This window comes from Streptomyces sp. NPDC001852 (assembly GCF_042891825.1).
Lineage (GTDB): Bacteria > Actinomycetota > Actinomycetes > Streptomycetales > Streptomycetaceae > Streptomyces.
This window is the reverse complement of sequence record NZ_JBIATN010000009.1, coordinates 169,637-225,509: the sequence shown is the minus strand read 5'-3', so window position 1 is coordinate 225,509 and position 55,873 is coordinate 169,637. Positions and strand designations below refer to the sequence as shown.

General features: G+C 71.4%; 55 protein-coding genes, 1 tRNA gene and 1 pseudogene (2 of these 57 cut by a window edge). 43 read left to right on the top strand and 14 right to left on the bottom strand.

Annotation, left to right across the window (positions count from 1 at the left end; translation table 11 throughout):
- The 9 genes from ACFYZB_RS18050 to truA form a co-directional block, all read left to right on the top strand.
- A protein-coding gene (locus ACFYZB_RS18050) for an adenylate kinase (RefSeq protein ID WP_351214459.1) crosses the window boundary here: on the top strand, positions 1-268 show its final stretch. It extends 395 nt beyond the left edge of the window; the window shows 268 of its 663 coding nt (coding positions 396-663); its start codon lies off the left edge, out of view; it ends in the stop codon at positions 266-268.
- A 103-nt stretch (positions 269-371) separates the two neighbouring features.
- On the top strand, positions 372-1,208 hold the full coding sequence (gene map / locus ACFYZB_RS18045; protein ID WP_351214461.1) for a type I methionyl aminopeptidase: 837 nt from the start codon (positions 372-374) through the stop codon (positions 1,206-1,208).
- 146 nt (positions 1,209-1,354) lie between these two features.
- Positions 1,355-1,576, top strand: coding sequence for a translation initiation factor IF-1 (gene infA / locus ACFYZB_RS18040; RefSeq protein WP_003948620.1), 222 nt, complete (start codon positions 1,355-1,357; stop codon positions 1,574-1,576).
- A gap of 59 nt (positions 1,577-1,635) precedes the next feature.
- On the top strand, positions 1,636-1,749 hold the full coding sequence (gene rpmJ, locus ACFYZB_RS18035) for a 50S ribosomal protein L36 (RefSeq protein ID WP_003998809.1): 114 nt from the start codon (positions 1,636-1,638) through the stop codon (positions 1,747-1,749).
- Positions 1,750-1,940: 191 nt separating this feature from the next.
- Complete coding sequence (gene rpsM, locus ACFYZB_RS18030) at positions 1,941-2,321, top strand: 30S ribosomal protein S13 (protein ID WP_009300593.1); 381 nt, start codon at positions 1,941-1,943, stop codon at positions 2,319-2,321.
- A 65-nt stretch (positions 2,322-2,386) separates the two neighbouring features.
- The gene (gene rpsK, locus ACFYZB_RS18025; RefSeq protein ID WP_003956432.1) at positions 2,387-2,791 is read left to right on the top strand and encodes a 30S ribosomal protein S11; all 405 of its coding nucleotides are present in this window, start codon (positions 2,387-2,389) and stop codon (positions 2,789-2,791) included.
- A 151-nt stretch (positions 2,792-2,942) separates the two neighbouring features.
- Positions 2,943-3,965 carry a DNA-directed RNA polymerase subunit alpha gene (locus ACFYZB_RS18020; protein ID WP_003966937.1) on the top strand — a complete coding sequence of 341 codons (1,023 nt, stop codon included), beginning with the start codon at positions 2,943-2,945 and terminating at the stop codon, positions 3,963-3,965.
- Positions 3,966-4,050: 85 nt separating this feature from the next.
- Positions 4,051-4,545: a 50S ribosomal protein L17 gene (gene rplQ, locus ACFYZB_RS18015; protein WP_351210423.1), complete on the top strand. Its 495-nt coding sequence runs from the start codon at positions 4,051-4,053 to the stop codon at positions 4,543-4,545.
- Positions 4,546-4,617: 72 nt separating this feature from the next.
- Entirely contained in the window at positions 4,618-5,469 is an 852-nt protein-coding gene (gene truA, locus ACFYZB_RS18010; protein WP_351210425.1) for a tRNA pseudouridine(38-40) synthase TruA, read from the top strand.
- A 1-nt stretch (position 5,470) separates the two neighbouring features.
- Here the strand turns inward: truA and ACFYZB_RS18005 are convergent, their stop codons facing one another.
- Positions 5,471-6,349, bottom strand: a complete 879-nt coding sequence (locus ACFYZB_RS18005) for a hypothetical protein (RefSeq protein WP_351210427.1) — start codon at positions 6,347-6,349, stop codon at positions 5,471-5,473.
- A 256-nt stretch (positions 6,350-6,605) separates the two neighbouring features.
- Between ACFYZB_RS18005 and rplM the strand changes: the two genes are divergently transcribed.
- From rplM to ACFYZB_RS17985, 4 genes are all read left to right on the top strand, one after another.
- Positions 6,606-7,049: a 50S ribosomal protein L13 gene (rplM, locus tag ACFYZB_RS18000; protein ID WP_014674395.1), complete on the top strand. Its 444-nt coding sequence runs from the start codon at positions 6,606-6,608 to the stop codon at positions 7,047-7,049.
- 42 nt (positions 7,050-7,091) lie between these two features.
- On the top strand, positions 7,092-7,604 hold the full coding sequence (rpsI, locus tag ACFYZB_RS17995; protein WP_103812805.1) for a 30S ribosomal protein S9: 513 nt from the start codon (positions 7,092-7,094) through the stop codon (positions 7,602-7,604).
- Between the two features lie 138 nt (positions 7,605-7,742).
- Positions 7,743-9,101, top strand: a complete 1,359-nt coding sequence (gene glmM, locus ACFYZB_RS17990) for a phosphoglucosamine mutase (RefSeq protein WP_388759360.1) — start codon at positions 7,743-7,745, stop codon at positions 9,099-9,101.
- Between the two features lie 197 nt (positions 9,102-9,298).
- Positions 9,299-9,832, top strand: a complete 534-nt coding sequence (locus ACFYZB_RS17985; protein ID WP_388759358.1) for a hypothetical protein — start codon at positions 9,299-9,301, stop codon at positions 9,830-9,832.
- Here ACFYZB_RS17985 and ACFYZB_RS17980 read toward each other — a convergent pair.
- A complete protein-coding gene (locus ACFYZB_RS17980; protein ID WP_388759519.1) occupies positions 9,829-10,044 on the bottom strand; it encodes a hypothetical protein in 216 nt (71 codons plus the stop codon). The genes ACFYZB_RS17985 and ACFYZB_RS17980 overlap by 4 nt on opposite strands.
- Positions 10,041-11,009, bottom strand: a complete 969-nt coding sequence (coaA, locus tag ACFYZB_RS17975; protein WP_388759508.1) for a type I pantothenate kinase — start codon at positions 11,007-11,009, stop codon at positions 10,041-10,043. The genes ACFYZB_RS17980 and coaA overlap by 4 nt, the downstream gene beginning before the upstream one ends.
- Before the next feature lie 176 nt (positions 11,010-11,185).
- Here coaA and glmS point away from each other — a divergent pair, with 176 nt between their 5' ends.
- Positions 11,186-13,033 carry a glutamine--fructose-6-phosphate transaminase (isomerizing) gene (gene glmS, locus ACFYZB_RS17970; protein WP_388759356.1) on the top strand — a complete coding sequence of 616 codons (1,848 nt, stop codon included), beginning with the start codon at positions 11,186-11,188 and terminating at the stop codon, positions 13,031-13,033.
- 25 nt (positions 13,034-13,058) lie between these two features.
- Here the strand turns inward: glmS and ACFYZB_RS17965 are convergent, their stop codons facing one another.
- Complete coding sequence (locus tag ACFYZB_RS17965; protein ID WP_388759354.1) at positions 13,059-13,838, bottom strand: SDR family NAD(P)-dependent oxidoreductase; 780 nt, start codon at positions 13,836-13,838, stop codon at positions 13,059-13,061.
- 92 nt (positions 13,839-13,930) lie between these two features.
- On the opposite strand from ACFYZB_RS17965, the gene ACFYZB_RS17960 reads away from it, so the two are divergent.
- From ACFYZB_RS17960 to tsaE, 6 genes are all read left to right on the top strand, one after another.
- Complete coding sequence (locus ACFYZB_RS17960; protein ID WP_351210440.1) at positions 13,931-14,302, top strand: holo-ACP synthase; 372 nt, start codon at positions 13,931-13,933, stop codon at positions 14,300-14,302.
- A gap of 94 nt (positions 14,303-14,396) precedes the next feature.
- Positions 14,397-15,830, top strand: coding sequence for an NAD(P)H-hydrate dehydratase (locus tag ACFYZB_RS17955; RefSeq protein ID WP_388759352.1), 1,434 nt, complete (start codon positions 14,397-14,399; stop codon positions 15,828-15,830).
- A 228-nt stretch (positions 15,831-16,058) separates the two neighbouring features.
- Positions 16,059-16,961: a L,D-transpeptidase gene (locus ACFYZB_RS17950; RefSeq protein WP_388759350.1), complete on the top strand. Its 903-nt coding sequence runs from the start codon at positions 16,059-16,061 to the stop codon at positions 16,959-16,961.
- 63 nt (positions 16,962-17,024) lie between these two features.
- A complete protein-coding gene (gene alr, locus ACFYZB_RS17945; RefSeq protein ID WP_351210446.1) occupies positions 17,025-18,188 on the top strand; it encodes an alanine racemase in 1,164 nt (387 codons plus the stop codon).
- Between the two features lie 195 nt (positions 18,189-18,383).
- On the top strand, positions 18,384-19,643 hold the full coding sequence (locus ACFYZB_RS17940) for an alpha/beta hydrolase (protein WP_351210448.1): 1,260 nt from the start codon (positions 18,384-18,386) through the stop codon (positions 19,641-19,643).
- Positions 19,609-20,121 (top strand): tRNA (adenosine(37)-N6)-threonylcarbamoyltransferase complex ATPase subunit type 1 TsaE, encoded by a 513-nt coding sequence (gene tsaE, locus ACFYZB_RS17935; protein WP_388759348.1) that lies wholly within the window; start codon positions 19,609-19,611, stop codon positions 20,119-20,121. Before ACFYZB_RS17940 ends, tsaE begins: the two co-directional genes overlap by 35 nt.
- A gap of 331 nt (positions 20,122-20,452) precedes the next feature.
- Here tsaE and ACFYZB_RS17930 read toward each other — a convergent pair whose 3' ends face one another.
- Positions 20,453-21,004: a hypothetical protein gene (locus tag ACFYZB_RS17930; RefSeq protein ID WP_388759346.1), complete on the bottom strand. Its 552-nt coding sequence runs from the start codon at positions 21,002-21,004 to the stop codon at positions 20,453-20,455.
- Between the two features lie 139 nt (positions 21,005-21,143).
- Between ACFYZB_RS17930 and tsaB the strand changes: the two genes are divergently transcribed.
- The 5 genes from tsaB to ACFYZB_RS17905 all read left to right on the top strand — a co-directional run bounded on the left by tsaB (position 21,144) and on the right by ACFYZB_RS17905 (position 23,785).
- Positions 21,144-21,800: a tRNA (adenosine(37)-N6)-threonylcarbamoyltransferase complex dimerization subunit type 1 TsaB gene (gene tsaB, locus ACFYZB_RS17925; RefSeq protein WP_351210453.1), complete on the top strand. Its 657-nt coding sequence runs from the start codon at positions 21,144-21,146 to the stop codon at positions 21,798-21,800.
- A 17-nt stretch (positions 21,801-21,817) separates the two neighbouring features.
- A complete protein-coding gene (gene rimI, locus ACFYZB_RS17920) occupies positions 21,818-22,291 on the top strand; it encodes a ribosomal protein S18-alanine N-acetyltransferase (protein ID WP_388759505.1) in 474 nt (157 codons plus the stop codon).
- Positions 22,284-23,372: a tRNA (adenosine(37)-N6)-threonylcarbamoyltransferase complex transferase subunit TsaD gene (gene tsaD / locus ACFYZB_RS17915; protein WP_351210454.1), complete on the top strand. Its 1,089-nt coding sequence runs from the start codon at positions 22,284-22,286 to the stop codon at positions 23,370-23,372. Before rimI ends, tsaD begins: the two co-directional genes overlap by 8 nt.
- Positions 23,369-23,626, top strand: coding sequence for a hypothetical protein (locus tag ACFYZB_RS17910; RefSeq protein ID WP_388759343.1), 258 nt, complete (start codon positions 23,369-23,371; stop codon positions 23,624-23,626). The genes tsaD and ACFYZB_RS17910 overlap by 4 nt, the downstream gene beginning before the upstream one ends.
- A gap of 86 nt (positions 23,627-23,712) precedes the next feature.
- Positions 23,713-23,785 (top strand) — tRNA-Arg (locus tag ACFYZB_RS17905).
- Between the two features lie 40 nt (positions 23,786-23,825).
- Here ACFYZB_RS17905 and ACFYZB_RS17900 read toward each other — a convergent pair.
- Both ACFYZB_RS17900 and ACFYZB_RS17895 read right to left on the bottom strand, forming a co-directional pair.
- Positions 23,826-24,695, bottom strand: a complete 870-nt coding sequence (locus ACFYZB_RS17900) for a hypothetical protein (RefSeq protein WP_388759341.1) — start codon at positions 24,693-24,695, stop codon at positions 23,826-23,828.
- Between the two features lie 152 nt (positions 24,696-24,847).
- The gene (locus ACFYZB_RS17895; protein ID WP_388759503.1) at positions 24,848-27,157 is read right to left on the bottom strand and encodes a glycoside hydrolase family 3 N-terminal domain-containing protein; all 2,310 of its coding nucleotides are present in this window, start codon (positions 27,155-27,157) and stop codon (positions 24,848-24,850) included.
- Between the two features lie 141 nt (positions 27,158-27,298).
- On the opposite strand from ACFYZB_RS17895, the gene ACFYZB_RS17890 reads away from it, so the two are divergent.
- The 6 genes and pseudogenes from ACFYZB_RS17890 (at position 27,299) to ACFYZB_RS17865 (ending at position 34,094) form a co-directional block, all read left to right on the top strand.
- The gene (locus ACFYZB_RS17890) at positions 27,299-28,342 is read left to right on the top strand and encodes a LacI family DNA-binding transcriptional regulator (RefSeq protein WP_388759339.1); all 1,044 of its coding nucleotides are present in this window, start codon (positions 27,299-27,301) and stop codon (positions 28,340-28,342) included.
- A 153-nt stretch (positions 28,343-28,495) separates the two neighbouring features.
- Positions 28,496-28,994 (top strand): annotated as a pseudogene (locus ACFYZB_RS17885) (endo-1,4-beta-xylanase); the annotation flags it as partial.
- Between the two features lie 147 nt (positions 28,995-29,141).
- Complete coding sequence (locus tag ACFYZB_RS17880) at positions 29,142-30,197, top strand: LCP family protein (RefSeq protein ID WP_388759337.1); 1,056 nt, start codon at positions 29,142-29,144, stop codon at positions 30,195-30,197.
- 120 nt (positions 30,198-30,317) lie between these two features.
- Positions 30,318-30,674 (top strand): YciI family protein, encoded by a 357-nt coding sequence (locus ACFYZB_RS17875; protein WP_351210458.1) that lies wholly within the window; start codon positions 30,318-30,320, stop codon positions 30,672-30,674.
- A gap of 45 nt (positions 30,675-30,719) precedes the next feature.
- Positions 30,720-32,003 (top strand): RNA polymerase sigma factor, encoded by a 1,284-nt coding sequence (locus tag ACFYZB_RS17870; RefSeq protein WP_388759335.1) that lies wholly within the window; start codon positions 30,720-30,722, stop codon positions 32,001-32,003.
- Between the two features lie 90 nt (positions 32,004-32,093).
- A complete protein-coding gene (locus ACFYZB_RS17865; RefSeq protein WP_388759333.1) occupies positions 32,094-34,094 on the top strand; it encodes a cell wall-binding repeat-containing protein in 2,001 nt (666 codons plus the stop codon).
- Here the strand turns inward: ACFYZB_RS17865 and ACFYZB_RS17860 are convergent.
- Positions 34,078-35,349 carry a methyltransferase domain-containing protein gene (locus ACFYZB_RS17860; protein WP_388759331.1) on the bottom strand — a complete coding sequence of 424 codons (1,272 nt, stop codon included), beginning with the start codon at positions 35,347-35,349 and terminating at the stop codon, positions 34,078-34,080. The two genes, ACFYZB_RS17865 and ACFYZB_RS17860, sit on opposite strands and share 17 nt — an antisense overlap.
- Positions 35,350-35,440: 91 nt before the next feature.
- On the opposite strand from ACFYZB_RS17860, the gene ACFYZB_RS17855 reads away from it, so the two are divergent.
- From ACFYZB_RS17855 to groL, 4 genes are all read left to right on the top strand, one after another.
- Positions 35,441-36,358 (top strand): polysaccharide deacetylase family protein, encoded by a 918-nt coding sequence (locus ACFYZB_RS17855; protein WP_388759329.1) that lies wholly within the window; start codon positions 35,441-35,443, stop codon positions 36,356-36,358.
- 68 nt (positions 36,359-36,426) lie between these two features.
- Complete coding sequence (locus tag ACFYZB_RS17850) at positions 36,427-37,215, top strand: polysaccharide deacetylase family protein (protein ID WP_388759500.1); 789 nt, start codon at positions 36,427-36,429, stop codon at positions 37,213-37,215.
- A gap of 342 nt (positions 37,216-37,557) precedes the next feature.
- The gene (groES, locus tag ACFYZB_RS17845; protein WP_039652762.1) at positions 37,558-37,866 is read left to right on the top strand and encodes a co-chaperone GroES; all 309 of its coding nucleotides are present in this window, start codon (positions 37,558-37,560) and stop codon (positions 37,864-37,866) included.
- 116 nt (positions 37,867-37,982) lie between these two features.
- Positions 37,983-39,608, top strand: coding sequence for a chaperonin GroEL (gene groL / locus ACFYZB_RS17840; RefSeq protein ID WP_351210465.1), 1,626 nt, complete (start codon positions 37,983-37,985; stop codon positions 39,606-39,608).
- 75 nt (positions 39,609-39,683) lie between these two features.
- On the opposite strand, the gene ACFYZB_RS17835 is transcribed toward groL, so the two are convergent.
- From ACFYZB_RS17835 to ACFYZB_RS17825, 3 genes are all read right to left on the bottom strand, one after another.
- The gene (locus tag ACFYZB_RS17835) at positions 39,684-40,391 is read right to left on the bottom strand and encodes an ester cyclase (RefSeq protein ID WP_388759326.1); all 708 of its coding nucleotides are present in this window, start codon (positions 40,389-40,391) and stop codon (positions 39,684-39,686) included.
- Positions 40,392-40,468: 77 nt separating this feature from the next.
- Positions 40,469-41,242, bottom strand: a complete 774-nt coding sequence (locus ACFYZB_RS17830) for an SDR family NAD(P)-dependent oxidoreductase (protein ID WP_388759324.1) — start codon at positions 41,240-41,242, stop codon at positions 40,469-40,471.
- Positions 41,243-41,457: 215 nt separating this feature from the next.
- Positions 41,458-42,126 carry an MOSC domain-containing protein gene (locus ACFYZB_RS17825; RefSeq protein WP_388759322.1) on the bottom strand — a complete coding sequence of 223 codons (669 nt, stop codon included), beginning with the start codon at positions 42,124-42,126 and terminating at the stop codon, positions 41,458-41,460.
- Positions 42,127-42,206: 80 nt separating this feature from the next.
- Between ACFYZB_RS17825 and ACFYZB_RS17820 the strand changes: the two genes are divergently transcribed.
- Positions 42,207-43,106 (top strand): LysR family transcriptional regulator, encoded by a 900-nt coding sequence (locus ACFYZB_RS17820; RefSeq protein WP_388759320.1) that lies wholly within the window; start codon positions 42,207-42,209, stop codon positions 43,104-43,106.
- 109 nt (positions 43,107-43,215) lie between these two features.
- Here ACFYZB_RS17820 and ACFYZB_RS17815 read toward each other — a convergent pair whose 3' ends face one another.
- Positions 43,216-43,545: a WhiB family transcriptional regulator gene (locus tag ACFYZB_RS17815; protein WP_351210476.1), complete on the bottom strand. Its 330-nt coding sequence runs from the start codon at positions 43,543-43,545 to the stop codon at positions 43,216-43,218.
- A 380-nt stretch (positions 43,546-43,925) separates the two neighbouring features.
- Between ACFYZB_RS17815 and ACFYZB_RS17810 the strand changes: the two genes are divergently transcribed.
- The 4 genes from ACFYZB_RS17810 (at position 43,926) to ACFYZB_RS17795 (ending at position 48,794) form a co-directional block, all read left to right on the top strand.
- Positions 43,926-44,537, top strand: a complete 612-nt coding sequence (locus ACFYZB_RS17810) for a response regulator transcription factor (protein ID WP_003948568.1) — start codon at positions 43,926-43,928, stop codon at positions 44,535-44,537.
- Positions 44,538-45,266: 729 nt separating this feature from the next.
- Positions 45,267-45,854, top strand: coding sequence for a sigma-70 family RNA polymerase sigma factor (locus tag ACFYZB_RS17805; protein ID WP_030641278.1), 588 nt, complete (start codon positions 45,267-45,269; stop codon positions 45,852-45,854).
- 164 nt (positions 45,855-46,018) lie between these two features.
- The gene (gene guaB, locus ACFYZB_RS17800; protein WP_388759317.1) at positions 46,019-47,524 is read left to right on the top strand and encodes an IMP dehydrogenase; all 1,506 of its coding nucleotides are present in this window, start codon (positions 46,019-46,021) and stop codon (positions 47,522-47,524) included.
- A 145-nt stretch (positions 47,525-47,669) separates the two neighbouring features.
- Positions 47,670-48,794 (top strand): GuaB3 family IMP dehydrogenase-related protein, encoded by a 1,125-nt coding sequence (locus ACFYZB_RS17795; protein ID WP_388759315.1) that lies wholly within the window; start codon positions 47,670-47,672, stop codon positions 48,792-48,794.
- Between the two features lie 61 nt (positions 48,795-48,855).
- Here the strand turns inward: ACFYZB_RS17795 and ACFYZB_RS17790 are convergent, their stop codons facing one another.
- Together ACFYZB_RS17790 and ACFYZB_RS17785 are read right to left on the bottom strand one after the other, a co-directional pair.
- The gene (locus ACFYZB_RS17790) at positions 48,856-49,398 is read right to left on the bottom strand and encodes a hypothetical protein (RefSeq protein ID WP_388759313.1); all 543 of its coding nucleotides are present in this window, start codon (positions 49,396-49,398) and stop codon (positions 48,856-48,858) included.
- 135 nt (positions 49,399-49,533) lie between these two features.
- Entirely contained in the window at positions 49,534-50,742 is a 1,209-nt protein-coding gene (locus tag ACFYZB_RS17785) for a nucleotide sugar dehydrogenase (RefSeq protein ID WP_388759308.1), read from the bottom strand.
- 277 nt (positions 50,743-51,019) lie between these two features.
- Between ACFYZB_RS17785 and ACFYZB_RS17780 the strand changes: the two genes are divergently transcribed.
- From ACFYZB_RS17780 to ACFYZB_RS17770, 3 genes are all read left to right on the top strand, one after another.
- Positions 51,020-52,729, top strand: coding sequence for a glycerol-3-phosphate dehydrogenase/oxidase (locus ACFYZB_RS17780; RefSeq protein ID WP_388759306.1), 1,710 nt, complete (start codon positions 51,020-51,022; stop codon positions 52,727-52,729).
- Between the two features lie 231 nt (positions 52,730-52,960).
- Positions 52,961-55,060: a serine/threonine-protein kinase gene (locus ACFYZB_RS17775; protein WP_388759304.1), complete on the top strand. Its 2,100-nt coding sequence runs from the start codon at positions 52,961-52,963 to the stop codon at positions 55,058-55,060.
- Positions 55,061-55,223: 163 nt separating this feature from the next.
- Positions 55,224-55,873, top strand: partial view of a protein kinase gene (locus ACFYZB_RS17770; RefSeq protein WP_388759302.1) — the start only. The gene runs 2,437 nt beyond the window's last position; 650 of the gene's 3,087 nt are visible here — the first part of the coding sequence; the start codon lies at positions 55,224-55,226; its stop codon lies beyond the right edge, outside the window.

Here is a 55,873-nt window from a genome sequence, read left to right as displayed (position 1 = left end):
CGACTCCTCGCACGTCTTCCACGTGACGTACAGCCGGCCGAAGAAGGACGGCGTCTGCGACGTCTGCGGCGGCGAGCTGTACCAGCGCGACGACGACTCCGAGGACACCGTCCGCAAGCGGCTCGAGGTCTACCACACGCAGACCGAGCCGATCATCGACTACTACAAGGCGCAGGGCCTGGTCGTGACGATCTCCTCCCTGGGCCCCGTGGACGAGATCACGCACCGGGCGCTGGAAGCGCTCAAGCGTGAGAAGGCCGAGAGCTGACGAGCCCGGCTCCCCAGGCCGCGGCGCCCTTCCCGGGGTGCCGCGGCCGTAGTGTTGTACAGATACCCCAGTCGATGTGAGTGACGGAGAGCGCAGGCCCCCCATGGTGCAGATCAAGACGCCCGAGCAGATCGCGAAGATGCGTGCGGCGGGCCTGGTCGTCGCCGCCATCCACGCGGCCACCCGCGAGGCCGCGGTGCCCGGCGCCTCCACCAAGGACCTGGACGAGGTCGCCCGCAAGGTCCTCGCCGAGCACGGCGCCAAGTCGAACTTCCTGGGCTACGGCGGCTTCCCCGCGACCATCTGCACCTCGGTGAACGACGTGGTCGTGCACGGCATCCCCTCCGACGACGTCGTCCTCAAGGACGGCGACATCATCTCCATCGACTGCGGCGCGATCGTGGACGGCTGGCACGGCGACGCGGCCTACACGGCCTTCGTGGGCTCCGGTCACGCACCGGAGCTGATCGAGCTCTCCCGGGTGACCGAGGAGTCGATGTGGGCCGGCATCGCGGCCATGAAGCAGGGCGCCCGTCTGGTCGACGTCTCCCGGGCGATCGAGACGTACATCCGCCGCCAGCCCAAGCCCGGCGGCGGTCGCTACGGCATCATCGAGGACTACGGCGGCCACGGCATCGGCACCGAGATGCACATGGACCCGCATCTGCTGAACTACGTCGACCGGCGCCGCGGCAAGGGCCCCAAGCTGGTGCCCGGCTTCTGCCTCGCGATCGAGCCGATGGTCTCCCTCGGCACCCCCCGCACGGAGGTCCTGTCCGATGACTGGACGGTCATCACGACGGACGGCACATGGTCCTCCCACTGGGAGCACTCGGTCGCCCTGACCGCGGAGGGCCCCCTGGTCCTGACGGCGCCGGACGGCGGCAAGGCGAAGCTCGCCGAGTACGGCATCACGGCCGCGCCCGATCCGCTCGGTTAGTGATCTCCCGGGTGGGGCAGACTCTCTCGATTCGCCTTTCCCGGTGGGCCGACGTAGACTGACTCGTCGGCTCTCGTGCACCCTCATGCCTGCGTGCTTGCGAGTGGACGAAAGCCGGTCAAGGTAGTCGATTCGAAGGGCGAAGCGTGGCCAAGAAGCAAGGTGCCATCGAGATCGAGGGCACTGTCGTCGAGTCTCTTCCGAACGCTATGTTCAAGGTCGAGCTCCAGAACGGTCACCAGGTCCTGGCACACATCAGCGGCAAGATGCGTATGCACTACATCCGCATCCTCCCTGACGACCGGGTCGTGGTGGAGCTGTCTCCGTACGACCTGACGCGTGGCCGGATCGTCTACCGCTACAAGTAGATCTTGCCCGCATCCCGCTTCCGCGGGGTGGTGGCACTGACCCGGAGAACCTCAATCCAATGAAGGTCAAGCCGAGCGTCAAGAAGATCTGCGACAAGTGCAGGGTGATCCGCCGTCACGGTCGGGTCATGGTCATCTGCGAGAACCCGCGCCACAAGCAGCGCCAGGGCTGACGCACGACCGTAACCCTCTGCACCTCTATCGCAGAGATTCGCGCGACGCGAGCTGAATATGTTCATACGCAGAACCCGAGCCCACCAGCTCGACACCCCCGGTTCGGAGGCCGGGGACCCGGTTCGTACCTCGTACGGCGGCCGGGAGCCGGTTCTGCGGAAGACCTCCGAAGATCACCAGGAGCCATTGAATGGCACGCGTTTCCGGTGTTGACATCCCGCGCGAAAAGCGCGTGGAGGTCGCCCTGACCTACGTGTTCGGCATCGGCCGGACCCTCTCGAAGGAGACGCTGGCTGCGACCGGCGTCGACCCGAACACCCGCGTTCGCGACCTCTCCGAGGAGCAGCTCGTCGCGATTCGTGAGTACGTCGACAACAACATCAAGACCGAGGGTGACCTCCGTCGCGAGATCCAGGCCGACATCCGCCGCAAGGTCGAGATCGGCTGCTACCAGGGTCTGCGTCACCGTCGCGGTCTGCCCGTCCGCGGTCAGCGCACCAGCACCAACGCCCGCACCCGCAAGGGCCCGCGTCGCGCCATCGCCGGCAAGAAGAAGCCGGGCAAGAAGTAGTCCGCAGCGGACACCTGTCCACGGTCTTCGCTGTAGGACCGACCACCTCCCGTAGGAGTTAGTAGATGCCCCCCAAGGGACGTCAGGGCGCTGCCAAGAAGGTGCGCCGCAAGGAAAAGAAGAACGTCGCTCACGGCCACGCGCACATCAAGAGCACGTTCAACAACACGATCGTCTCCATCACGGACCCGTCCGGCAACGTGATCTCCTGGGCCTCCGCCGGCCACGTCGGCTTCAAGGGCTCCCGGAAGTCCACGCCGTTCGCCGCGCAGATGGCCGCCGAGTCGGCCGCCCGCCGCGCCCAGGAGCACGGCATGCGCAAGGTCGACGTGTTCGTCAAGGGCCCGGGCTCCGGTCGTGAGACCGCGATCCGCTCCCTGCAGGCCACGGGCCTCGAGGTCGGCTCCATCCAGGACGTCACCCCGACCCCGCACAACGGCTGCCGTCCGCCGAAGCGCCGCCGCGTCTGACGCACGGCCTTCGTCTGGCTCAGGGTTTCCGGGCGGTGCGGCTCCTTCGGGTCGTACCGCCCGTACCCTTGCAGTACCCGCACTTCTCGCGGTGCGGTTTCCGTCGGGCGTCAAATAGCGGGCGTCCACGAATGAAGGATCTGATCCACACATGCTGATCGCTCAGCGTCCCTCGTTGACCGAAGAGGTCGTCGACGAGTTCCGCTCCCGGTTCGTGATCGAGCCGCTGGAGCCGGGCTTCGGCTACACCCTCGGCAACTCCCTCCGCCGCACCCTCCTGTCGTCGATCCCCGGCGCTGCTGTCACCAGCATCCGCATCGACGGCGTCCTGCACGAGTTCACCACCGTGCCGGGCGTCAAGGAGGACGTCACCGACCTGATCCTCAACATCAAGCAGCTGGTCGTCTCCTCGGAGCACGACGAGCCGGTCGTGATGTACCTGCGCAAGCAGGGCCCGGGTCTGGTCACCGCCGCCGACATCGCGCCCCCGGCCGGTGTCGAGGTGCACAACCCCGACCTCGTCCTCGCCACGCTCAACGGCAAGGGCAAGCTGGAGATGGAGCTGACGGTCGAGCGCGGCCGCGGTTATGTCTCCGCCGTGCAGAACAAGCAGGTGGGCCAGGAGATCGGCCGTATCCCGGTCGACTCCATCTACTCGCCGGTGCTGAAGGTCACGTACAAGGTCGAGGCCACGCGTGTCGAGCAGCGCACCGACTTCGACAAGCTGATCGTCGACGTCGAGACCAAGCAGGCGATGCGTCCCCGTGACGCCATGGCCTCCGCCGGTAAGACCCTGGTCGAGCTGTTCGGTCTCGCCCGCGAGCTGAACATCGACGCCGAGGGCATCGACATGGGCCCGTCCCCCACGGACGCCGCCCTGGCCGCCGACCTCGCGCTGCCGATCGAGGAGCTGGAGCTCACGGTCCGCTCCTACAACTGCCTCAAGCGTGAGGGCATCCACTCCGTGGGTGAGCTCGTCGCCCGCTCCGAGGCCGACCTGCTGGACATCCGCAACTTCGGTGCGAAGTCCATCGACGAGGTCAAGGCGAAGCTGGCCGGCATGGGCCTGGCCCTGAAGGACAGCCCGCCCGGATTCGACCCCACGGCCGCTGCCGACGCCTTCGGCGCCGACGACGACGCGGACGCGGGTTTCGTGGAGACCGAGCAGTACTGATCGGTCGCAGCCGGTGAGCATCCGCTCATCGGGTTCCTGACCCCGGTACCTGACACGGCCGGGGCAGACACACAGGAGAAGAACAATGCCGAAGCCCACCAAGGGTGCCCGTCTGGGCGGCAGCGCCGCGCACGAGAAGCTGCTCCTCGCGAACCTGGCGAAGAGCCTCTTCGAGCACGGCCGTATCACCACCACCGAGGCGAAGGCCCGCCGCCTGCGCCCGTACGCCGAGCGTCTGATCACCAAGGCGAAGAAGGGCGACCTTCACAACCGCCGTCAGGTGCTCCAGGTCATCACGGACAAGAGCATCGTCCACACGCTCTTCACCGAGATCGGCCCGCGTTACGAGAACCGTCCGGGTGGCTACACCCGCATCACCAAGATCGGTAACCGCCGTGGCGACAACGCGCCCATGGCCGTCATCGAGCTGGTCGAGGCGCTGACGGTGCAGCAGAAGGCCGTGGGTGAGGCCGAGGCCGCCACCAAGCGTGCGGTCAAGGAGGCCGACGAGGCCAAGGCTGCGGAGACCACCGAGGCTCCGGCCGAGGAGGCCGCTGCCGAGGAGTCGTCGGAGGCCTGAGGCTCTGCCTTGAGCTGAGCGGGTCCGCCCTTCGGGGCGGGCCCGCTTTCGCGTACCTGAGAGGATCCAAGGGTGAGTGAAGTACAGCCCGGTCATGTCCGTGTCCGCCTCGACCTCTCCTACGACGGCACCGCCTTCCATGGCTGGGCCAAGCAGGCCGGCGGCAGGCGGACCGTGCAGGGGGAGATCGAGGACGCGCTGCGGACCGTCACCCGGTCCCGGGAGACGTACGAGCTGACCGTCGCCGGACGCACCGACGCCGGGGTGCATGCGCGGGGGCAGGTGGCGCACGTGGACCTGCCCGAGGGGGTCTGGCGGGAGCACCACGAGAAGCTGCTCAAGCGGCTCGCGGGGCGCCTGCCCAAGGACGTACGGGTGTGGGCCCTCCGGGACGCTCCCAGCGGCTTCGACGCCCGGTTCTCGGCGATCTGGCGGCGCTACGCCTACCGGGTGACGGACAACCCCGGGGGAGTGGACCCCCTCCTGCGGGGCCATGTGCTCTGGCACGACTGGCCCCTCGACGTGGACGCCATGAACGAGGCCGCGCGGGCGCTGCTCGGCGAGCACGACTTCGCCGCGTACTGCAAGAAGCGGGAAGGGGCCACCACGATCCGCACCCTGCAGGAGCTGAGCCTCGCGCGCGGGTCCGACGGGATCATCACGGCCACCGTGCGCGCCGACGCGTTCTGCCACAACATGGTGCGCTCGCTGATCGGCGCGCTGCTGTTCGTCGGCGACGGGCACCGCGGGCCCGAGTGGCCCGGGAAGGTGCTGGCCGCGGGGGTGCGGGACTCCGCCGTCCATGTCGTACGGCCGCACGGGCTGACCCTGGAGGAGGTCGGCTACCCCGCCGACGAGCTGCTGGCCGCACGCAGCAAGGAGGCGCGCAACAAGCGCTCGCTCCCGTCGGCGGGGTGCTGCTGACCTACCGGTTCGCCGCCGCGGACGCCTGGGTCTGGCCGCGGCGGTAGATCTGGTTGAAGGTGAACTGCTGGAGGTCGTTACCGGCGGAGAAGACCTTCGTGTCCTTGTTGGTGACGTTCTTGCCGTTGAGGAAGCCGCCGGTGGTGAAGTAGGCGTAGCGGCCGACGGAATTCGTGGTCGTCAGGCAGACCGCGGAGTCGCAGAAGTTCTTGACGCCCTTGCCGGGCAGGGAGCGCACCATGGCGTGCTTGGCGGCCTGCTTCCTGACCTTCGTGGCCGTCGCCTGGTCGTCGAAGACGGCGACGCCGACGGTGATCGCGACGCCGCCGTCGGTGTAGGTCACGCGGATCAGGCGGGTGCAGTGGTTCGCGCCGAGGATCTTCGGCAGGTTGGCGTCGGCGGCGGAGGCGCAGTTCGTGGTGTCGGCCGTGGCGCCCTTCTTGTACACCGTGTCGCCCATGGTCAGCTGGGTGCCCGGGAAGAGGGTGTCGGCGCTGAGCGGGGCGGTGTCCTTCTTGGCGCTGGATATGAAGTCCTTCGGGTCCAGCGGCGGCGGGGCGCTGGTCGGCGCGAAGGACGGCGTGGCCGAGCCGCTGGGCACCGAGGCGCTCGCGGGCAGGTTCGTGGGCGTGCCGTGGGCGTCGTTGCCGCTGTTCGCGGAGACGACGGCCATGGCGACCGCCGTGCCGACAGCGACCGTGGCGACCGCGCCGCCGGCGACGAAGAGCAGCTTGCGGCGCTTGTTGCGGGTCTCCGAGGCCTCGGCGAGCGCCGCCCAGTCCGGGGTCCCGTCGTCACCCCCGCTGTTCCAGGAGGACTGCTGGGAATGCGGTTTCCAGGGATCCCACTGAGACTGGGGTCCCCCCTGCCCGTAACTCATGGGGCGCATCTTAGACGGGGGAAGAGGGTGAGCACGCCGGTCGCTCGTTTTGACCCTCACCGACGACCCCGGTATCCTGCTTGTTCGTTGTGTATTGGCTTGCTCATTCTCACGGGACGGGCCCTTACACCGGTCCACCGGGCCGATGACCAGCGACCCCACTACGCGGTATGCGTCGCCGCCGTGCGGTCCAGGCTGTCGTGATCGTTTCGGTGACCTGTTCAGGACCATTCACTCGAAGCGAAGGCTACGAACCGTGCGTACGTACAGCCCCAAGCCCGGCGATGTGACGCGCCAGTGGCACGTCATCGACGCTCAGGACGTTGTCCTGGGCCGTCTCGCCACCACCGCAGCGACCCTTCTGAGGGGCAAGCACAAGCCGATCTACGCGCCGCATGTCGACGCTGGTGACTTCGTCATCATCATCAACGCCGACAAGGTGCACCTGTCCGGCAACAAGCGGACCCAGAAGATGGCGTACCGCCACTCCGGCTACCCGGGTGGTCTGCGCTCCGTCCGCTACGACGAGCTCCTCGACAAGAACCCCGAGAAGGCCATCGAGAAGGCCGTCAAGGGCATGCTCCCCAAGAACTCCCTGGGCCGTCAGATGCTCTCGAAGCTGAAGGTCTACAAGGGTGACCAGCACCCGCACGCTGCCCAGCAGCCGGTGCCGTTCGAGATCACCCAGGTCGCGCAGTAAGTCCGGCCACCCCCTAAGACTGAAGAGAATCTGAGGAGAATCGTGGCCGAGACCACTGCCGAGCAGCCGCTCGAAGAGCTTGACATCGACAGCTACACCACCGAGTCCGAGGTTCCGGTGGAGGGTGAGTACACCTCCGAGTCCCTCGCCTCGCGCTTCGGTGAGCCCCAGCCCGCCGCCGGCCTGGGCCGCCGCAAGAACGCCATTGCCCGCGTCCGGATCGTTCCGGGCACCGGCAAGTGGAAGATCAACGGTCGCACCCTCGAGGACTACTTCCCGAACAAGGTGCACCAGCAGGAAGTCAACGAGCCCTTCAAGGTGCTCGAGCTCGAGGGCCGTTACGACGTCATCGCCCGCATCGCGGGTGGCGGTGTCTCCGGTCAGGCCGGTGCGCTCCGCCTCGGTGTCGCCCGTGCGCTGAACGAGGCCGACGTCGACAACAACCGCGGCCCGCTGAAGAAGGCCGGCTTCCTCAAGCGCGACGACCGTGCGGTCGAGCGCAAGAAGGCCGGTCTGAAGAAGGCCCGCAAGGCTCCGCAGTACAGCAAGCGCTAAGCGTCGCCTGCTCGTACTCCGAACGCCCCGGCGGCACGCCACGTGTGCCGTCGGGGCGTTCGTTTATCCCGGCCGAGGGCGTATAACGACACAAGACGCTCAGGTGCTCAAAGGCTTGTGCGATCGGATGGAGGAACAGTGGGACGACTCTTCGGGACGGACGGCGTGCGCGGGGTCGCCAACGCGGACCTGACGGCCGAGATGGCGCTCGGCCTGTCCGTTGCGGCGGCCCACGTGCTGGCCGAGGCGGGCACCTTCGAGGGCCACAGGCCGACGGCGGTGGTCGGCCGGGACCCGCGGGCGTCCGGGGAGTTCCTTCAGGCGGCCGTGGTCGCGGGCCTGGCCAGCGCCGGCGTGGACGTGCTGTGCGTCGGGGTGCTGCCGACGCCCGCGGTGGCACATCTCACCGGCGCGCTCGGTGCCGACCTGGGCGTGATGCTCTCCGCCAGTCACAACGCCATGCCGGACAACGGCATCAAGTTCTTCGCCCGCGGCGGCCACAAGCTCGCCGACGAACTGGAGGACCGGATCGAGGCGGTCTACGAGTCGCACCGGCACGGCGAGCCGTGGGAGCGGCCGACGGGCGCGGGCGTGGGCCGCGTGCGGTCGTACGACGAGGGCTTCGAGCAGTACGTCGCCCATCTCCTGTCGGTGCTTCCCAACCGGCTGGACGGCCTGAAGATCGTCCTGGACGAAGCGCACGGCGCGGCCTCGGGGGTCTCGCCGGAGGCGTTCTCCCGGGCGGGCGCCGAGGTCGTCACGATCGGCGCGGAGCCGGACGGGCTCAACATCAACGACGGCTGCGGCTCGACCCACCTCGAGAAGCTGAAGGCCGCGGTGGTCGAGCACCGCGCGGACCTCGGCATCGCGCACGACGGCGACGCCGACCGGTGCCTGGCCGTGGACCACACGGGCGAGGAGGTCGACGGCGACCAGATCCTCTCCGTGCTGGCGCTGGCCATGCGGGAGCGCTCCGAGCTGCGGGCCGACACGGTCGTCGCCACCGTGATGTCCAACCTGGGCTTCAAGCTGGCGATGGAGAAGGCCGGGATCCACCTGGTGCAGACCGCCGTCGGCGACCGGTATGTGCTGGAGGAGATGAAGGAGCACGGGTACGCCCTCGGCGGCGAGCAGTCCGGGCACGTGATCATCCTCGACCACGCCACGACCGGTGACGGCACGCTGACCGGCCTGCTGCTGGCGGCCCGGGTCGCCGAGACCGGGCGCGGCCTGCGCGAACTGGCGTCGGTGATGGAGCGGCTGCCGCAGGTCCTCATCAACGTGCCGGACGTGGACAAGTCCCGCGTGAAGACCTCGGCCGATCTCGCGGCCGCCGTCGCCGAGGCGGAGCGGGAGCTGGGGGAGACCGGGCGGGTGCTGCTCCGGCCGTCCGGCACCGAGCCGTTGGTGCGGGTGATGGTCGAGGCGGCCGACATCGACCAGGCGCGGTCGGTGGCCGGGCGGCTGGCCGATGCGGTGAAGTCAGCGCTGGGTTAGGCCGGCGGGATCCGGCCGGGGCGGGAGCGTCTCCTGCCCCGGAAGTCCCACAAGGGTGCGCCCTTTCGTGCGACGCGGATCACCCTATGAACGTAATAAAGGATGCGTAATCGACCGCTGTCGGTATCCCTTCCGTCGAGGCCGTCCCGTGTGACGTGCCCCCATCGACGGAAGTGAGACAACGCAGCATGAAGATCGTGAGCAGTACCTTGAAGCGAGCGGTCGGTCCGGCCCTGGTGGCGGGTGTTCTCGTCACCTCGGCCGCCACCCCGGCCGCCGCGCAGACGCCCGGCTCCACGGCGTTCCGCCTCTTCGGCATGGCTTTGCTCCAGGCGCGCGCCGGTGTGGCGAACCACGTCACGGCCAGAGTCGACTCCACGACCAAGCATCTGATCTTCACCGACACCACGGGCATCGCGATCGGCCCGGGTTGCACCCGAGTGCCCAACGACCCCACCAGCGCCGACTGCGGCGTTGTCACCAGCATCGCGGTCCAACTGGGTGACGGGAACGACACCTTCGACGGTTCCATGGCTCCGGTCAACTCCACCGTCGACGCCGGTACGGGCGTCGACATGGTGACGACTGGTTCTGGCAACGACACGGTTGGTGTGCAGGACAACGCCCCGGGCGACTTCGTGGACTGCGGCAGCCGACTGCCGACCGGCGACTCTGACACGGTGTTCCGCGACAACGGCGACACCGTCGTCAACTGCGAGAGAGTGTTCTAGAGGCTGCCGGCCCCCGCCGTACGCTCACGCTGCCTCGCCCACAGCCACTTCTGGGCCGGCAGCGTGAGCGTGCCGGCCGGCACGATGCCCAGCAGGTCCAGCAGGAGCTGGGACCTGCCGACGTGGATCAGCCGCACCCCCTCGTCCGTCTTCTCGGCAGGGGCGATCAGGGCGCACATGCGGCATGCCGCCCATCCGACAGCCTGCGTCACAGCTTGCGCAGCCTCAGCCGCTGCACCTTGTGGTCCGGGCCCTTGCGGACCACAAGGGTGGCCCGGCCGCGGGTCGGGGCGATGTTCTCGACCAGGTTGGGCTTGTTGATCGTCCGCCACTGCGTGCGGGCGTAGTCGAGGGCCTCCTCCTCGGACACCTGGGTGTACTTGCGGAAGTACGAGTTCGGGTCCTGGAAGGCGGTCTGGCGCAGCTTCTTGAAGCGGTTGAGGTACCAGTGCTCGACGTCCTCGGCGTTCGCGTCGACGTACACGCTGAAGTCGAAGTAGTCGGCGAGACCGACCCGGGTGCGGCCGTCCTTGCCGGGCAGGGCGGGCTGGAGGACGTTGAGGCCCTCGACGATCAGGATGTCGGGCCGGCGGACGACGAGCTTCTCGTCCGGGACGATGTCGTAGATCAGGTGGGAGTAGACGGGCGCGGTGACCTCGTCCTTCCCCGCCTTGATGTCGGCGACGAAACGGGTCAGGGCCCGGCGGTCGTAGGACTCGGGGAAACCTTTCCGCGACATCAGGCCGCGGGCCTGCAGCTCCTTGGTCGGCAGCAGGAAGCCGTCGGTGGTCACCCGCTCCACGCGCGGGTGCTCGGGCCAGCGGGAGAGGAGGGCCTGAAGGAGACGGGCGACGGTGGACTTGCCGCAGGCCACGGACCCGGCGATCCCTATCACGAACGGGGTGCCGGACTGGGAGCCCTGCTCGCCGAGGAAGGTGTTCAGCGCGCCTCTGAGGCCGTCCGTGGCGCCGACGTAGAGATTGAGGAGCCGGGAGAGCGGGAGGTAGACGTCGCGCACCTCGTCCAGGTCGATCACATCGCCCAGACCGCGCAGCTTCTCCACCTCCTCTGCGGTGAGCGGCAGCGGCGTCTTGTCGCGCAGCGCGCTCCACTCGGCGCGGGTGAGGTCGACGTAGGGAGTCGCCTCCGGCCTGTGCCGGTGGGCGCTCCGGGGCATCGAGGAGACCGGTGAGATCACAGTCCATTGTTAACGGAGTTTGAACGGCACGGCGGGTGGGCTCCGTCACGCGGGCCGGTTCCCGCCGGAACGACCGTTCGTATGACGGTGGGAATTTCCGAATCCGGGCACGCGCAAGCGGTTTCCGTCCTGAGGTGGCCCGTAGGCTGCGGCCCATGTGCGGAATCGTTGGATACGTAGGGGCACAGTCGGGGCTCGAGGTCGTGATGGCCGGGCTGAAGCGGCTGGAGTACCGGGGTTACGACTCGGCGGGTGTCGCCGTGCTGGCCGACGGCGGGCTGGCCGCGGCGAAGAAGGCCGGGAAACTGGTCAATCTGGAGAAGGAGCTGGCCGAACGGCCGCTGCCGACGGGGGCGACGGCCATCGGCCACACCCGCTGGGCCACGCACGGCGGCCCCACGGACGCCAACGCCCACCCGCATCTCGACAACGCGGGCCGGGTCGCCGTCGTCCACAACGGCATCATCGAGAACTTCGCGGTCCTGCGGGCCGAACTCGCCGAGCGCGGCCACGAGCTGACGTCCGAGACGGACACCGAGGTCGTCGCCCACCTGCTGGCCGAGGAGTTCTCCGCCTGCGCGGACCTCGCGGAGGCCATGCGGCTGGTGTGCCGGCGGCTGGAGGGCGCGTTCACGTTGGTCGCGGTGCACGCCGACGAGCCCGACATGGTCGTGGGCGCGCGGCGGAACTCGCCGCTCGTGGTGGGCGTCGGAGAGGGCGAGGCGTTCCTGGCCTCGGACGTCGCCGCGTTCATCGCCCACACGCGCTCCGCGATCGAGCTGGGGCAGGACCAGGTGGTGGAGCTGCGCCGCGACGGCGTGACGGTGACGGGCTTCGACGGCCGCCCGGCCGACGTCCGCAGCTACCACGTGGACTGGGACGCCTCCGCCGCGGAAAAGGGCGGTTATGACTACTTCATGCTCAAGGAGATCGCCGAGCAGCCCAAGGCGGTCGCCGACACGCTGCTGGGCCGTATCGACCCCTCCGGTTCGCTGACGCTCGACGAGGTCCGCATCTCCCCGTCCGAGCTGCGGGAGATCGACAAGGTCGTCATCGTCGCGTGCGGTACGGCCTTCCACGCCGGCCTGATCGCCAAGTACGCCATCGAGCACTGGACGCGCATCCCGTGCGAGGTGGAGCTGGCGAGCGAGTTCCGCTACCGGGACCCGATCCTGGACGGTCGCTCCCTGGTCATCGCCATCTCCCAGTCCGGCGAGACCATGGACACCCTGATGGCCCTCAGGCACGCCCGCGAGCAGGGCTCCAAGGTGCTGGCGATCTGCAACACCAACGGCTCGACGATCCCGCGCGAGTCGGACGCGGTGCTGTACACGCACGCGGGCCCGGAGGTCGCCGTGGCCTCCACCAAGGCGTTCCTGACCCAGCTGGTGGCCTGCTACCTGGTCGCGCTGTACCTGGGCCAGGTGCGCGGCACCAAGTGGGGCGACGAGATCCAGGCGGTCATCAAGGACCTGTCCCGGATCTCGGTGGAGGTCGAGCGGGTCCTGGAGACGATGGAGCCGGTGCGCGAGCTGGCCCGGAGCCTGGCGTCGAAGAACACGGTGCTGTTCCTCGGCCGGCACGTGGGCTACCCGGTCGCCCTCGAAGGCGCCCTGAAGCTCAAGGAACTCGCCTACATGCACGCCGAGGGCTTCGCGGCCGGCGAGCTGAAGCACGGCCCGATCGCGCTGATCGAGGAGGACGTGCCGGTCGTGGTCGTCGTCCCCTCCCCGCGCGGCCGCTCGGTCCTGCACGACAAGATCGTCTCCAACATCCAGGAGATCCGGGCCCGCGGGGCGCGCACGATCGTGATCGCGGAGGAGGGCGACGAGGCGGTGGTCCCCTTCGCCGACCACCTGATCCGGATCCCGGCCACCCCGACCCTGCTGCAGCCGCTGGTGGCGACGGTGCCGCTGCAGGTCTTCGCGTGCGAGTTGGCCACCGCCAGGGGGAACGAGGTGGATCAGCCGCGGAACCTGGCCAAGTCGGTGACGGTGGAGTAGCCGCTCGGCCCGCCGGTGCCGGTTGTCAGTGGACCGAGAAGCCGCCGTCCACGAAGATCGACTGGCCGGTGACGTAGGCGGAGGCGCGGCCGGCGAGGAAGACGGCCGCGCCCTCGAAGTCCTCGGCGAGGCCGTTGCGGCCGGTCATCGTGCGGGCGGCCAGGGCGGTCACCTTCTCCGGGTCGGACGACAGCCGCCGGTTGAGCGGCGTCATCACGAAGCCCGGCACCAGGGTGTTGACGGTGACGCCGTACGGCGACCAGGCCTCGGCCTGCGAGCGGGCCAGCGACTCCAGTGCGCCCTTGGAGACGCCGTAGGCCCCGCTCTGCACGAACGCGCGGTGGGCCTGCTGGGAGGTGATGTGGATGATCCGGCCGAAGCCGCGCTCGGCCATGCCGGGCCCGAACCGCTGTCCCAGCAGGAAGGGGGCGTGAAGGTTCACGGCCAGGGTGGCGTCCCAGACGTCCTCGCCCAGCTCGCCCATCGGCGGCCGCAGGTTGATCCCGGCGGAGTTGACGAGGATGTCCGGCTCACCGAAGACACCGGCCGCCTCCTCGGCCGCCGTGCGCACGCCGTCGCGCGTGCCCAGATCGGCCGCGACCCAGCCGGCCCGGCCGCCCTCGGCCGCCAACTCGCCGACGGTGTCCTCCAGTTGGTCCTTCCCGCGGGCCACGACCACCACGCTCGCGCCGGCCCGCGCCAGCGCTCCGGCGATGGCCCGGCCGATGCCGGAACTGCCTCCGGTCACCACGGCGACACGGCCGTCCAGCGAGAAGAGTTCGGAGAGATAGGCCTGGGACGTCATGGGCGGAGCCTAGACGGCACGCGCCCGGCCCGGCAGCCGGGTTTCGGCAGGTGGGCGGGTGCCGCCGGGCCTGCGACCGTAGGCTGCCCGGCATGAGCATCATCGGAGTCGGGATCGACGTCGCCGAGATCGACCGGTTTCGCGCCTCGCTGGAACGGACGCCCGGGATGGCCGACCGGCTGTTCGTCGAGCGGGAGCTGTGGCTGCCCAGCGGGGAACGGCGCGGGATCGCCTCGCTCGCGGCCCGGTTCGCCGCCAAGGAGGCGCTGGCGAAGGCGCTGGGGGCACCCCCCGGGCTGCACTGGACCGATGCCGAGGTGTACGTCGTGGACAACGGGCAGCCCCGGCTGCGGGTGACGGGCACCGTGGCCGCGCGGGCCGCCGAGCTGGGCGTGCGGTCCTGGCATGTGTCGCTCAGTCATGACGCGGGCGTGGCCTCGGCCGTGGTGGTCGCCGAGGGTTAGACCGGCCCTGTCGTCAACCTCCCGTCGTCCGCCCGGAGGGCGGGCCTCGTGCCCCGGGTGTGGGTCACGGCCGTTGCGGGGCAGACTCGGTGCCATGCGGAGTGCGTACAGCGTGGAGACGGTAAGGGCGGCCGAACGGGCGCTGATGGCGCGGCTGCCGGAGGGTGCGCTGATGCAGCGGGCCGCCGCGGGACTGGCCGCGGCCTGCGCCGAGTTGCTCGGACGGGTGTACGGCAGCCGGGTGGTGCTGCTCGTCGGCAGCGGCGACAACGGCGGGGACGCGCTGTACGCGGGGGCGCGGCTGGCCCGGCGCGGCGCCGGGGTCACCGCCGTACTCCTCGCGCCCGAACGGGCGCACGCGGGCGGGCTGGCCGCGCTGCGGCGGGCCGGAGGCGCGGTCGCCGCGGCCGAGTCCGCCGAGGGACTGATCGAGCGGGCCGACCTCGTGGTGGACGGGATCGTCGGGATCGGCGGCAAGGGCGGGCTGCGGCCCGAGGCCGAGGCCCTGGCCGGGGTCGCCGGGCGGTCACCGGCCGCCGTGGTGGCCGTGGACCTGCCGAGCGGGGTCGAGGCGGACACCGGGGAGGTGCGGGGGGCCGCGGTCCGGGCCGATCTGACGGTGACCTTCGGGACGTACAAGCCGGGGCTGCTGATCGATCCGGCGCGGGAGTACGCCGGGGTCGTACGGCTCGTCGGCATCGGTCTCGAGCTGCCCCCCGAGCCCGAGCTGCAGGCCCTGCAACACGCCGACGTGGCACGGCTGTTGCCGGTGCCCGCCGGGGAGAGCGACAAGTACCGGCGCGGGGTCGTCGGCATCGCCGCCGGGTCCGCCCGCTATCCCGGCGCCGCCGTGCTCGCCGTCTCCGGGGCGCTGCGCGGCGGGGCGGGAGCCGTACGGTACGTCGGGCCCGCGCAGGAGGCGGTCATCGCCCGCTTCCCGGAGACGCTGGTGTCCGACCGGGGACCGGCGAAGGCGGGGCGGGTACAGGCCTGGGTGGTCGGGCCGGGCGCCGGGGACGACGCCGCGACCGTGGCCGAGGTGCTCGCGGCGAACGTGCCGGTGCTGCTCGACGCGGACGGACTGCGGCTGGCCGAGCGGGACGCGGTGCGGGGGCGTACGGCACCGACGCTGATGACACCGCACGCCGGCGAGGCGGCCGCACTGCTCGGCGTGCGGCGCGAGGAGGTCGAGGGGGCCCGGCTGGCCGCGGTGCGGGAGCTGGCGGCGGCGTACCGGGCGACGGTGCTGTTGAAGGGGTCCACGACCCTGGTCGCCGACGCCGGGGGCGGGGCCGTGCGAGTGAACGCCACGGGGACCTCCTGGCTGGCCACGGCGGGGAGCGGTGACGTGCTCTCGGGGCTCGGCGGGTCGCTGCTGGCGGCGGGCCTCCCGGCGCTGGACGCGGGCAGCGCGGCCGCGTATCTCCACGGCCTCGCCGGCCGCTTCGCGGCGAACGGGGCACCGGTGGGGGCGCATGACGTGGCTGAACGCATCCCGGAGGCATGGCGGGACGTACGCGCGCTGTAGCCGACGGGCGAAGCCCGAGGTGCCCCCGGTGCTGTGGCCGGGCGCGGCCGGCCGCAACTCCCCCGGGGGCGCGGGGCTCTGTCGATATGCGGCTCCGCCGCGTGGGCGCGACCAGCCCCCGCGCACCCGCACTCCGACGACGGCGGGCGCCCCCCGCGGGCCATCCCCCGGGTGACCCCGGCGGCGCGGCACCGCTGATCCGGCGAAGCCGCACGCTTGGCTGATCTCATGATCAGCAGACGAATCGCCTCCCGAAGTGTCGCGGTGCTGCTGGCCACCGCGACGGCCCTCCCGGCGGCCGGCACCGCTGTGGCCTCCCCAGCGGTCAGCACCCCCGTGCCCTCGGCCCCCGCCGCCCTCGAGCTGGTCCCCGGTGTCGCCCCCGGGCCCGGTCAGCCCTGGCAGATCGACACGCCCGACCAGGCGTTGCCGCCGAAGGTGTACACGCCGACCAGGGCGGAGGACGCCGTCGAACCGAAGGACGCGGCGCCGGGGACGTACGACCTCATCGAGTACGTGCCGCTCGCCGACGCCGTCGGCAGGACGACGTGCAGCAAGCAGGCCGGGCCCTATCAGCGGCAGGTGGAGAGCTGGCTGAAGCTGAAGGTCGACGGGAAGCAGTCCGCCGCCGACTGCAAGGCCATCCGGGCGTTCCAGATCAAGAACAAGATCAAGCCCGCCATCGGGTTCGCCGGGCCCGTCACCTGGTCGACCATGATGCTCGCCTCGGCGAGGAAGAACCCGAACGCGGCCAAGAAGTGCCCGGTCCGGTCGTACAAGGTCGCCTGCGTCGATCTGGACCGTCAGCTCACCTGGGTGCAGCAGGGCTCCAAGGTGGTGTTCGGGCCGGTGCCCATGCGCAGCGGGCGCAAGGGGTATGTCACGCGCAAGGGCTGGCACACCGTCTACTGGCGGCACAAGAACCACGTGTCGACCCTCTACAACGAACCGATGCCGTACGCCCAGTTCTTCGACGGCGGCCAGGCCTTCCACGCCGTCTACGGCAGCATTTACACCACCGTCGGCTCCATGGGCTGCGTCAATCTGAAACTCTCCGACGCGCGCAAGCTGTGGGACGGGCTCAAGAAGGGCGACCACGTCTACGTGTGGGGGCGACGGCCGGGTACCTGAGCTTCCAGCAGACCGCGACCGGGGCCCTGACGGCCCTCCGCCCTCTGAGAGACTGGGGGCGCGATGAGTGAGACTGCGACTGTGCCGACCGCCCCCCTGCGCGCCCGCGCCGAGATCGATCTGGGCGCCCTGCGGGCCAATGTGCGTGCCCTGCGTGCCCGGACGCCGGGTGCGGCCCTGATGGCCGTGGTCAAGTCCGACGGCTACGGCCACGGGGCGCTGCCGTGCGCCCGCGAGGCCCTCGCGGCGGGCGCGACCTGGCTCGGCACGGCCACGCCCGAGGAGGCCCTCGCGCTGCGCGCGGCCGGGCTGCCCGGCCCGATCCTGTGCTGGCTGTGGGTGCCGGGCGGCCCCTGGCGGCAGGCGATCGAGGCCGGCATCGACGTGTCGCTGAGCGGCATGTGGGCGCTGCGGGAGGTCGTCGCGGCCGCCCGCGAGGCCGGGCGCGCCGCGCGCGTGCAGCTCAAGGCCGACACCGGCCTCGGCCGCAACGGCTGCCAGCCCGGCCCGGACTGGGCCGAGCTGGTCGCCGAGTCCCTGCGCGCCGAGGCCGAGGGGCTGGTCCAGGTCACCGGGCTGTGGTCGCACTTCGCCTGCGCCGACGAGCCCGGCCACCCCTCCATCGCCGCCCAGCTCGCCCGGTTCCGGGAGATGCTGGCGTACGCCGAGGAGCAGGGCGTGCGCCCCGAGGTGCGGCACATCGCCAACTCGCCCGCCACCCTCACCCTGCCCGAGACCCACTTCGACCTGGTCCGCGCGGGCATCGCCCTGTACGGCATCTCGCCCAGCCCGGAGCTGGGCACCCCGGCCGACTTCGGGCTGCGCCCGGTGATGACGCTCGCCGCCTCGCTGGCCCTGGTCAAGCGCGTACCCGGCGGGCACGGCATCAGCTACGGCCACCACTACGTCACGCCCGGCGAGACCACCCTCGGCCTGGTGCCCGTGGGCTACGCGGACGGCATTCCCCGGCACGCCTCCGGCACCGGACCGGTGCTGGTCGACGGCAAGTGGCGCACGGTCGCCGGCCGGGTGGCCATGGACCAGTTCGTGGTGGACCTCGGCGGTGACGAGCCCGAGGTGGGCAGCGAGGCCGTGCTGTTCGGGCCCGGCGACCGCGGTGAGCCCACCGCCGAGGACTGGGCGCAGGCCTGCGGCACGATCGCGTACGAGATCGTCACGCGGATCGGAACCCGGGTTCCGCGCGTCTATGTGAATGCGTCCCTGTAAGTGCGCCCGTGTCAACACGTCCGTGGCAACGCGTTCGTGTGACCGAGTTCATGTGAACGGGGAAGTACTCCGGTAACCCGTTCGAGAGGCGCGACCGGGATCACGTGTAACTCCGGTCATACCTGTTACAGCGGCAGCACAGGCACCATCGTCGCACCACCCAGCGAACTGCAGTACGGCGAAGAGGAGCGGTACGTGAGCGAGAGCAGTGCCGAGGTCGTGGCGGACGTCGTCGCCTCGGCGGCCGCCGCCTCCGCCGCGGGGGCGGCCGGAAGCTGGCGCAGGGCGACCGGCATCGCCGGCGCCGCGATAGGTGTGCTCGCCGCGGGCGCGGCGGCCGGTGTCGCCGTCGAGCGGATGACGGTGGGGCGCGGGATGCGCCGGAAGGCCCGGCTGGCGCTGGACTCCGCGGGCCCCTACGGCACCCTGCGCGGCACCCCGGGCAAGGCGATCGCCGACGACGGCACCGAGCTGTACTACGAGCTGGACGAGGTCGAGCCCGACCCGGGCCCCCATGTCTCCCCGCGCCGGCGCCGCCTGTTCGGCCGCAAGGCCCCCGCGCCCGTGACCGTGGTCTTCTGCCACGGCTACTGCCTCAGCCAGGACTCCTGGCACTTCCAGCGCGCGGCCCTGCGCGGGGTCGTGCGGACCGTGCACTGGGACCAGCGCAGCCACGGCCGCTCCGGGCGGGGCGCGGCCCAGACCCGGGACCGGGTGCCGGTCACCATCGACCAGCTTGGCCGCGATCTGAAGGCGGTCCTCGACGCCGCCGTACCGGAGGGCCCGATCGTGCTGGTCGGCCATTCGATGGGCGGGATGACGGTCATGGCGCTCGCCGCCCAGTTCCCCGAACTGATCCAGGAGAGGGTGGTCGCCACCGCCTTCGTCGGTACGTCGTCCGGGCGGCTGGGCGAGGTCAACTTCGGGCTGCCGCTCGCCGGTGTCAACGCGGTGCGCCGGATCCTCCCCGGAGTGCTGAAGGCCCTCGGGCAGCAGGCGGAGCTGGTGGAGAAGGGGCGCCGGGCCACCGCCGACCTGTTCGCAGGGATCATCAAGCGGTACTCGTTCGCGGGGCGGGACGTCGACCCGGCCGTCGAACGGTTCGCGGAGCGCATGATCGAGTCCACGCCGATCGACGTGGTCGCCGAGTTCTACCCGGCCTTCACCGACCACGACAAGACCGAGGCGCTCGCCTGCTTCCGGGACATGCCGGTGCTGGTGCTGGCCGGAGTCCGGGACCTGGTCACGCCCAGCGAGCACAGCGAGGCCATAGCCGACCTGCTGCCCGACGCCGAGCTGGTGCTCGTCCCGGACGCCGGGCACCTGGTGATGCTGGAACACCCGGAAGTGGTCACCGACCGCCTCGCCGACCTGCTCACCCGCGCGGGTGCCGTGCCCGCAGGGGCTACGGTTATGGGCTATGGAAGCACCAGCAGCACCGCAGGACCCCGCTGAGACCCGGCTGACGATCACCTCGCCCGAGCAGATGCGAGAACTGGGCCGCAGGCTGGCCAAGCTGCTGCGCGCGGGCGACCTGGTGATGCTCAGCGGTGAGCTCGGCGCCGGCAAGACCACGCTGACCCGCGGGCTCGGCGAGGGGCTCGGTGTGCGCGGCGCGGTCACCTCCCCGACCTTCGTGATCGCCCGGGTGCACCCCTCCCTGGGCGACGGTCCGCCGCTGGTCCACGTGGACGCCTACCGGCTCGGTGGCGGCCTGGACGAGATGGAGGACCTGGACCTCGACGTCAGCCTGTCCGATTCGGTGATCGTCGTGGAGTGGGGCGAGGGCAAGGTCGAGGAGCTGACGGAGGACCGGCTCCAGGTCCTCATCCACCGCGCGGTCGGAGACACCACCGACGAGGTACGGCACGTCACCCTGACGGGCCTGGGGGAGCGCTGGGCGGGCGTCGGCCTGGAGATGCTCACGGCCTGAGCACCGGGATTCCGACAAGCCGTCGGCAACATGTTGCGCCGGGAGTCCCGGGCGTGGTCACATGGTATCCAGCTCGTAGTTAGGCGTGCCTAACTACGCCCGCCCCCGCACTTCAGGAGGCGTCCATGACCGAGCCTCGCCCCATCGGGGTGTCCATGCGCGACCTGCTGGCGTCGTGTGAGGCGGCGAAAACGGTCTCTTGTCCACCCCGGGCCCCGGAAGCACGCCCCGAAGAGGCGCGGGGCCCTGCCGAACACGCGGCCACCGCCGCGGGGGCGCGACCTGTCACGACGGACCCGCAGCCGCCGGACGGCCTGTCGAGGCACGCGGCCTAGCGAATCACGACAACCTTCACCCCGATGGTCGCGAACATCCACATCGCCTCCCCGTCGGCCCGCGTCTCCCGAATCCCCCCGGTCCGCACGCTCGGCTCGGCGGCAGCCGCTCGCGGAGCGGTGGCCGCGCTGAATCCGATCACCAGCCCCTGCACGCTGGTGAACCGGACCACGTGCTCGACGGGGACGCCGTCCGTGCCGGTGGTCGCGCTCGACCTGGACGTGACCCAGTACGTGCCCGGCGGGGGGTCGACCGTGCCGGGGAGGACCTTGAAGCTGCGCTGCACCCGGTTCCCCTGGTCGACCAGCCAGACCCGGTCGTCGTCCACCGAGTACACGACCCGTTCACCCGTACCGGACCCGCGTGGCACCGAGGACGGGCTGTGCCGGCCGCCCGGGGTCCTGCCCGCGCTCGCCGACGCGTTCGGGCCGGGGCTGCCGCTCAGGTGTGCCGGTGCGGTCTCCCGGGCCTGGTAGCCGAGGAGGCCGACGGCTCCGAGGGCCGCCGCGGTGAGGCCGGCCACGATCAGCGAGCTGGTCCCCGCCATGTGCGCTCACCTCTTCCTCATGGTCCCGATGCGCTCATGTTCCTGATGCGATATGTCGTACTTCGTACAGACGGTAGCAGTCAGTGACCGTCCGCCCGGGACGGCCATGCACACGGCGCGGGCGCCGTAGGCTGTTCGCGTGCTCTTGCTCGCTCTGGATACCGCAACACCCGCTGTCACCGTCGCGCTGCACGACGGCACGGACGTCGTCGCCTCGTCGAGTCAGGTGGACGCGCGCCGGCACGGAGAGCTGCTGCTGCCGGCCGTGGACCGTGTGCTCGCCGAGGCCGGGCTCCGGCTGGACGCCGTCACCGGCATCGTCGTCGGCATCGGCCCGGGGCCGTACACCGGTCTGCGCGTCGGCCTCATGACCGCCGACACCTTCGGTCTGGCGCTCGGCGTCCCCGTCCACGGCGTGTGCACGCTGGACGGCCTCGCCTACGCCGCCGACATCGAGAAGGGCCCCTTCGTCGTGGCGACCGACGCCCGGCGCAAGGAGGTCTACTGGGCGAAGTACGCCGACTCCCGCACCCGGCTGACCGACCCGGCGGTGGACCGGCCGGCCGACATCGCCGAGCAGGTCGCGGGCCTCCCGGCGGTGGGCGCGGGGGCGCTGCTCTACCCGGACACGTTCCCGGGCGCCCACGAGCCCGAGCACGTCTCCGCCGCCGCCCTCGCCTCGTTCGCCGTCGAGAAGCTGGCCGCCGGCGAGGAGCTGCCGGCACCCCGGCCGCTGTATCTGCGCCGCCCGGACGCCCAGGTGCCCAAGAACTACAAGGTGGTCACCCCGAAGTGACCGTACGACTGCGCGAGATGCGCTGGTGGGACATCGACCCGGTCCTGGAGCTGGAGAAGGACCTGTTCCCCGAGGACGCCTGGTCCCGGGGCATGTTCTGGTCCGAACTGGCGCACTCCCGGGGCGCCGAGGCGACCCGGCGCTATCTCGTGGCCGAGACCGACGGCCGCATCGTCGGCTACGCCGGACTGGTCGCCGCCGGTGAGCAGGGCGACGTCCAGACCATCGCCGTGGCGCGCGAGCTCCAGGGCACCGGCCTGGGCGGACGGCTGCTGACCGAGCTGCTGCGCGCGGCGACCGCGTTCGAGTGCCACGAGGTGATGCTCGAGTGCCGGGTCGACAACGTCCGCGCCCAGAAGCTCTACGAGCGCTTCGGCTTCGAACCCATCGGCTTCAGACGCGGCTACTACCAGCCGGGCAACGTGGACGCCCTGGTGATGCGCCTGACCGACCCTTCAGCTTCAGCACAAGGAACCGATATCAATGGCTGACGAACCTCTCGTCCTCGGCATCGAGACCTCCTGTGACGAGACCGGCGTCGGCATCGTCCGCGGCACCACCCTGCTGGCGGACGCCGTCGCCTCCAGCGTGGACGAGCACGCCCGCTTCGGCGGTGTCGTACCGGAGGTGGCGTCCCGGGCGCATCTGGAGGCGATGGTCCCGACCATCGACCGGGCGCTGAAGCAGGCCGGCGTGAGTGCCAGGGACCTCGACGGCATCGCCGTCACCGCCGGTCCCGGTCTCGCGGGCGCCCTGCTCGTCGGCGTCTCGGCGGCCAAGGCGTACGCCTACGCCCTCGGCAAGCCCCTGTACGGCGTCAACCACCTCGCCTCGCACATCTGCGTCGACCAGCTGGAGCACGGCCCGCTGCCCGAGCCGACGATGGCCCTGCTGGTCTCCGGCGGCCACTCCTCGCTGCTGCTGTCCGGGGACATCACCTCGGACGTCCGCCCCATGGGCTCGACCATCGACGACGCGGCCGGCGAGGCCTTCGACAAGATCGCCCGCGTGCTGAACCTGGGCTTCCCGGGCGGCCCGGTCATCGACCGTTACGCGCGCGAGGGCGACCCGGAGGCAATCGCCTTCCCGCGCGGCCTGACCGGCCCCCGCGACCCGGCCTACGACTTCTCCTTCTCCGGGCTGAAGACGGCCGTGGCCCGCTGGATCGAGGCGAAGCGCGCGGCCGGCGAGGAGGTCCCGGTCCGTGACGTGGCCGCCTCCTTCCAGGAGGCCGTCGTGGACGTCCTGACCCGCAAGGCCGTCCGCGCCTGCAAGGACGAGGGCGTCGACCACCTGATGATCGGCGGAGGTGTCGCGGCCAACTCCCGGCTGCGCGCCCTCGCCCAGGAGCGCTGCGAGGCGGCCGGCATCCGGCTGCGGGTGCCGCGCCCCAAGCTGTGCACGGACAACGGCGCGATGGTGGCCGCGCTCGGCGCCGAGATGGTCGCCCGCAACCGGGCCGCCTCCGGCTGGGACCTGTCGGCCGACTCCTCCCTGCCGGTCACGGACCCGCACGTCCCGGGCGACCACGACCATGTGCACGAGATCAGCAAGGAGAACCTGTACTCGTGACCGTCGCCCTGATGTGGGAGGCCCGGGCGGCCGAGGGCCGGGGCGGGGAACTGCTGGCCTGGGTGCGGCAGCAGCCGCTGGCCCCGGAGCCGCTCCGCCGCGAGACCCTCCGCGCGCCGCAGGACCGGGTGCTGGTCATCACCTGGTGGGACGCGCCGTACGACGCCGTGGTCCCCGAACTGTCCGACCCCGGGCCCGAGTTGGTGACCCGGCCGGTGCACCGGTGGCGGTTCGAGTCGGTCGCGGACGACTGAGTTGCCAGGAGCCCCCCGACCTGGGCTATGATCATCACACAGCGAACGGCCGGAACCCGGACATCGGAAACCGTCCCGGACGCAGTGCGTTGGTGGTCCAAGGAAAGACGTCCCGCTTCCTGCGGGGAGATGCAGGTGCAAGGCCTGCCCGGCGCTCCACACGAACCCCGCCCCGCAACATCCGGGGCGGGGTTTCGCGTCACCGGCGCCCGGCCCGCTCGGGCCGGACCGCCTCGGCCTCGGGTCCCTTCGTTGCCGGGGCCGCGGCCCGCCGCTCCTTGACGTGGGCGTAGCCCATCAGCCCGAACAGCACCGCGAGCAGCACCGCCGAGGAACCGGCCGTACCCAGGTCCAGGCCGCCCTTGGCGACCGGCTTGGTCAGGAAGTCGCCGGCCGTGGCGCCCAGCGGGCGGGTCAGCACGAACGCGATCCAGAAGAGCAGGACGTTCGGCACCGCCGGGACCCTCATCAGGGCGACCAGGACGAGCAGTACGCCGGTCACCAGGGCCGCGCCGCCCAGATAGCCCAGACCCGAACTGTCGGACAGGAAGTCGCCCATCGAGGTGCCGAGGGTGTTGGAGACGAGGATCGCCGACCAGAACAGGGCCTCGCCCCGGAAGGTGACGATCTCGGTGATCTGGAAGGTCATCCCGCTCAGCTTCCAGCCGAGGAAGATCAGCAGCAGGATCGAGATCAGGATCGCGGCGCCCTCCGGATAGCCGAGGCCCAGCCCCTGCGGGCCCCAGCCGAGCTTCGTCGCGCCGTTCGAGAGGTACTGGGCGCTGGCGTCCCGGTTCATGAAGTCGGACATGGTGGTGCCGGCCATGGAGGTCGACAGGATCACCGTCCAGTAGAAGAACGGGTTGTAGCGCGCGGAGCGCAGCTGCACCACCAGCGTCACGACGAAGACCAGGAACAGGGCGATGGTGGTGAGGAAGTAGCCGAGCTTGAGCGTCTGGGAGAACAGGTCTCCCGCGGTCTCGCCCAGGGTCGTCGCCGCGATCTTCATGATCCAGAACGCGAGGGTGACCTCGGGCAGTTTCTTCATGACGGATTTCGTCGTCGTCAAAACCGCTCCTGCCGGGTGGGGGGTGATCATTTACGCCCGACCCTGCCAGGGGCGACCTGAAAGCAGCCTGAACGCCCGTGTCAGGGGTCTTGCGAAACTTGGTTCGATGTGGTTGGGCCGCAGCCCCATACGTTCCACCCGGCCCCTGGTGTTCAATCGGTTCCCTCGGACACCTCCACCTCGCACCGCAGCCGCCGCTCGGCCCCCACCGTCCGTACCGGCCCGGTCAGCCGGATCCGTGCCGTGTGCCGCGCGTCCGTGCTCGACGCGGCCAGCCGCAGCTCCAGCGCGCCCGGCTCCACCACCCGTGCCCCGGTGCGGTCCGTGAACGCGGACAGATCGGCGTGGAAGCGGAAGGTCAGCCGGCGGGATCCGCCCGGGGCCAGCGCCACCCGCTGGTACCCGATCAGCCGTACGTCGGGCCGGGTCACGCTCGCCACCGGGTCGTGCAGATACAGCTGGACGACCTCGGCCCCGGCGCGGTCGCCGGTGTTGCGGACGGTGAGGGAGAGGTCGTACGAGCCGTCGGTCGGCATCCCGGCCTCGGGGGCGTGGACGTCCTCCCAGCTGAACGTCGTGTACGAGCGGCCGTGGCCGAACGGGTACAGCGGGGTCGGGTCCAGGCTGCTGACCTCGCCGGCCAGGCCCAGCGGGGGCTGGAGGTAGGTCCAGGGCTGGCCGCCGGGCACGCGCGGCACGCTCACCGGGAGGCGCCCGGAGGGGTTCACCCGGCCGGACAGCACCCCGGCCACCGCCGGTCCCCCCTCCTCGCCGGGGAAGAAGGCCTGCACGACCGCGCCGAGCCGGCCGTGCCAGCGGCCCAGGGCGTACGGCCGCCCGGTGAGCAGGACCAGCACCACCGGGACCCCCGTCGCCACCAGCCGGTCCAGCAACTCCGCCTGGACACCGGGCAGTTGGAGATCGGTGACGTCGCAGCCCTCGCCGGAGGTGCCCCGGCCGAACAGGCCCGCCCGGTCGCCGAGCACCGCCACGCACACGTCCGCCTCCGCCGCCCGGGCCACCGCCTCCCCGAAGCCGCCGGTGTCCGGGTCCGAGACCCCGCAGCCCTCGGCGAACGTGACCTTGGCGTCCGGGAGTTCGGACCGCAGCGACTGGAGCACCGTGGGGATCTCGATGCCCAGCGGGACCTCGGGGTGGTGGGTGAGGACATGGGAGGGGAAGGAGTAGCAGCCGAGCAGGGCGAGCGCGTCCGCCGCGCGCGGGCCGACCACCGCGATCCGGGTGTCGGGGGCCAGCGGCAGCACTCCGCCGGGGTTGTCCAGCAGCACCACCGATTCCTCGGCCAGCCGCCGCGCCACGGCCCGGTTCTCCGCCGAGTCCAGGTCCACCGGGCCCGCCGGCTCCGGCCGCCAGTCCGCGTCCAGCAGGCCGAGCTCGCACTTCTGCAGCAGCACCCGCCGGGCCGCGCGGTCCACCAGCGACTCCGGGATGCGGCCCTCGGTGACGGCGGTGACGAGCGGGGAGCCGTAGCACCTCACGGTCGGCAGCTCCACGTCGATGCCCGCGGCCAGCGCCCGGTGCGCCGCCTCCGCCTCGTCCGCCGCGACGCGGTGCAGGGTCTGCAGGAACCCGATGCCGAAGTAGTCGGCGACCACCGTGCCGGTGAAGCCCCACTCCTCGCGCAGCAGTTCGGTCAGCAGCCGCGGGTCGGCGGAGGCGGGTACGCCGTCGGTCTCGGTGTAGGCCGCCATCACCGAGCGGGCCCCGCCCTCGCGCAGCGCCATCTCGAAGGGGGGAAGGGTGATGTCCGCGAACTCCCGCACGCCGGCCCGCACCGGCGCCAGGTTCCGGGCGCCCGCCGAGGACGCGTACCCGGCGAAGTGCTTGAGCGTGGCGACGACCCCGGCCGACTCCAGGCCGCGTACGTAGGCGGTGCCGATGGTGCCGACCAGGTACGGGTCCTCGCCGATCGTCTCCTCGACCCGTCCCCAGCGCGGGTCGCGGACCACGTCCAGGACGGGGGCGAGGCCCTGGTGGACGCCGGACGCGCGCAGGTCGTGGCCGATGCGCCGGGCCATCTCCGTGACCAGCGCCGGGTCGAAGGCCGCGCCCCAGGCGAGCGGCACCGGGTACGCGGTCGCCCGCCAGGCCGTGAAGCCGGCCAGGCACTCCTCGTGGGCGACGGCCGGGATGCCGAAGCGGCCGGCGGCGGCGATCCGGCGCTGGGCCCGGGCGAGGGCCTGCGCTGCGAGATCCGGTTCCACGGGGGCGGTGCCGAAGGAGCGGGTCAGCTGGCCGAGGCCGTGGGTGATCAGCTCGTCCCAGTCGGCGTCGGGGGTCATCTCGCGCTGCAGGGGGGCGACGCCGTCTCCGTCCGTGGCGGCGCCCACCCACACGCCGTACAGCTGGGCGGCCTTCTCCTGCAGGGTCATCCGGGCGAGCAGGTCGGTCACGCGGGCGTCGGCGGACAGGGCGGGGTCGCGCCAAGGAGCGGTGGTCATGGAACTCCCGTCACTCTGACTGTCGCTCACGAAGGGATGCTGCGGTGCTACGAATGTTTCGAAGAAGATACCGAATGTTCCGGGAACCTATGGCGCGCGCACGCCTTCGTCAAGTGGGCAGGCGGGGATACGATCGCGGGCATGAAGCCTTCGAAGCCCGCAGGAACGGCCGGAGAGACGCAGACGGCGACCCTCGCCGAAATCGCCCGTGAGGCCGGGGTGTCGGCTCCGACTGTTTCGAAGGTGCTCAACGGCCGTGCCGATGTCGCCCCCGCGACCCGCACCCGGGTCGAGGAACTGCTGCGCACCCATGGCTACCGGCGCCGCCGCGCCGAGGCGTCCCGGTCGCCGCTGATCGACCTGGTCTTCCACGAGCTGGAGAGCGCCTGGGCGCTGGAGGTCATCCGGGGCGTGGAGAACGTGGCCCGGGATGCCGGACTGAGCGTCGTGCTGTCCGAGTCGGCCGGGCGGCTCACCCCGGGCCGGACCTGGGCCGACCAGGTGGCCGCGCGCCGCCCGCACGGCGTCGTGCTGGTGCTGTCCGGGCTCGACGAGTCCCAGCGGGCGCTGCTGACCAGCCGCTCCATCCCGTTCGTGGTGATGGACCCGGCCGGCGACCCGGGCCCGGACGTGCCGTCCATCGGCGCCACCAACTGGCAGGGCGGACTCGCCGCCACCCGCCATCTGGTCGAGCTCGGCCACACCAGGATCGGCGCGATCAGCGGACCGTCCCGGATGATGTGCAGCCGCGCCCGCGTCGACGGCTACCGTGCCGCCCTGGAGACGGCCGGCCTGCCCGTCGACCCCTCGCTGATCGTGGCCGGCGACTTCCACCACGACTCCGGCTACCGCCTGGGCCTGGAGCTGCTGCGCCGCCCCGACCGGCCGACGGCCGTCTTCGCGGGCAACGACCTGCAGGCGCTCGGCCTGTACGAGGCCGCCCGTGAGCTGGGGCTGCGCATCCCGGAGGACCTGAGCGTGGTCGGCTTCGACGATCTGCCGGTGGCCCGCTGGGTCGGCCCGCCGCTGACGACCGTACGGCAGCCGCTGACCGAGATGGCCGAGGCCGCCGCCCGGCTGGTGCTGGAGCTGGGGCGCGAGCGGCAGGAGCGGGCGGCGACCCGGGTGGAGCTGGCGACCAGCCTCGTCGTCCGCAGCAGTAGCGCGGCGCCCGCTGCCGGGTGACGGCGTTGGCCTGAAGTTGACGTATTGACGGGTGAGGTGGGCGCCCCCACACTCCTCCGAAGTCAATCGGTTGATCCACCGAAACTTTCGGAGGCGCCCCGCCATGAGAACGCTGAGACTCGGCTTGTCCCTCGCGTTCGCCGGGGCCCAGTTCAGCTCGCTCACCCCCGGCAACGCCATGAAGTGGGGGACCGTCTCGCCGCCTGGGACGTGGTCAACGAACCCTTCAACGACGACGGCAGCTACCGCTCCACGATCTGGTACAACGGCCTCGGCTCCGGCTACATCGCCGGCGCCCCGACCTGGGCGCACGCCGCCGACCCGGACGCCAGGCTGTACATCGACGACTACAACGTCGAGGGCGTGAACGCGAAGTCCACCGCCCTGTACAACCTGGTCAGGTCCCTGAAGGCGCGGGGCGTTCCCATCGACGGCGTCGGCCTGCAGGCCCATCTGGTCCTCGGCCACCGAGCTGGACGTACGCATGCGACTGCCCGCGGACAGCGCGAAACTCGCCCAGCAGAAGGCCGACTTCAACGCGGTCGTGGCCGCCTGCCCCGCCGTCACCCGCTGTGTGAACGTCACCCCGTACGACGAGAACTACCAGCCGAAACCGGCGTGCTACGGCATTGCACAGGCCCTGGGCGGGACCCGGCCGGTTTCAACGCGTCGCGGAGCGGCGGCAGTCCGGTACCGACCGTGACGCCGGGACGAGGCGCGGCAGGAGAAATTCCGAAGAAAACCGATTCTCGCGGCTTGCGCTAACAGTCCCCTAATAATTCGGACTTACGTTCCTGCCGTGACGCGACACACGAAGTACCAAGAGGAGCACGGCGAAGCAGGCAGACGGGTGGGCCGGCGGTCGGGAGCGCTGAAGATCGTCGGCCTCACCCTGGCGGGCGCCCTGGTGCTGGGCACGGCCGCGGTGGGCTGGGCGTACTGGCACCTCGACCACAACATCAAAAGCGTCGACATCAACAGCGCACTGGGAGACGACCGCCCGGCCAGGGCGGTGGTCACCCCCTCGGCCGCCGCCTCCCCGCTGCCGACCGGCTCCCTGAACATCCTGGTCCTCGGCTCGGACTCGCGCAGCGGCAAGGCCAACCAGGAGCTCGGCGGCGGCGACAGCTCCGGCGCCCGCTCGGACACGGCGATGGTCGTGCACCTCGACGCGGGCCGTACGAAGGCCACCGTCGTCAGCGTCCCGCGCGACACCCTCGTCACCCGCCCGTCCTGCCCGCTCGCCTCCGGCGGCTCGACGGCCGTGGCCTACGGCGCGATGGTCAACAGCGCCTACGCGGTGGGCGGGCCGGTGTGCGCGGTGAAGACCGTCGAGTCGATCACGGACATCCGCATGGACCACTACGTCGAGATCGACTTCTCCGGCTTCGCCAGGCTGGTCGACGCGCTCGGCGGGGTCGACGTGACCACCACGCAGAACATCGACGACGACCAGAGCCATCTGCACCTGAAGGCCGGCTCCCACCACCTCGACGGCAAGCAGGCCCTCGCGCTCGCCCGCACCCGGCACGGCATAGGCGACGGCAGCGACCTCGGCCGCATAGGGCTGCAGCAGATGCTGGTCAAGGCCCTGCTGGAGCAGATGGCCGCCACGAACCTGCTCACCGACCCGGCCAGGCTGTACCGGGTCGCCGACGCGGTCACCGCGAGCCTCACCACCGACACCGGCCTGGACTCCCTGAGCGAGCTGATGCGGCTCGGCCAGAGCCTGAGGGGCCTGACCGCCGACCGGGTCAGAACGGTGATGATGCCGGTCGTCACCGCCCCCTCCGACCCCAACCGGGTGATCGCGAAGGAGCCGGCGGCGCGCGAGCTGTGGGCGTCCCTGCGCTGAGAGAGACCGCGGAAAAACTGAAGAAAAAACTTCGGTGGGCGTGTCGATCCCGGTGTCTCGCGTTCGACGCATGGGTGAGTGGCGGGGACAGGCCCCGCCGCCCCGACCGAAGGAGCCACCATGCCCCGCTATCTCTCGCTGGTACGCGTCGACGAGTCCACCGCGCCGCCCGAGGGCCCCAGCCCCGAGCTGATGCAGCGGATGGGCGAGCTGATCGAGGAGATCACCAAGGCCGGCGTCATGCTCGACACCGCCGGACTCACCCCGCACAGCCAGGGCAAGCGGGTCCGCTGGGAGGGCGGCAGGCTCGCCGTCACGGACGGGCCGTTCACCGAGTCCAAGGAGGTCGTCGGCGGCTATGCGCTCATGCAGTGCAAGGACATGGACGAGGCGATCGAGTGGACCAAGCGGTTCCTGCAGACCCACGAGGAGTACTGGACCGTGACCTGTGAGGTCCGGGAGATCGCCGAGGGCTGAGCCGTCCCTGGCCTCGGGCCGCCCGGGGGTGTTGCATGGTGGGCTGTGGAACCACAGCCCACCCCAGCACGCCCCGCTCCCACCGCCGCCCACACCATCGAGACCGTCTTCCGTCTGGAGTCGCCCCGGGTCATCGCCGGCGTCGCCCGGATCGTCCGGGACGTCGGCATCGCCGAGGAACTGGCGCAGGACGCGCTGGTCGCCGCCCTGGAGCAGTGGCCCCGCGACGGCGTGCCCGGCAACCCCGGCGCCTGGCTCATGGCCACCGCCCGGCACCGCGCCGTCGATCTCGTCCGGCGCCGCGAGACCTACGCCCGCAAGCTCGCCGAGATCGGCCGCGACCTGCAGACGGCGCCGCCCGCGTACGACGCGCCCGCCGACCCGGACGACATCGACGACGACCTGCTCCGGCTCGTCTTCACCGCCTGCCACCCGGTGCTGTCGCCCGAGGCCCGCACCGCGCTCACCCTGCGCCTGCTCGGCGGCCTGAGCACGGCCGAGATCGCCCGCGCCTACCTCGTCCCGGAGCCGACGATCGCCCAGCGCATCGTCCGCGCCAAACGCACCCTGGCGAAGCAGAACGTCGCCTTCGAGGTGCCCTACGGCCCCGACCGCGAGGCCCGCCTCGGCTCCGTCCTGGACGTCATCTACCTGATCTTCAACGAGGGGTACGCGGCCACCACCGGCGACGACCTGCTCCGCCCCGGCCTGTGCGAGGACGCGCTGCGGCTGGCCCGCGTGCTGTCCGCGCTGATGCCCAAGGAGCCGGAGGTGCACGGCCTGACCGCACTCCTGGAGTTCCAGGCGTCGCGCACCGCCGCCCGCACCGGCCCCGACGGCACCCCCGTCCTCCTGAAGGACCAGAACCGCCGCCGCTGGAACCGCATGCTCATCGCGCGTGGCATCCGCGCCCTCGACCGGGCCGGTGCCACGGCGAGCGGGGCCCCCGGCCCGTACGCCCTCCAGGCGGCCATCGCCGCGTGCCACGCACACGCGTACACCTACGAGGAGACCGACTGGCGCACCATCGCCACCCTCTACGGCCTGCTGGCGGCCCGCGCCCCGTCCCCGGTGGTCGAGCTGAACCGCGCGGTCGCCGTGTCGATGGCCGACGGCCCGGCCGAGGGGCTGAGGCTGGTGGACGCCCTGACCGCCGAACCCGCCCTGCGCGACTACCACCTGCTGCCCAGCGTCCGCGGCGACCTGCTGGCCCGCCTCGGCCGTACGGCTGAGGCCCGCGCGGAGTTCGAGCGGGCAGCGGGCCTGGCCCGCAACGACCGCGAGCGGCAGTTGTTGATCGCGAAACTGCATTCCCTTACCGGTCACTGACGGTCTACATTTGCGCGGCCGCCACGCAACCGGCGTGACACCTTCCGCCGGTGGGGCGGCACCATCCGTTACCTGTGGGGGGTACACCCTTTGTCGTATCTCAGATCCTCCGCGCGCCGAAGACTCGTCGCGCTCTCCGTCGCCACGGCCCTGACCGCCGGCACCGGCGCCGTGCTGGCCCCGGGCGCCTCGGCCGGCACCTCCGGCTGGACCGCCACCGCCGGCATCCTGACCGGCGACCTGGACGGCGCCGTCTCGCAGCTGTACGAGGACGGCACCGCGCCCGTGGTCCGGGTGAAGAACGCCATGAAGCCCGCCTGGTCGCCCGACGGCAGCCGCATGGCCTACGTCAACCAGTCGACCGGCCGCGTCAACGTGGTCGGGCACGACTTCACCGGGCCGGTGGAGCTGCCGGTCAACACCACCAGTTCGATCCTCGCCGACGACCCGACCTTCTGGTGGGGCGGCAGCCGGGTCGTCTTCACGCTCGGCGGGCGGCTGCGCGTCGCCCCGTCCGACGGCAGCCGCACCCAGCAGCACCTGTTCGCCACGGCTCAGGAGGGCTGCGACAGCCAGCCCAGCGGCGCCGTCGACGGCAGGCTGGCGTTCATCCGCTCGGGCACCACGTGCAGCGGCGACACCCGCTACGGCGCCGTGTGGCTGTACGACGGCGCGGCCGGCACGTTCAAGCAGCTGGTCACCGGGAAGGCGAACGCCCCGGCCATCTCCCCGGACGGCACCAAGGTCGCCTACACCGTCGGCTCCAAGCTGTACACGGTGAACGTGGCCGACGGCGCGGTCACTTCGCTGCTGCCCGACGAGACCGGCGCCATCAGCAAGCCCGCCTGGTCGCCCGACGGCACCCGGCTGGCGTACCAGCTGACGACGGCCTCCGGTGACCAGCAGGACCAGGTCCTCGACCTGGCCGCGAACACCACCGAGGTCCTCTACGACTCGCCGGCCACCACCAAGGGGGACCTCGCCTGGCAGCCGCTGCGCAAGAACGCCGTCGGCCGGGTCTGGGGCGCCGACGCCCAGGGCACCGGCATCGCCGGGTCCCGCTGGACCTGGAACACCCTCGGCAAGAGCGAGCCGGGCCTGATGAACGCCTCCTCCGCCGTCCTGGTCTCCAAGGACAGCCAGGCGTACGCGCTGACCGCGCCCGCCCTCGCGGGCAAGAAGCACGGCCCGGTCCTGATGACCTCCGCCGGCGCGCTGGACTCGTCGGTGCAGACCGAGCTCAAGCGGATCCTCAAGCCGGGCGCGAGCGTCTACCTGATCGGCGGCACGTCGATCCTGAGCAGCACCGTCGCCTCCAAGGTCAGCTCGCTCGGCTTCACCCCGAAGCGGCTGGCGGGCACCTCCCGCTACTCGACCTCGGTCGCGGTGGCCAAGTCGGTCACCAGCGCCCCGGACTACGTCTTCATCGCCACCGGCACCGACTACCACTCGGCGCTCGCCGCCGCGTCGGCCGCCGGCGCGGACGGCACGAGCAGCAAGGCGGTCGTCGTGCTCAACGACGACAACTCGCTGACCGCGTCCGTGAAGTCGTACCTCAACGGCCTGGACCCGCGGCACACCTACATGATCCCGGTCGGCGCCTCGGCGAAGTACGCGCTCACGCACACCTCGTTCTCCAACTGGCCGTCGACGTACACCTACTACCCGATCACGGCGAGCACCCACGAGGGCACCGCCGCCGCGCTCGCCCGGTTCTGGTGGTCCGGCCCCAGCAACGCGGCCCTCGTCTCCACCGGCAGCTGGCGCGATGGCACGACGGCCGCCTCGGCGATGAACGTCTTCGGCCCGCTGCTGTGGACGTCCGTCGACCCGCTGTCCGCCGACACCAAGTCCTACCTGGTCAAGGGCGCCGCGAACATCAACGGCCTGGCGGCCTTCGGCGGCACCGGCTCGGTGTCGACGGCGGCGCTGAACTCCGCGGGCACCGCGATCAGCGCGAGCAGCAGCCAGTGGACGTACACGCCGTACTACAACGGCCTGGAGCCGCCGACGAGTTCGCCGGCCGCCCCGCAGCGGGCGGCCACGGTCGCGCCGGACCTCGGAGCGCTGCGCACTACGGCAGCGCAGTAGCCGCGGGCGGTGTCGCGGGGGCCCCGATCAGCATGGTCGGTGCCCCCGCGACCCGGGTGAGGAAGACGGTCGCCGCGTTCGGACCGTGCGGCTTGACCTTCCTGCGCAGTTCCTCCGGCTCGACGGCCGAGCCGCGCTTCTTCACGGTCAGCGTGCCGACCTCGCGCTCCCGCAGCAGGGCCTTCAACTTCTTGACGTTGAACGGGAGTTGGTCGGTGATCTCATAGGCGGAGGCGTACGCCGTGGGGCGCGGTTCGTCGGCGGTCACGTAGGCGATGGTGGGGTCGATCAGGCCGCCGCCCAGGTGCTCGGCCACCTCGGCGACCAGATGGGCGCGGATGACGGCGCCGTCGGGCTCGTACAGATAGCGGCCCACCGGCCGGACCTCCGGGTCGGGCAGCCCTCTGCCGAGCAGCGTGCGCGGGCCGGGCAGCAGGGTGGCGCGCACCGCGCCCGGCTCGGTGCCGAACCAGAGCACCGCCTCCTTGACGTCCCCGCCGTCCGAGATCCACTCGGCCTCGGCGTCGGCGGGAACGACCTCGTGCGGGATGCCGGGCGCCACCTTCAGCGCCGCTCGGGGTGCCCTGCGGGCGGCCTCGACCGCCCAGGAGAGGGGCGGGGAGTAGGCCTCGGGGTCGAAGATCCGCCCGCCCGTCGCCCGGCCACCGCCCCCCACCGGCGCTCCCCCGGTGCCGAAAGCCTGGGCGGACCCCCGTCGCGCGGCCCCTCCTGATCGCCCACCCCGCCGGGCGGGGTCGACGAACACGGCGTCGTAGCCGCCCTTGTCGACCTCCGTGACATCCGCCTCGCGCACCTCGATCAGCTCGCCCAGCCCCAGCGCCTCGGCGTTCGCCCGTGCCACGGAGGCGGTCGCCGGATCCCGGTCCACGGCCAGCACCCGGATCCCCGCCCGGGCGAACGCGATCGCGTCCCCGCCGATCCCGCAGCACAGGTCGGCGACCGAGGTCACCCCGAGGTTCCTGAACCGCTCGGCCCGGTAGGTGGCGACGCTCGTCCGCGTCGACTGCTCGACCCCGTTCGGCGTGAAGAACATCCGCCCCGCGTCCGCCGCCCCGAACTTCGCCGCAGCCCGCTGCCGCAGCCGGGCCTGGCCGAGCGCGGCCGACACCAGCTCGGCGGGGTGCTCGCGGCGCAGCCGGGTGGCGACGGAGAGTTCGTCGGCCGGGTGGGTGTCGCGGACCTCGTCGAGGAGGGCACGGCCTTCGGGGGTGAGGAGGAGAGCGAGGTCGTTCACCGGGTCATTGTGGGCCAGTCGGTGGATCGTGCGCCTCCCGGCGGCGGTGTCGGCCCGGGCTGGGGGTTCCGGGCTGGGAGGATCCGACACCATGCGAGCAGTCGTACAAAATGATAAAAACCGGGCTGGTCGTGGGCGTCGGGTCCTCGACTGTGGAGTCGCCGCGCTGGCCTGTTCCGCCCTTTTGTCCAGTTGTGCCGGCTCGTCCGACGCGGCCCGCCCCGCCGCGCCCGGTCACGGCGGCCCGGTGCGCGTCCTGAGTCCCCAGGACCGCCAGGCCGCCGAACACGCCCGCCTCGTCGCCGCGGCCAGACGCTGGGGCCTGGCCGGGGTCCCGCTGACGCCGCCCCCGCCGCCCCGGGAGAAACCGGAGATCACCGCCCGGGCCGGCTTCGAGGTGACCCACCAGGAGGACTGGGACCTGCCGCCCGTCTTCACCACGATCCCCACCAAGCAGAAGATCGTCTTCCTCACCATCGACGACGGCTCGGAGAAGGACCCGAAGTTCCTCCGGATGATGCAGGACCTGAAGGTCCCGTACACCGCCTTCCTCAGCAACTACCTGGTCAAGGACGACTACGGCTACTTCCGGAAGATGCAGTCCTACGGCCACACCCTCAACAACCACACCCTGCACCACCCCTACCTGCCGGGTCTGTCCTACGAGGAGCAGAAGGACGAGATCTGCGGGATGCAGGACGTCATGAAGAAGCAGTTCGGCAGGCGCCCGACGGTCTTCCGGCCGCCGTACGGCAACTACAACCAGGACACCCTGCGCGCCGCCAAGGCCTGCGGCATCAGATACGCGCCGATCTGGAACGAGGAGGTCTACGTCGACCACTGGGAGTACCGCGAGGACGACCAGAAGATGCGCCGCGGCGACATCGTCCTCACCCACTTCCGCGGCCGCTCCGACTGGAACGGCACGATGGTCGACGACATGCGCCGCTTCCTGGACAAGGTCACGCGCGAGGGCTACGCCGTGGCCCGCCTGGAGGACTACCTGTGAGGCCGGGGCGGGGGTACCGGGGAGCGGGCTCCGGACGACGTCACCCGGGCCGGTGCCTCGCCGCGCTCCTGGCCTCGGCCCTCCTCCTCGCCGGCTGCGCCCAGTCCGTCGACCCCATCGAACGCCTCGGCAAGAAGGCCGCCGAGGGAGTGCACCCGCACGGACCCGCCCCCGACCAGACCTACCGCCGCTGGGGCCTGACCGAGCCCCTCGCCCGCCCGCCGCAGCCCGCCGCCCGTGCCCTGGCCCTGACCCCGGGCGCCGGCGGCCGCACCCTGCCCCGCGTCCTGGACCACGTCCCCACCCGCGACCCGGTCGTCTTCCTCACCTACGACGACGGCGCCGAACACGACCCCCGCTTCGTCGACATGGTCCGCGAACTCCGGCTGCCGGTCAGCATGTTCCTCACCGACAGCGTCGCCGGCCCCGCCTACGGCCACTTCGCCCGCCTGCACCGGCTGGGCGCCGGCATCCAGAACCACACCCTCGACCACCGCGTGCTCGCCGGACTGCCGTACGCCGGGCAGCGCGCCGAGATCTGCGGCCAGCAGGACCGGCTCGGGTCCCGCCTCGGCCTGCGCCCCCGCCTCTTCCGCCCGCCGTACGGCTCGTACGACACCACCACCCTGCGCGCGGCCGCCGACTGCGGCATCTCCACGGTCGTCCTCTGGCGCGCCGCGATGACCCCGACCGACCTCGTCTACGCGCACGGCGAACACCACCTGCGCCCCGGCGACATCATCCTGGTCGGCCCGGACGAGACGACGGGCCCGAACCTCAGGGAACGCACGGCCAGGGTCCTGCGGAGGGTGCAGCAGCGAGGGCTGACGGCAGGGCGGCTGGAGGACTACCTGTAGAGCGTTCATCCAGCGCCGGTCGGCTTGATCAGCCCGTCCGGCGTGTGAGGACGAGGCCGTCCAGGCCGGAGCGGGGGTCCGGGGGGCGGCAGCCCCCTGGGACGGCGGGGCAGCACCGGCCCACCAGGCACCCGGCGCGGACGGGATTCTGCCGACGCGCCGCACGGCATTGGCACTCCGCTTGACCGAGTGCTAATCGCGGTCATAGTCTCGGCTCTGGCACTCCCCCCTGGAGAGTGCCAACAAAGCGACGGGCAGGTCCGGCACCCGCGACGACGGATCGACCTGGTCGCCACCTCAGACAGTTAACCCCGTGAGATCTCCGAAGGGGGAGGTCGGATCGTGACGACCGCCAGCTCCAAGGTTGCCATCAAGCCGCTCGAGGACCGCATCGTGGTCCAGCCGCTGGACGCCGAGCAGACCACGGCCTCTGGCCTGGTCATCCCGGACACCGCGAAGGAGAAGCCCCAGGAGGGCGCCGTCCTCGCCGTGGGCCCGGGTCGCTTCGAGAACGGCGAGCGCCTTCCGCTCGACGTCAAGGTCGGCGACGTCGTCCTCTACAGCAAGTACGGCGGCACCGAGGTGAAGTACAACGGCGAGGAGTACCTCGTCCTCTCGGCTCGCGACGTCCTCGCGATCATCGAGAAGTAGACCCACCTCGAAGTTCCTTCAGCTGCGCCCCTGGCCCCCGCGACCGATAAGAAGCCGGGCGTCCGGGGCGCAGTTGTCTTACCACCCAATAGATTTCCGAGAGGGCTCCCGCTGTCATGGCGAAGATCCTGAAGTTCGACGAGGACGCCCGTCGCGCCCTCGAGCGCGGCGTCAACAAGCTGGCCGACACGGTGAAGGTGACGATCGGCCCCAAGGGCCGCAACGTCGTCATCGACAAGAAGTTCGGCGCCCCCACCATCACCAACGACGGTGTCACGATCGCCCGCGAGGTCGAGATCGAGGACCCGTACGAGAACCTCGGTGCGCAGCTGGTGAAGGAGGTGGCGACCAAGACCAACGACATCGCGGGTGACGGCACCACCACCGCCACCGTGCTCGCCCAGGCGCTCGTGCGCGAGGGCCTGAAGAACGTCGCCGCCGGCGCCTCCCCGGCCGCCCTGAAGAAGGGCATCGACGCCGCCGTCAAGGCCGTCTCCGACGAGCTGCTCGCCTCGGCCCGCCCGATCGACGAGAAGTCCGACATCGCCGCCGTCGCCGCGCTGTCCGCCCAGGACCAGCAGGTCGGCGAGCTCATCGCCGAGGCGATGGACAAGGTCGGCAAGGACGGTGTCATCACCGTCGAGGAGTCCAACACCTTCGGTCTGGAGCTGGACTTCACCGAGGGCATGGCCTTCGACAAGGGCTACCTGTCGCCGTACTTCGTGACGGACCAGGAGCGCATGGAGGCCGTCCTCGACGACCCGTACATCCTCATCAACCAGGGCAAGATCAGCTCCATCCAGGACCTGCTGCCGCTGCTGGAGAAGGTCATCCAGGCCGGCGCCTCCAAGCCGCTGCTGATCATCGCCGAGGACGTCGAGGGCGAGGCCCTGTCGACCCTGGTCGTCAACAAGATCCGCGGCACCTTCAACGCCGTCGCGGTGAAGGCCCCCGGCTTCGGCGACCGCCGCAAGGCGATGCTGCAGGACATGGCGATCCTCACCGGCGCCACCGTCATCTCCGAGGAGGTCGGCCTCAAGCTCGACCAGGTCGGCCTGGACGTGCTCGGCTCCGCCCGCCGCGTCACCGTCACCAAGGACGACACCACGATCGTCGAGGGTGCCGGCAAGCAGGAGGACCTGACCGGCCGCGTCGCGCAGATCAAGGCCGAGATCGAGAACACCGACTCCGACTGGGACCGCGAGAAGCTCCAGGAGCGCCTCGCCAAGCTGGCCGGCGGCGTGTGCGTGATCAAGGTCGGCGCCGCCACCGAGGTGGAGCTGAAGGAGAAGAAGCACCGTCTGGAGGACGCCATCTCCGCGACCCGCGCCGCGGTCGAGGAGGGCATCGTCTCCGGTGGTGGCTCCGCCCTGGTCCACGCCTCCAAGGTCCTCGAGGGCAACCTCGACAAGGCCGGCGACGAGGCCACCGGTGTCGCGGTCGTCCGCAACGCCGTGGTCGAGCCGCTGCGCTGGATCGGCGAGAACGCCGGCCAGGAGGGCTACGTCATCGTCTCCAAGGTCAAGGACCTGGAGAAGGGGCAGGGCTACAACGCCGCCACCGGCGAGTACGGCGACCTGGTCAAGGCCGGCGTCATCGACCCGGTGAAGGTCACCCGCTCCGCCCTGGAGAACGCCGCCTCCATCGCCTCCCTGCTGCTCACGACCGAGACCCTGGTCGTCGAGAAGAAGGAAGAGGAAGAGCCGGCCGCCGCGGGCCACGGCCACGGCCACGCCCACTGAGGCACCGTACTGCTGAGGCCCGGCGCCCTTCGGGGTGCCGGGCCTTCGCCCTGTCCGGACGGGCGAGAAGAGCCTCTACTGCTCCAACTCGTCCAGCGCGCCCAGCTGTTGCATCAGCCCCAGCTGGTCGTGCTCCCACCACATCTCGGCGATCTTGCCGGCGTCCGTGAGGCGGAACAGCGTCATCCCGGTCATGGTGACCTGCCGTCCGGTGCCGGGGATGCCCAGGAAGTCGCCCTTGTGCGTGGCGTTCCAGGTCCACCGTGCGCAGGCCCGGTCGCCCTGGTCGAGCACGTCCTCGACCGTGAACGCGAAGTCGAAGCCCCCGCGCCACATCCGGAACTCGGCGCGGGCGTTGTCCAGCCCGATGGTGGCCTGGGGATTCACCGGATCGTGGCTGTGGATGTCCTCGTCCAGCAGGTCGTTGAGCGGTGGCAGTTCGCCCGGGGTCACCAGCGCCGCGAAGAACCGCCGCACGGTGTCCTCGGCCGGCCGCTCGTCCCGCACGACGTCCAGATCGATGAACGTCGGCATCTCGTCGCACAGGGCGACCATGTCGTGGAAGATCTTGTCGGTCTCCGGCAGGTTCGAGTTCCGCATCGCCTCCTCGTACGACGGGAACTCCACCACTTCGACGATGTGCGCCGCGTCCGAGCGGTCCTTGCCGACCAGCGCGTGCGTCGCCGTCCGCTTTCCCCTGGTCTGCTCGACCCAGTCGTCCATGAGCCGGTTCATCTCGTCCAGCCGGCTCGTCCTGCACTCGATGAGCTGTACGAAGGTCATGACGCCGCCTCCCGGCCCCCCTGGCCCGGTTTCCGTCACGCTCATTTTCGCACCGGGACGGCAGCGCCACCCGTCCGCTACTGGGGCCCGTACTTGCGCCCGGTCCGGGAGGAGATCCCGCTCATCAGCCCGCGCGGGGTGACCTTCACCAGGCCCATCAGCGCCTTGTAGCGCGGGTCCGGGATCGACAGGGACTTTCCGCGGGCCAGGTCGGACAGGGCCGCCGCGACCAGTTTGTCGGCGTCCAGCCACATCCAGCCGGGGATGTTGTCCGTACCCATGCCGGCCCGCTGGTGGAACTCGGTGCGCACGAAGCCGGGGCACAGGGCCATCAGGCGGACACCGCTGCCGGCGAGGTCCTTGGCGGCGCCCTGCGTGAACTGCACGACCCACGCCTTGGACGCACCGTAGGTGCCCCGGGGGACGAAGGCGGCCACGGAGGCGACGTTGACGACGCCGCCCCGGCCCCGCTCCCGCATCGCCCCGGTCGCCGCCGAGGTCAGCCGGAGCACCGCCTCGCAGTGCACCTTGAGCATCTTGAGCTCGTCGGCCATGGGCACCTCGAGATAGCGGCCCTTGTTGCCGAAGCCGGCGTTGTTGATCAGCAGGTCGACCGGGTTCTTCCGGTCGCCGAGGCGGTCGGCCACCGTCTCGATGCCCTTGTCCTCGGACAGGTCCGCCGTCAGCACCTCCGCCTCGATGCCGTGCCGGTCGTGCAGTTCGGTCGCCTGTTCGCGCAGCCTCCTGGTGTCCCGCGCCACCAGGACGAGGTCGTGCCCGTCAGCCGCCAGCCGCCGCGCGAACGCGGCACCGATCCCCGCGGTCGATCCCGTAATCAGAGCCGTTGTCATGGCCCAAGGGTATTGACCCGGAGCTTGCGCGTCCGCTCCCCTCGGACACGGGAGTTGGCCGGCACGGGTCCCGGGCGACGCCGTACGGAGGAGTGTATGGGCCCTCGTGGGGCGGACCTGAGCAGCGCAGGCCCCCCGCCCTGCCCCGGGCCTGCCGGTCGGACCCGTCATCCCGCTCGGTGGGCCGGTTCGCCCCGGTCGCGGCTGACGGGCCCTCAGCCGGCTTGTTCGGCCACGTACTTGCGGGCCTTCTCCAGCGCCTCCGGGTGCAGCGCCGCGCCCGCCGCGAGGAGCCCCGGCAGCAGTTCCCGCTCGGTGGTGACCGCGCGGAACTGCGTCGCCGCCGTCACCCCGTGGTCCGGCCGGTGCACGATCTCGATGGCGTCGCCCGCCCGTATCTCACCCGGTTCGATCACCCGGAGGTAGGCACCCGTTGCGCCCTTCTGTGTGAACCTCTTGACCCAGGCGCGTTCGCCCAGATGGCCCTGGAACGTGCGGCACGGGATCCGGCCCGAGGTCACCTCCAGGACCAGGCCGGAACCGATCCGCCAGCGCTCGCCGATCAGCGCCCCGGAGACGTCCACCCCGGCCGTCGTCAGGTTCTCCCCGAAGCAACCGTTGGCCAACGATCGGCCGAGTTCGCGCTCCCAGTCGTCCAGGTCCTCGCGCGCGAAGGCGTACACCGCCTGGTCGTCCCCGCCGTGGTGCCGCAGGTCGCACACGGCGTCGCCGGCCAGTCCGCTCGCGCCGACGCCCTTGGGGCCCGGCGCCGCCACCCGCACCGGCCCGTCGGCCGGCTTCTTGTCGATGCCCGTCACACCCTCCGCCTGGTCCGTGTACGGCACCGGCTGCGGGCGGCCCAGATTGACCGAGAGAAGCTTCATGAACGCACGGTACGGGACCGAACCTCAAAGCGTCGAGCGAATATTACGCATCATCCCCAAGCTGCCCTTATGATCTAAGGGTGATCGAGGCCCGTCATCTCCGCGTCCTGCGCGCCGTCGCCGCCACCGGCTCCTTCTCGGCGGCGGGGCGTGAACTGGGCTGCACCCAGCCCGCCGTCAGCCAGCAGATGAAGGCCCTGGAGACCTCGGTCGGCACCCCGCTGCTGATCCGCAGCGGCCGCGAGATGCGACTGACCCAGGCCGGAGAGGCCCTGGTCAGGCATGCCTCCGGCATCCTCGCGGGGCTCACCGCGGCCGAGGAGGAGGTCGCCGCCATCGCGGGCCTGAGGGCCGGCCGGGTCCGGCTGGTCTCCTTCCCCAGCGGCAGCTCCACCCTGGTCCCCACCGCCCTGGCCGCCCTGCGCGCCGCCCACCCCGGCACCCGCGTCTCCCTGGAGGAGGCCGAGCCCCCGAAGTCGGTCGAGCTGCTGCGCGAGGGCGACTGCGACCTGGCCCTGGCCTTCCGGTACGCGGGGGCGGCGGTCGCCGAGGACTGGGACGACCTGGTCGTGCGGCCCCTGCTGACGGACCGTCTGGTGGCGCTGGTGCCCGAGCGGCACCGGCTCGCGCGCGCGGAGAGCGTCGCCATCGGCGAGCTGGCCCAGGAGCCCTGGATCGCGGGCTGCCCGCGCTGTCGCGGTCAGCTGGTCGAGGTGTGCGAGGGGGCCGGTTTCACCCCGCGCATCGACTTCGCCACGGACGACTATCCCGCGGTGGTCGGCCTGGTCGGCGCGGGCCTGGGCGTCGCCGTGCTGCCCCAGCTGGCGGTGGAGTCGGTACGGCCCAGAGGTGTCCGCACGGTACGGCTGGAACCGGCGGTACGGCGCGAGATCGTCGCCCTCACCCTGCCCGACCTGGCCCAGGTGCCGGCCGTGGCGGCGACGCTGGAGCAGCTGGCCCGGGCCGCGGGGCGCGGCTAGCCGGGCGACGGCAGAGTCAAGGGCACGCGCGCTGGTGTGGCGTGCCCTGGTGGAGGGGAAGCGGGCGCACCCGCTGGACCCGGTGGCCCGTGGGTGCAGAAACGTTCCTTCAGTGATTCGGGGCGGTGTCCGCGCCGGCGGCCGAGGCCGTCACCAGGCGGTTGCGCGCGCGCCCCATCAACTCCTCACGCTCGTCCTCGGTCAGGCCGCCCCACACGCCGTACGGCTCGCGTACCGCCAGCGCGTGCGCCGCGCACTCCGCGCGGACAGGGCACCTCATGCAGACCTCCTTGGCCGAGTTCTCGCGAGCGCTCCGAGCCGCCCCGCGCTCGCCCTCGGGGTGGAAGAAGAGCGAGCTGTCCACGCCGCGGCAGGCAGCCAGCAGCTGCCAGTCCCACAGGTCCGCGTTCGGTCCGGGAAGGCGGGAGAAATCTGCCATTACGTGACCCCTTGTAGCCGTTCAGAGCGGATACGGTGCCATCGACCGTACATCTCCGGTCTAAGGAGATGAAAATATGACTCATTGCGAATCTAGCCGCGGACACCACGAAACGGGAAGAAAAGGAGCCAAACGGGGCATAGTTGTGATGAAAAGTTGAGGGTCTGCTGTCCATGTCTGCACCGTGTCGGGACCCTCACGTAGAGTGCCGAAGACGGCACGTAGCCCCGTAACTCTTTCGAGTGACCGTCGTTGAGAGTGCGGAGGCGGTTGAAAACACAAGCGCTCGGGCAGGCGTCCGAGACGGTCGACCGCACAGGTGACGATTCCGTACCAGCCTGGAGGCTCAAGGTGACGCGCATCAGCTGCGGAGGGCGGTCATGACATCCGTCCTCGTCTGCGACGACTCCCCGCTTGCCCGAGAAGCGCTCCGCCGCGCGGTCGCGACCGTGCCCGGTGTCGAGCGTGTGACGACGGCGGCCAACGGCGAGGAAGTCCTCCGCCGCTGGGGCGCCGACCGCTCCGACCTCATCCTGATGGACGTGCGCATGCCCGGCCTGGGCGGCGTGGAAACCGTGCGCCGGCTGCTGTCCGCCGACCCCGGCGCGCGCATCATCATGCTCACCGTCGCCGAGGACCTCGACGGCGTGGCCCTCGCGGTCGCCGCCGGCGCCCGGGGCTACCTGCACAAGGACGCCTCGCGCGCGGAGCTGCGCGCCACGGTGACGCAGGCCCTCGCCGACCCGACCTGGCGGCTGGCCCCGCGCCGGCTCCGCTCGGCCGAGATGGGCGCCGCGCCCACGCTCACCGCGCGTGAGATCCAGGTCCTGGAGGGCATGAGCCACGGCCGGTCCAACGCCGAGATCGGCCGCGAGCTCTTCCTCTCCGAGGACACCGTCAAGACGCACGCGCGGCGCCTGTTCAAGAAGCTCGGTGCCTCGGACCGGGCCCACGCGGTGGCGCTCGGCTTCCGCTGGGGACTGGTCCGGTAGCCGGTGCCCAGCCCTGCGGGGCAGGCGGATGCGCATCCCCCGGGCCGGACGAGCCCGCGCTTCGGCGACGCCGTCGGTCCCGGGGTCGTAGCCGTGGAGTTCGAGGTCGTGGCTCGGTCCCGAGGTCGTACCGCCGTACCCGTGTGTCCTGGCGGCACGCGCGCGTGCGCGGAAGCGCCCTGTGGCTCCGCCCACGTGCGGGTGTGCGCCCCTGCGTGGCCTGGGCGACCGCGCCCGTCGGCTCCGGTGTCGCGCCGGCGCGTCCCGGTCCGCTCGCCGAGGTGGGCGCCGGTGAAGTGTCCTGACAGAGGTTCCGGTTGCCCGCGGACGCGGCCGTGACGTGCCCGCGCGGGGTGGACCCGGTCACACCCGGGGAGCCGCGAGGCGGGCGGTCGGCCGCACGCGCGAACGGAGATCCACTCCGGCAACACCCGTGGTCGGCGCCGCCCGCCGAGGCACGGAACGTACAGGGCCGGGCTGCCGGCGCCCCCGGCGTACGACCCGACGGGGCGCCGCGGCGGGCGGTGCACACGTCGGCCCGGGGGGCGCGCGCTGCTCGTTTCGGCGCGGATGCCGCATCCTTGAGGTGTGGAGTCTCTCGGGGACGAGTCGGTCGAGCGGAAGGGGAGGGCGCAGGAGATGAGTGCCGGCGCGCCTGCTCATAACGCTTCGGTGCACAACCACGAGCACAATGCGACGGACCGGACGGCCGCAAGGCACCATGGACCGATGCGCGACGACGAGGCGGGCACGGCCCACGGGGCGATCGGTGCGCTCGTCCATCGCGCCGTCGACGGTGACGAGCAGGCCACGCACGATCTGCTCGCCCATGTCCACCCGCTGGCGCTGCGCTACTGCCGCACCCGGCTGTCCCGGCTGCCCGGCGACGCGCGTCACTTCGTCGAGGACCTCGCCCAGGAGGTCTGCGTCGCGGTGCTGCTCGCGCTGCCCCGCTATCGCGACACCGGCCGCCCCTTCGAGGCGTTCGTCTTCGCCATCGCCTCCCACAAGGTCGCCGACCTGCAGCGCGCCGCCATGCGCCACCCGGGTTCCACGGCGGTGCCCTCCGACGAGATGCCGGAGCGGCCCGACGACTCCCTCGGCCCCGAGGAGCGCGCCCTGCTCAGCAGTGACGCGGAGTGGGCCAAGAAGCTGCTGGCCAACCTGCCCGAGAACCAGCGCGAACTGCTCCTGCTGCGTATCGCCGTGGGCTTGACCGCGGAGGAGACGGGGCAGATGTTGGGAATGTCACCCGGCGCCGTCCGGGTCGCCCAGCACCGGGCATTGAGCCGCCTCCGCGCGCTCGCCGAGCAGTAACAGCCTTGTACGAAGCCCCTGCAGTTCCCTTCGGTGAACAGGCACGCTTCCGCTTCCGTACGAACATACGAAGCCTGAAGTCACCCCGTACCGTGGAATTTGCTAGCGATGCTTCCCGTTAGCATGGACATCCGCACCGATCAAGGCCATTTGGGGAAGGTGTCATGACTGCCAACGTCGACGGAGTGCCCGGTAAATTCGCGACACTCGGGCTGACCTACGACGACGTGCTGCTGCTGCCGGGCGCATCCGAGGTGCTCCCCAACGCGGTCGACACCTCGTCCCGCATCTCCCGCAACGTCCGGGTGAACATCCCGCTGCTGTCGGCGGCGATGGACAAGGTGACCGAGTCCCGTATGGCGATCGCGATGGCCCGGCTCGGCGGCGTCGGCGTGCTGCACCGCAACCTGTCCGTCGAGGACCAGGTCAACCAGGTCGACCTGGTGAAGCGGTCGGAGTCCGGCATGGTCACCGACCCGATCACGGTGCACCCGGAGGCCACGCTCGCCGAGGCCGACGCCCTGTGCGCGAAGTTCCGCATCAGCGGTGTTCCGGTCACCGACCCGGCCGGCAAGCTGCTCGGCATCGTGACCAACCGCGACATGGCCTTCGAGAGCGACCGCAGCCGCCGCGTGCACGAGGTCATGACCCCGATGCCGCTGGTCACCGGCAAGGTCGGCATCTCCGGCCCCGAGGCCATGGAGCTGCTGCGCAAGCACAAGATCGAGAAGCTGCCGCTGGTGGACGACGAAGGCGCCCTCAAGGGCCTGATCACGGTCAAGGACTTCGTCAAGGCCGAGAAGTACCCCAACGCCGCGAAGGACGCCGAGGGCCGGCTCCTCGTCGGTGCCGCCGTCGGCGCCAGCCCGGAGGCGCTGGAGCGCGCCCAGGCGCTCGCCGAGGCCGGCGTGGACTTCCTGGTCGTGGACACCTCGCACGGCCACAACAGCAACGCGCTCAGCTGGATGTCCAAGATCAAGTCGAGCGTGGGCGTCGACGTGGTCGGCGGCAACGTCGCCACCCGCGACGGTGCCCAGGCGCTGATCGACGCCGGTGTGGACGGCATCAAGGTGGGCGTGGGCCCGGGTTCCATCTGCACCACCCGTGTGGTCGCCGGCATCGGTGTCCCCCAGGTCACCGCCATCTACGAGGCCTCCCTCGCGGCCCGTCCCGCCGGTATCCCGCTGATCGGCGACGGCGGCCTGCAGTACTCCGGCGACATCGGCAAGGCGCTGGCCGCCGGCGCCGACACGGTGATGCTCGGCAGCCTCCTCGCCGGCTGTGAGGAGTCCCCGGGCGAGCTGCTCTTCATCAACGGCAAGCAGTTCAAGTCGTACCGCGGCATGGGCTCGCTGGGCGCCATGCAGTCCCGCGGCCAGGGCAGGTCGTACTCGAAGGACCGCTACTTCCAGGCCGACGTGACCGCCGACGAGAAGCTCGTGCCCGAAGGCGTCGAGGGCCAGGTGCCCTACCGCGGTCCGCTGGCCAACGTCCTGCACCAGCTCGTCGGCGGCCTGCGCCAGACCATGGGTTACGTCGGCGCCGCCACCATCGACGAGATGGAGTCCAAGGGCCGGTTCGTACGGATCACCTCGGCGGGCCTGAAGGAGAGCCACCCGCACGACATCCAGATGACGGTCGAGGCGCCGAACTACAGCACCAAGGGCTGAAACGGCGTCCCCACGCGCGCGTGACGGACATCGACGGCGGCTCCGGAACCTCCGGGGCCGCCGTTGCCGTACCTGCGGAGGGCTTCTGTCGTACCCGTCGGCGATACTGGAAGGCGCTGCAACGCATAGGGAAAGGCCTAGAGACGTGACTGAGATCGAGATCGGGCGCGGCAAGCGCGGCCGCCGGGCGTACGCCTTCGACGACATCGCCGTCGTCCCCAGCCGCCGTACGCGGGACCCGAAGGAGGTCTCGATCGCCTGGCAGATCGACGCCTACCGCTTCGAGCTGCCCTTCCTGGCCGCCCCCATGGACTCCGTCGTCTCCCCGGCCACCGCGATCCGCATCGGTGAGCTCGGCGGCCTGGGCGTGCTGAACCTCGAGGGCCTGTGGACGCGCTACGAGGACCCGCAGCCGCTGCTGGACGAGATCGCCGAGCTGGACGCGGACACGGCCACGCGCCGGCTGCAGGAGATCTACGCGGCCCCCATCAAGGAGGAGCTGATCGGCGCGCGCATCAAGGAGGTGCGCGACTCCGGCGTGGTCACGGCGGCCGCGCTCTCCCCGCAGCGCACCGCCCAGTTCTCCAAGGCGGTCGTGGACGCGGGCGTGGACATCTTCGTCATCCGGGGTACGACGGTCTCCGCGGAGCACGTCTCGTCCTCGCACGAGCCGCTGAACCTGAAGCAGTTCATCTACGAGCTGGACGTCCCGGTGATCGTCGGCGGCTGTGCCACCTACACCGCGGCCCTGCACCTGATGCGGTCCGGCGCGGCCGGCGTCCTCGTCGGCTTCGGCGGCGGCGCCGCGCACACCACGCGCAACGTGCTGGGCATCCAGGTCCCGATGGCCACGGCCGTCGCCGACGTGGCCGCGGCCCGCCGTGACTACATGGACGAGTCCGGCGGCCGGTACGTGCACGTGATCGCGGACGGCGGCGTCGGCTGGTCCGGCGACCTGCCCAAGGCGATCGCCTGCGGCGCCGACGCGGTGATGATGGGCTCCCCGCTGGCCCGCGCCACGGACGCGCCCGGCAAGGGCCACCACTGGGGCATGGAGGCGGTCAACGAGGAGCTGCCCCGCGGCAAGAAGGTCGGCCTCGGCACGGTCGGCACCATCGAGGAGATCCTCACCGGTCCGTCCCACACGCCCGACGGTTCGATGAACTTCTTCGGCGCCCTGCGCCGCGCGATGGCCACGACCGGCTACAGCGAGCTGAAGGAGTTCCAGCGGGTCGAGGTGACCGTGGCGGACAGCCAGCACCGCCGCTGACGCGGACGACGCGAAGGGCCCGGCCATCCGTGCGGTGGCCGGGCCCTCGTGCGTGCGTGCCCTACGCGGCGGCCTTCTTGGCGCCCGAGAACGCGGCGAACGCGGCGATGGCGAAGAAGACGAAGGTCAGCGGGTCGACGTCCTTCTTCCACACTTCCTGGACCACGTCGATGTGCTGGAAGAACAGCTCGTTGAAGCTCACCGGAAGCTGCTTGGTGATGATCATGGCCTCGCCCACCAGCTGGCCGAGGTAGACCGCGCCGAGCGCGAGGAGCCCGCTCACGACGGGCAGGGCGGGGTTGCGGCCGCCCGCCTTGCCGGCCGCCAGACCGATGACGAAGCCGACACCGACGGCCGCATAGCCGATCTCGTGCTTGGTGGCGCCGATGACGACGCCGTAGAGCGCCGCGGCGGCCACGGCGGCGACGACCGCGGCGAGCACACCGAGGGCGACGTTGTTCCGGCCCGGCGCGGGCGGCACCGGCGGGGCGAAGGCGCCCGGCTGCGGCGGGTACGGCGCACCGGCCGGTGCCTGCTGCGCGTACGGGTTGCCGTCGACCGGACCGGACTGCGGCGGCTGCGGCGGTGGTACTGACTGGCTCATGACAGAGATCCCCCCGAGTGGAGCACAACTGAAGATCAGAAACAGAAGAGGCTCGCTCACCTGTGCGGCGAGTCCGGGGGAGACTAACAGCCGGGGACGACAACGCCCCCGGCTGTTTTCCGTTCGTGACCGGGCTCAGAGCCGGTGCGCCGCCCCCGTGGGCGTGGCCCCGCGCGTGTCCAGCAGCAGCTGGGCCTTCACCGACAGCCCCTGCAGGTCGTACGTGCGGTGCTGCTGGAGCAGGATCGTCAGGTCGGCGTCGGCGGCGGTCTCGTAGAGCGAGTCGGCGCGCGGGACCGGGCGGTCGAGGACGTTCCAGGAGGCCACGAGCGGGTCGTGGTAGCTGATGGACGCGCCCAGCTCCATCAGCCGGATCGCGATCTCCTGGGCCGGTGTGCCCTGCAGGTCGGCGAGGTCGGGCTTGTAGGTGACGCCGAGCAGCAGCACACGAGCGCCGCGGGCGGACTTGCCGTGCTCGTTGAGGAGCGTGGCGGCGCGCTGGACGACGTACCGGGGCATCCTGCTGTTGACCTGCTGGGCCAGCTCCACCATCCGCAGGGTGCGGGTGGCGTGGCCGGTCAGGTCGTGCGGGACGCCGTGCCCGCCGACGCCGGGTCCGGGGCGGAACGTCTGGAAGCCGAAGGGCTTGGTCTCGGCGCAGCGGATCACGTCCCACAGGTCGACGCCCAGCTCGTGGCAGAGCACGGCCATCTCGTTGACCAGCGCGATGTTGACGTGCCGGAAGTTGGTCTCCAGCAGCTGCACCGTCTCCGCCTCGCGCAGCCCACGCGCGCGTACCACCTTGTCGGTGACCCGGCCGTAGAAGGCGGCCGCCGACTCGGTGCACGCCGGGGTGAGGCCGCCGATGACCTTGGGGGTGTTGGCGGGGACGTGGTCGCGGTTGCCGGGGTCGACCCGGCTGGGCGAGTAGGCGAGATGGAAGTCCCGGCCGGCGCACAGCCCCGATCCCTCCTCCAGCAGGGGGCGCAGGAACTCCTCGGTCGTGCCGGGCAGCACCGGCGACTCCAGGATGACGGTGGTGTGCGGGCGCAGCTGCTGGGCGAGGGCGCGGGCGGCCGCCTCCACCTGGCCGAGGTCGAGTCCGCCGTCGGCGCCGCGTGGGGTCGGCGCGCAGATCACCGCGGTGCGCACCCGGCCGAGCTGGGCCGGGTCGGTGCCGGGCCGGAAGCCCGCGGCGTGCATCCGGCGCAGCTCGGCGGCGCTGAGCGAGCCCACCTCGGGGCCGGTGGCGTAACCCACGGTGGGGATGCCTGCGGCGACGGCGGCCTGGGCGAGCGGCAAGCCGTAGGGGCCGAGTCCGATGACGGCGAGGTCTGCGGGCATGGCTGGGCGTCCTTCCCCATAGCCGAAGCGGGACAGGCACGCAACCGCTGAGACAGGATGAGCGCGTGCAATGTCAGACTAGGTACAGATATGACAGTTATCTGTGATTGTGTTCGTGTGTCTTCCGAGGGTTGTGCGTGAGTTGTCCACAGGTTGGGAACCCGTGGTGGCCGAAGTCGGGCAAGCCGGTCAGAATTTGGGCATGAGCAGGGGATGAACCGGGCTTCGCCCACCGGGTGCGGCCGACGCGAGCGGGTCTGCGACAGCGGGAGGCAGCGTGAGGACAGCGACTCTGGGGCCGGCGCAGCGCGCCGAGGCACTGGCGGCGATGGCGGAGCGGGAGCTCGACGTGCTGGTGATCGGCGGCGGAGTCGTCGGTGCCGGCACCGCGCTGGACGCCGTCACGCGCGGCCTGTCCACCGGTCTCGTCGAGGCCCGCGACTGGGCGTCCGGCACCTCCAGCCGCTCCAGCAAGCTGATCCACGGCGGTCTGCGCTATCTGGAGATGCTCGACTTCGCGCTCGTGCGCGAGGCCCTGAAGGAGCGCGGACTGCTCCTGGAGCGGCTCGCCCCGCACCTGGTCAAGCCGGTGCCGTTCCTGTACCCGCTGCAGCACAAGGGCTGGGAGCGGCTCTACGCGGGCTCGGGGGTCGCGCTCTACGACGCGATGTCCATGGCCCGCGGACACGGCCGGGGCCTGCCCGTACACCGTCACCTGAGCCACCGTCACGCCCTGCGCGTCGCCCCCTGCCTGAAGAAGGAGGCCCTGGTCGGCGCCCTGCAGTACTACGACGCCCAGATGGACGACGCCCGCTTCGTGGCCACGCTGGTGCGCACCGCGGCGTCGTACGGCGCGAAGGCGGCCAACCGCGCGCGCGTGACCGGGTTCCTGCGCGAGGGCGAGCGGGTGGTCGGGGCCCGGGTGCAGGACGTGGAGGGCGGCGGGGAGTACGAGATCCGCGCCCAGCAGATCGTCAACGCGACCGGGGTGTGGACCGACGACACGCAGGCCATGGTGGGGGAGCGGGGCCAGTTCCACGTGCGCGCCTCCAAGGGCATCCACCTGGTCGTGCCCAAGGACCGCATCCACTCCAGCACCGGCCTGATCCTGCGCACCGAGAAGTCCGTCCTGTTCGTCATCCCCTGGGGCCGGCACTGGATCGTCGGCACCACCGACACCGACTGGAGCCTGGACAAGGCCCATCCGGCCGCGTCCAGCGCCGACATCGACTACCTGCTGGAGCACGTCAACTCGGTGCTCGCGGTGCCGCTCGGCCGCGACGACGTACAGGGCGTGTACGCCGGTCTGCGCCCGCTGCTGGCCGGCGAGTCCGACGCCACCAGCAAGCTGTCCCGCGAGCACACGGTCGCCCACCCGGTGCCGGGACTCGTGGTCGTGGCGGGCGGCAAGTACACCACCTACCGCGTGATGGCGAAGGACGCCGTCGACGCCGCGGTGCACGGCCTGGACATGCGGGTGGCCGACTGCGTGACGGAGGAGACCCCGCTGCTGGGCGCGGAGGGGTACCAGGCGCTGTGGAACGCGCGCGCCCGGATCGCGGCCCGCGCCGGACTGCACGTGGCCCGGGTCGAGCACCTCCTGAACCGCTACGGCTCCTTGGCCGAGGAGGTCCTGGACCTCATCACCGCCGACCCCGGTCTCGGCCGGCCCCTGCAGGGCGCCGACGACTATCTGCGCGCCGAGGTGGTGTACGCCGCCTCGCACGAGGGCGCCCGGCACCTGGACGACGTGCTCACCCGCCGCACCCGCATCTCCATCGAGACCTTCGACCGCGGCACCCGCAGCGCCCGTGAGACGGCCGAGCTGATGGCACCGGTCCTCGGCTGGGACAAGGACCAGATCGAGCGCGAGGTCGAGCACTACGAGAAGCGGGTGGAGGCCGAGCGTGAGTCCCAGCTCCAGCCGGACGACCAGACGGCGGACGCGGCGAGGCTGGGCGCGCCGGACATCGTCCCGCTCGGCTGAGCAGGGCCCGTCCGGCTGAGGAGGGTCCCTGGCCCGTCCCGTCGGCAGAGCAAGGCCCGCCTCCGGTCCCGTCGGCAGCCGAACGTCCGTCACTCCCGTGGGGAGAAGGGCTGTTTCGCCCTGCTTCCGGCACGTTGGCCCGGCCGTGGGTGAGGGGCACCCTGGGCGCTCGGCACTTGTCGGGTGAGAGACAATGGAGGCTCTGTCAGGGCGGGTTGTATGAGGGGACGCATGTCGGAGGCGGAGCGGGCGGGTACATCTCGTCAGGGGACTCGTCAGGACAAGAGCGAGCGTCGTCTCCTCGCCGGGCGGTACCGGCTGGGAGACGTGCTGGGCCGGGGCGGCATGGGCACGGTCTGGCGCGCCGAGGACGAGACCCTGGGCCGGACGGTCGCCGTCAAGGAACTGCGGTTCCCGTCGAACATCGACGAGGAGGAGAAGCGGCGCCTGATCACGCGCACCCTGCGCGAGGCCAAGGCGATCGCCCGGATCCGCAACAACAGCGCGGTGACGGTCTTCGACGTGGTCGACGAGGACGACCGGCCGTGGATCGTCATGGAACTGGTGGAGGGCAAGTCCCTCGCCGAGGTCATCCGCGAGGACGGCCTGCTGGAGCCGAGGCGCGCCGCGGAGGTGGGGCTCGCCGTCCTCGACGTGCTGCGCTCCGCGCACCGCGAGGGCATCCTGCACCGGGACGTGAAGCCGTCCAACGTGCTCATCGCCGAGGACGGCCGGGTCGTGCTCACCGACTTCGGCATCGCGCAGGTCGAGGGCGACCCGTCCATCACCTCCACCGGCATGCTCGTCGGCGCCCCCTCCTACATCTCCCCCGAGCGTGCCCGCGGCCACAAGCCGGGACCGGCGGCCGACCTGTGGTCGCTCGGCGGCCTGCTGTACGCGGCGGTCGAGGGCGTGCCCCCGTACGACAAGGGCTCGGCGATCGCCACGCTCACCGCGGTGATGACCGAGCCCCTGGGGGAGCCCAAGAACGCGGGCCCGCTCAGGGACGTCATCCACGGCCTGCTCACCAAGGACCCGGCCAAGCGGCTCGATGACGCGGCTGCCCGGGTCATGCTCAACGCGGTGATCCACAAGCCCGAGCCGGAGCCGATGGACGCCACGCGGGTGGTGCCGCTGCCGCCGCAGCCGGACACGTCCGACGGCAGGCGGAGCGAGGAGGCCGGGGAGAAGCTGCGCGGTGCGCTGCGTTCGGTCCGCAAGGCGGCCGGGGCGGCCACGGCAGCCGCGTCCGCCCGGACGAAGAGCGGCGGCGACACGGCCGCGCCGGGCACCGGTGAAGCCGCGGGCTCGGGCGGTGCCGCCGCCGACGGGGCGCGTCCTGCCGCACAGGGCGGGGCGCGACCGGCTTCCTCCGGTGGGGCCCGGCCGGCCTCTTCCGGCGTCGCCTCCGGTGGGGCGGGCGCCCGGTCCACGGGGGGACAGGCGGGTCCTGCCGCCCGCGGCTCCGGTGCCTCCGGTGGAGCGGGTGCGCCGAACTCCAGCACGAACAAGCCGAGTTCGGGCTGGCCCGTGGTGCCGCCGCCGGACCTGGACCTGCCGCCGCGGCCGGTGCCGAGGGCGCCGCTGACCGACGTGGTGCCCAAGCGCACGCTGGTGATCATCGCGGTGGTCGTCTTCCTCGCCGTGCTCGGCACCGTCCTGGCCATCGCGCTGAGCGACGACGGCAAGGACGGCAAGAGCAGCGGGGCCGGGGCGGCGGCGAGCGCCAGTGCCTCCACCGAGCAGGACAAGGGCGGCAAGAGCACGGGCAGCGGGGCACGGGCGGGCGGGGCGAGCCCGTCGTCGGGCGGCACCGGATCCGCCTCGGGCTCCGCCGTCGACGCGAGCGCGTCCGCCGACGGCTCCGGCAAGTCCGGTGCCAAGGGCGGCGGGAGCGCGCCGGTGGTGTCGACCCGCAAGGGCGGTCAGGGGTACTCGATCGGGCTGCCCAAGGGCTGGTCGTACACGTCCACCGTCGGTGCGGGAGACCGCTACACAGGTCCCGACGGGCAGAAGCTGCTCATCGGCTGGACCGGCAGCCCCAAGAGCGACCCGGTGGCGGACTGGGAGAACCAGGAACGCGGGATGGTGCGCGATCAGTACCACCGGATCCGCATAGAGAAGGTCGACTACCGCGGCTGGAACACCGCCGACTGGGAGTTCACCTATGTCGACGGCGGCACCGAGTACCGCACCATCGACCGTGGGTTCGTGGTCAACGGCCATCTCGCTTACGGACTGATGTACACCGCGAAGGCCGCGGACTGGGACGGCGCGCTGCGCAAGGACACATGGAAGACGCTCACGGACTCCTTCGAGCCCAAGTCGTAGCGGCCGGGCGCCGGTTTGGGGCGTGAGAATCCGTCATCCACTCAGTGCGGGTTGCCTCCGGCACGTATCGTGAATGGTTGCGGACCGTACGCAGCCGGAGGTGTGTGCGAAACGGGTCGTGAGGCGAACGGATGTGACCAACCGGGCGGCCGGGGGAGGCAGTGTGGACGACTACGCGGGTCGGGTGCTCGCCGACCGCTACCGCCTGCCGTTGCCGCCCGCCGACGCGTACGAACTCACCGAGACCCGCGCCTTCGACACCTACAGCGGCCAGGAAGTGCTCGTCCGGCAGGTGCCGTTGCCGGAGGTCGTCGAGGCCGAGGTGCTCGACGCGGAGGGACTGCCCGAGGGCTTCACCGCGCGTGAGCGCGGGAGCCGGCGGACGCCCGCGGACGCCCGGACCGCCACCCGGCGGCCCGCCGACCCGGCGGTACGGCGTGCCGTCGAGGCGGTGCAGGCCGCGGCCCGCATCCCCGACCATCCGCGCCTCGACCAGGTCTTCGACGTGTTCGCCGAGGGCGGTTCGCTGTGGATCGTCAGCGAGTTGGTGGCCGCGCGCCCACTGGCCGCGCTGCTCGCCGAGCAGCCGCTGTCGCCGTACCGGGCCGCCGAGGTCGCGGCCGACGTGCTCATGGCACTCCGGGTGCTGCACGCCCATGGCTGGGTGCACCGCAACATCACCGCCCGCACGGTGCTCGTCTGCGAGGACGGCCGCGTGATGCTGACCGGCCTTGCCGTCGGCGCCGCGGAGGAGGCGCTGTGCGGGTACGACCCGGTGCCGCCCCAGGAAGGACTCGAAGAGGGGACCGGCGG

Excerpts from the sequence above, each read along its gene's own strand:
- guaB (WP_388759317.1), top strand. The coding sequence starts at position 46,019 with ATGACTGCCAACGTCGACGGAGTGCCCGGTAAATTCGCGACACTCGGG.
- ACFYZB_RS17805 (WP_030641278.1), top strand. The coding sequence starts at position 45,267 with ATGCGCGACGACGAGGCGGGCACGGCCCACGGGGCGATCGGTGCGCTC.
- ACFYZB_RS17930 (WP_388759346.1), bottom strand. The coding sequence starts at position 21,004 with ATGGCGGGGACCAGCTCGCTGATCGTGGCCGGCCTCACCGCGGCGGCC.
- ACFYZB_RS17855 (WP_388759329.1), top strand. The coding sequence starts at position 35,441 with ATGCGAGCAGTCGTACAAAATGATAAAAACCGGGCTGGTCGTGGGCGT.
- rpsK (WP_003956432.1), top strand. The coding sequence starts at position 2,387 with ATGCCCCCCAAGGGACGTCAGGGCGCTGCCAAGAAGGTGCGCCGCAAG.
- ACFYZB_RS17815 (WP_351210476.1), bottom strand. The coding sequence starts at position 43,545 with ATGGCAGATTTCTCCCGCCTTCCCGGACCGAACGCGGACCTGTGGGAC.
- rimI (WP_388759505.1), top strand. The coding sequence starts at position 21,818 with ATGCGCTGGTGGGACATCGACCCGGTCCTGGAGCTGGAGAAGGACCTG.
- alr (WP_351210446.1), top strand. The coding sequence starts at position 17,025 with ATGAGTGAGACTGCGACTGTGCCGACCGCCCCCCTGCGCGCCCGCGCC.
- ACFYZB_RS18005 (WP_351210427.1), bottom strand. The coding sequence starts at position 6,349 with ATGAGTTACGGGCAGGGGGGACCCCAGTCTCAGTGGGATCCCTGGAAA.
- ACFYZB_RS18020 (WP_003966937.1), top strand. The coding sequence starts at position 2,943 with ATGCTGATCGCTCAGCGTCCCTCGTTGACCGAAGAGGTCGTCGACGAG.
- rpsM (WP_009300593.1), top strand. The coding sequence starts at position 1,941 with ATGGCACGCGTTTCCGGTGTTGACATCCCGCGCGAAAAGCGCGTGGAG.
- ACFYZB_RS17785 (WP_388759308.1), bottom strand. The coding sequence starts at position 50,742 with ATGCCCGCAGACCTCGCCGTCATCGGACTCGGCCCCTACGGCTTGCCG.
- ACFYZB_RS17825 (WP_388759322.1), bottom strand. The coding sequence starts at position 42,126 with ATGAAGCTTCTCTCGGTCAATCTGGGCCGCCCGCAGCCGGTGCCGTAC.
- rplQ (WP_351210423.1), top strand. The coding sequence starts at position 4,051 with ATGCCGAAGCCCACCAAGGGTGCCCGTCTGGGCGGCAGCGCCGCGCAC.
- ACFYZB_RS17950 (WP_388759350.1), top strand. The coding sequence starts at position 16,059 with ATGATCAGCAGACGAATCGCCTCCCGAAGTGTCGCGGTGCTGCTGGCC.
- ACFYZB_RS17810 (WP_003948568.1), top strand. The coding sequence starts at position 43,926 with ATGACATCCGTCCTCGTCTGCGACGACTCCCCGCTTGCCCGAGAAGCG.
- tsaE (WP_388759348.1), top strand. The coding sequence starts at position 19,609 with ATGGAAGCACCAGCAGCACCGCAGGACCCCGCTGAGACCCGGCTGACG.
- ACFYZB_RS17890 (WP_388759339.1), top strand. The coding sequence starts at position 27,299 with ATGAAGCCTTCGAAGCCCGCAGGAACGGCCGGAGAGACGCAGACGGCG.
- ACFYZB_RS17875 (WP_351210458.1), top strand. The coding sequence starts at position 30,318 with ATGCCCCGCTATCTCTCGCTGGTACGCGTCGACGAGTCCACCGCGCCG.
- ACFYZB_RS17830 (WP_388759324.1), bottom strand. The coding sequence starts at position 41,242 with ATGACAACGGCTCTGATTACGGGATCGACCGCGGGGATCGGTGCCGCG.
- ACFYZB_RS17790 (WP_388759313.1), bottom strand. The coding sequence starts at position 49,398 with ATGAGCCAGTCAGTACCACCGCCGCAGCCGCCGCAGTCCGGTCCGGTC.
- tsaD (WP_351210454.1), top strand. The coding sequence starts at position 22,284 with ATGGCTGACGAACCTCTCGTCCTCGGCATCGAGACCTCCTGTGACGAG.
- ACFYZB_RS17895 (WP_388759503.1), bottom strand. The coding sequence starts at position 27,157 with ATGACCACCGCTCCTTGGCGCGACCCCGCCCTGTCCGCCGACGCCCGC.
- ACFYZB_RS17960 (WP_351210440.1), top strand. The coding sequence starts at position 13,931 with ATGAGCATCATCGGAGTCGGGATCGACGTCGCCGAGATCGACCGGTTT.
- ACFYZB_RS17835 (WP_388759326.1), bottom strand. The coding sequence starts at position 40,391 with ATGACCTTCGTACAGCTCATCGAGTGCAGGACGAGCCGGCTGGACGAG.
- coaA (WP_388759508.1), bottom strand. The coding sequence starts at position 11,009 with ATGCCCCGGAGCGCCCACCGGCACAGGCCGGAGGCGACTCCCTACGTC.
- groL (WP_351210465.1), top strand. The coding sequence starts at position 37,983 with ATGGCGAAGATCCTGAAGTTCGACGAGGACGCCCGTCGCGCCCTCGAG.
- ACFYZB_RS17775 (WP_388759304.1), top strand. The coding sequence starts at position 52,961 with ATGTCGGAGGCGGAGCGGGCGGGTACATCTCGTCAGGGGACTCGTCAG.
- ACFYZB_RS17955 (WP_388759352.1), top strand. The coding sequence starts at position 14,397 with ATGCGGAGTGCGTACAGCGTGGAGACGGTAAGGGCGGCCGAACGGGCG.
- rpmJ (WP_003998809.1), top strand. The coding sequence starts at position 1,636 with ATGAAGGTCAAGCCGAGCGTCAAGAAGATCTGCGACAAGTGCAGGGTG.
- ACFYZB_RS17965 (WP_388759354.1), bottom strand. The coding sequence starts at position 13,838 with ATGACGTCCCAGGCCTATCTCTCCGAACTCTTCTCGCTGGACGGCCGT.
- glmS (WP_388759356.1), top strand. The coding sequence starts at position 11,186 with ATGTGCGGAATCGTTGGATACGTAGGGGCACAGTCGGGGCTCGAGGTC.
- map (WP_351214461.1), top strand. The coding sequence starts at position 372 with ATGGTGCAGATCAAGACGCCCGAGCAGATCGCGAAGATGCGTGCGGCG.